Annotated in this window: 51 protein-coding genes (2 of these 51 cut by a window edge); 27 read left to right on the forward strand and 24 right to left on the reverse strand. The window is 60.5% G+C overall.

Annotation, left to right across the window (positions count from 1 at the left end):
- The 6 genes from dhaL to ugpC all read left to right on the forward strand — a co-directional run.
- Positions 1–512 carry the 3' portion of a dihydroxyacetone kinase subunit DhaL gene (dhaL, locus tag FHT73_RS18930; protein ID WP_183713853.1) on the forward strand. The gene continues 127 nt to the left of window position 1, outside the view, so the window shows 512 of its 639 coding nt (coding positions 128–639); its start codon lies beyond the left edge, outside the window; its stop codon occupies positions 510–512.
- A gap of 87 nt (positions 513–599) precedes the next feature.
- The gene (locus tag FHT73_RS18935) at positions 600–1,853 is read left to right on the forward strand and encodes an extracellular solute-binding protein (protein WP_112603692.1); all 1,254 of its coding nucleotides are present in this window, start codon (positions 600–602) and stop codon (positions 1,851–1,853) included.
- Between the two features lie 89 nt (positions 1,854–1,942).
- The gene (locus FHT73_RS18940; RefSeq protein ID WP_183713856.1) at positions 1,943–2,842 is read left to right on the forward strand and encodes a sugar ABC transporter permease; all 900 of its coding nucleotides are present in this window, start codon (positions 1,943–1,945) and stop codon (positions 2,840–2,842) included.
- 20 nt (positions 2,843–2,862) lie between these two features.
- Positions 2,863–3,726, forward strand: coding sequence for a carbohydrate ABC transporter permease (locus FHT73_RS18945; RefSeq protein ID WP_183714190.1), 864 nt, complete (start codon positions 2,863–2,865; stop codon positions 3,724–3,726).
- Positions 3,727–3,762: 36 nt separating this feature from the next.
- Positions 3,763–5,277 (forward strand): DUF5060 domain-containing protein, encoded by a 1,515-nt coding sequence (locus FHT73_RS18950; protein WP_183713860.1) that lies wholly within the window; start codon positions 3,763–3,765, stop codon positions 5,275–5,277.
- 23 nt (positions 5,278–5,300) lie between these two features.
- The gene (gene ugpC, locus FHT73_RS18955; protein ID WP_183713863.1) at positions 5,301–6,365 is read left to right on the forward strand and encodes a sn-glycerol-3-phosphate ABC transporter ATP-binding protein UgpC; all 1,065 of its coding nucleotides are present in this window, start codon (positions 5,301–5,303) and stop codon (positions 6,363–6,365) included.
- A gap of 24 nt (positions 6,366–6,389) precedes the next feature.
- Here the strand turns inward: ugpC and FHT73_RS18960 are convergent, their stop codons facing one another.
- The 3 genes from FHT73_RS18960 to FHT73_RS18970 form a co-directional block, all read right to left on the reverse strand.
- Positions 6,390–6,752 carry a hypothetical protein gene (locus tag FHT73_RS18960; RefSeq protein WP_112337196.1) on the reverse strand — a complete coding sequence of 121 codons (363 nt, stop codon included), beginning with the start codon at positions 6,750–6,752 and terminating at the stop codon, positions 6,390–6,392.
- A 236-nt stretch (positions 6,753–6,988) separates the two neighbouring features.
- A complete protein-coding gene (locus tag FHT73_RS18965) occupies positions 6,989–9,031 on the reverse strand; it encodes an NADH:flavin oxidoreductase (protein ID WP_183713866.1) in 2,043 nt (680 codons plus the stop codon).
- A 66-nt stretch (positions 9,032–9,097) separates the two neighbouring features.
- The gene (locus FHT73_RS18970) at positions 9,098–10,015 is read right to left on the reverse strand and encodes a DMT family transporter (protein ID WP_183713869.1); all 918 of its coding nucleotides are present in this window, start codon (positions 10,013–10,015) and stop codon (positions 9,098–9,100) included.
- A 109-nt stretch (positions 10,016–10,124) separates the two neighbouring features.
- On the opposite strand from FHT73_RS18970, the gene FHT73_RS18975 reads away from it, so the two are divergent.
- On the forward strand, positions 10,125–11,000 hold the full coding sequence (locus tag FHT73_RS18975) for a LysR substrate-binding domain-containing protein (RefSeq protein WP_112337199.1): 876 nt from the start codon (positions 10,125–10,127) through the stop codon (positions 10,998–11,000).
- Here the strand turns inward: FHT73_RS18975 and FHT73_RS18980 are convergent.
- Positions 10,975–11,967 carry a GlxA family transcriptional regulator gene (locus FHT73_RS18980; RefSeq protein ID WP_183713871.1) on the reverse strand — a complete coding sequence of 331 codons (993 nt, stop codon included), beginning with the start codon at positions 11,965–11,967 and terminating at the stop codon, positions 10,975–10,977. The genes FHT73_RS18975 and FHT73_RS18980 overlap by 26 nt on opposite strands.
- Before the next feature lie 107 nt (positions 11,968–12,074).
- Here FHT73_RS18980 and FHT73_RS18985 point away from each other — a divergent pair, with 107 nt between their 5' ends.
- From FHT73_RS18985 to FHT73_RS19025, 9 genes are all read left to right on the forward strand, one after another.
- Positions 12,075–12,977 carry a 3-keto-5-aminohexanoate cleavage protein gene (locus FHT73_RS18985; protein WP_183713874.1) on the forward strand — a complete coding sequence of 301 codons (903 nt, stop codon included), beginning with the start codon at positions 12,075–12,077 and terminating at the stop codon, positions 12,975–12,977.
- Positions 12,978–12,984: 7 nt separating this feature from the next.
- Entirely contained in the window at positions 12,985–14,475 is a 1,491-nt protein-coding gene (locus FHT73_RS18990) for a carnitine 3-dehydrogenase (protein ID WP_183713877.1), read from the forward strand.
- A gap of 12 nt (positions 14,476–14,487) precedes the next feature.
- The gene (locus FHT73_RS18995; protein ID WP_183713880.1) at positions 14,488–15,648 is read left to right on the forward strand and encodes an acyl-CoA dehydrogenase family protein; all 1,161 of its coding nucleotides are present in this window, start codon (positions 14,488–14,490) and stop codon (positions 15,646–15,648) included.
- Positions 15,649–15,652: 4 nt separating this feature from the next.
- Positions 15,653–17,710: an acetate--CoA ligase family protein gene (locus FHT73_RS19000; protein WP_183713883.1), complete on the forward strand. Its 2,058-nt coding sequence runs from the start codon at positions 15,653–15,655 to the stop codon at positions 17,708–17,710.
- 6 nt (positions 17,711–17,716) lie between these two features.
- Positions 17,717–18,499, forward strand: a complete 783-nt coding sequence (locus FHT73_RS19005) for a carnitinyl-CoA dehydratase (protein WP_183713886.1) — start codon at positions 17,717–17,719, stop codon at positions 18,497–18,499.
- Positions 18,500–18,626: 127 nt separating this feature from the next.
- Positions 18,627–20,216 (forward strand): ABC transporter substrate-binding protein, encoded by a 1,590-nt coding sequence (locus tag FHT73_RS19010; protein WP_183713889.1) that lies wholly within the window; start codon positions 18,627–18,629, stop codon positions 20,214–20,216.
- A 199-nt stretch (positions 20,217–20,415) separates the two neighbouring features.
- Complete coding sequence (locus tag FHT73_RS19015; protein ID WP_183713892.1) at positions 20,416–21,423, forward strand: ABC transporter permease; 1,008 nt, start codon at positions 20,416–20,418, stop codon at positions 21,421–21,423.
- A complete protein-coding gene (locus FHT73_RS19020; RefSeq protein ID WP_112337208.1) occupies positions 21,420–22,247 on the forward strand; it encodes an ABC transporter permease in 828 nt (275 codons plus the stop codon). Before FHT73_RS19015 ends, FHT73_RS19020 begins: the two co-directional genes overlap by 4 nt.
- A complete protein-coding gene (locus FHT73_RS19025; RefSeq protein WP_112603722.1) occupies positions 22,240–23,871 on the forward strand; it encodes an ABC transporter ATP-binding protein in 1,632 nt (543 codons plus the stop codon). Before FHT73_RS19020 ends, FHT73_RS19025 begins: the two co-directional genes overlap by 8 nt.
- 27 nt (positions 23,872–23,898) lie before the next feature.
- Here the strand turns inward: FHT73_RS19025 and FHT73_RS19030 are convergent, their stop codons facing one another.
- Together FHT73_RS19030 and FHT73_RS19035 are read right to left on the reverse strand one after the other, a co-directional pair.
- The gene (locus FHT73_RS19030; protein ID WP_246712165.1) at positions 23,899–24,924 is read right to left on the reverse strand and encodes a thioesterase domain-containing protein; all 1,026 of its coding nucleotides are present in this window, start codon (positions 24,922–24,924) and stop codon (positions 23,899–23,901) included.
- A 270-nt stretch (positions 24,925–25,194) separates the two neighbouring features.
- Entirely contained in the window at positions 25,195–25,980 is a 786-nt protein-coding gene (locus FHT73_RS19035) for a helix-turn-helix transcriptional regulator (protein WP_112603726.1), read from the reverse strand.
- Between the two features lie 123 nt (positions 25,981–26,103).
- Between FHT73_RS19035 and FHT73_RS19040 the strand changes: the two genes are divergently transcribed.
- Positions 26,104–27,684, forward strand: a complete 1,581-nt coding sequence (locus FHT73_RS19040; protein WP_183713895.1) for an ABC transporter substrate-binding protein — start codon at positions 26,104–26,106, stop codon at positions 27,682–27,684.
- Between the two features lie 21 nt (positions 27,685–27,705).
- On the forward strand, positions 27,706–29,709 hold the full coding sequence (locus tag FHT73_RS19045) for a CocE/NonD family hydrolase (RefSeq protein WP_183713898.1): 2,004 nt from the start codon (positions 27,706–27,708) through the stop codon (positions 29,707–29,709).
- Between the two features lies 1 nt (position 29,710).
- Here the strand turns inward: FHT73_RS19045 and FHT73_RS19050 are convergent, their stop codons facing one another.
- The 9 genes from FHT73_RS19050 to FHT73_RS19090 all read right to left on the reverse strand — a co-directional run bounded on the left by FHT73_RS19050 (position 29,711) and on the right by FHT73_RS19090 (position 39,201).
- Complete coding sequence (locus tag FHT73_RS19050; protein WP_112603730.1) at positions 29,711–30,631, reverse strand: alpha/beta hydrolase; 921 nt, start codon at positions 30,629–30,631, stop codon at positions 29,711–29,713.
- Positions 30,632–31,064: 433 nt separating this feature from the next.
- The gene (locus tag FHT73_RS19055; RefSeq protein ID WP_112415131.1) at positions 31,065–31,463 is read right to left on the reverse strand and encodes a cupin domain-containing protein; all 399 of its coding nucleotides are present in this window, start codon (positions 31,461–31,463) and stop codon (positions 31,065–31,067) included.
- Positions 31,464–31,601: 138 nt separating this feature from the next.
- A complete protein-coding gene (locus FHT73_RS19060; RefSeq protein ID WP_112603732.1) occupies positions 31,602–33,233 on the reverse strand; it encodes an FGGY-family carbohydrate kinase in 1,632 nt (543 codons plus the stop codon).
- Positions 33,233–33,961 carry an SDR family oxidoreductase gene (locus FHT73_RS19065; protein ID WP_112398570.1) on the reverse strand — a complete coding sequence of 243 codons (729 nt, stop codon included), beginning with the start codon at positions 33,959–33,961 and terminating at the stop codon, positions 33,233–33,235. The genes FHT73_RS19060 and FHT73_RS19065 overlap by 1 nt, the downstream gene beginning before the upstream one ends.
- Positions 33,962–33,986: 25 nt before the next feature.
- Entirely contained in the window at positions 33,987–35,237 is a 1,251-nt protein-coding gene (locus FHT73_RS19070; RefSeq protein ID WP_112603734.1) for a sugar ABC transporter permease, read from the reverse strand.
- Positions 35,234–36,055, reverse strand: a complete 822-nt coding sequence (locus FHT73_RS19075) for an ATP-binding cassette domain-containing protein (RefSeq protein WP_112603736.1) — start codon at positions 36,053–36,055, stop codon at positions 35,234–35,236. Before FHT73_RS19075 ends, FHT73_RS19070 begins: the two co-directional genes overlap by 4 nt.
- A gap of 85 nt (positions 36,056–36,140) precedes the next feature.
- Complete coding sequence (locus FHT73_RS19080; protein ID WP_112603738.1) at positions 36,141–37,226, reverse strand: sugar ABC transporter substrate-binding protein; 1,086 nt, start codon at positions 37,224–37,226, stop codon at positions 36,141–36,143.
- A 204-nt stretch (positions 37,227–37,430) separates the two neighbouring features.
- The gene (locus FHT73_RS19085) at positions 37,431–38,315 is read right to left on the reverse strand and encodes an AraC family transcriptional regulator (RefSeq protein ID WP_015342945.1); all 885 of its coding nucleotides are present in this window, start codon (positions 38,313–38,315) and stop codon (positions 37,431–37,433) included.
- A gap of 481 nt (positions 38,316–38,796) precedes the next feature.
- A complete protein-coding gene (locus FHT73_RS19090; protein ID WP_183713901.1) occupies positions 38,797–39,201 on the reverse strand; it encodes a DUF983 domain-containing protein in 405 nt (134 codons plus the stop codon).
- A 173-nt stretch (positions 39,202–39,374) separates the two neighbouring features.
- Here FHT73_RS19090 and FHT73_RS19095 point away from each other — a divergent pair, with 173 nt between their 5' ends.
- The 6 genes from FHT73_RS19095 to FHT73_RS19120 all read left to right on the forward strand — a co-directional run bounded on the left by FHT73_RS19095 (position 39,375) and on the right by FHT73_RS19120 (position 45,555).
- Positions 39,375–39,542, forward strand: coding sequence for a hypothetical protein (locus tag FHT73_RS19095; protein ID WP_162707997.1), 168 nt, complete (start codon positions 39,375–39,377; stop codon positions 39,540–39,542).
- Entirely contained in the window at positions 39,535–39,993 is a 459-nt protein-coding gene (locus FHT73_RS19100) for a universal stress protein (RefSeq protein ID WP_112398546.1), read from the forward strand. The genes FHT73_RS19095 and FHT73_RS19100 overlap by 8 nt, the downstream gene beginning before the upstream one ends.
- A gap of 117 nt (positions 39,994–40,110) precedes the next feature.
- Positions 40,111–41,367 (forward strand): arsenic transporter, encoded by a 1,257-nt coding sequence (locus FHT73_RS19105; RefSeq protein ID WP_183713904.1) that lies wholly within the window; start codon positions 40,111–40,113, stop codon positions 41,365–41,367.
- Between the two features lie 59 nt (positions 41,368–41,426).
- Positions 41,427–42,026, forward strand: a complete 600-nt coding sequence (locus FHT73_RS19110; RefSeq protein ID WP_246712164.1) for a TetR/AcrR family transcriptional regulator — start codon at positions 41,427–41,429, stop codon at positions 42,024–42,026.
- 41 nt (positions 42,027–42,067) lie between these two features.
- Complete coding sequence (locus tag FHT73_RS19115; protein ID WP_183713906.1) at positions 42,068–43,048, forward strand: zinc-binding dehydrogenase; 981 nt, start codon at positions 42,068–42,070, stop codon at positions 43,046–43,048.
- Positions 43,049–43,221: 173 nt separating this feature from the next.
- Positions 43,222–45,555 (forward strand): heavy metal translocating P-type ATPase, encoded by a 2,334-nt coding sequence (locus tag FHT73_RS19120; RefSeq protein WP_183713909.1) that lies wholly within the window; start codon positions 43,222–43,224, stop codon positions 45,553–45,555.
- Positions 45,556–45,618: 63 nt separating this feature from the next.
- Here the strand turns inward: FHT73_RS19120 and FHT73_RS19125 are convergent, their stop codons facing one another.
- The gene (locus FHT73_RS19125; protein WP_183713912.1) at positions 45,619–46,413 is read right to left on the reverse strand and encodes a helix-turn-helix transcriptional regulator; all 795 of its coding nucleotides are present in this window, start codon (positions 46,411–46,413) and stop codon (positions 45,619–45,621) included.
- A 118-nt stretch (positions 46,414–46,531) separates the two neighbouring features.
- Between FHT73_RS19125 and FHT73_RS19130 the strand changes: the two genes are divergently transcribed.
- Together FHT73_RS19130 and FHT73_RS19135 are read left to right on the forward strand one after the other, a co-directional pair.
- Positions 46,532–47,722, forward strand: a complete 1,191-nt coding sequence (locus FHT73_RS19130) for an NAD(P)/FAD-dependent oxidoreductase (RefSeq protein WP_183713915.1) — start codon at positions 46,532–46,534, stop codon at positions 47,720–47,722.
- 10 nt (positions 47,723–47,732) lie between these two features.
- The gene (locus tag FHT73_RS19135; RefSeq protein ID WP_112337227.1) at positions 47,733–48,158 is read left to right on the forward strand and encodes a hypothetical protein; all 426 of its coding nucleotides are present in this window, start codon (positions 47,733–47,735) and stop codon (positions 48,156–48,158) included.
- Positions 48,159–48,255: 97 nt separating this feature from the next.
- On the opposite strand, the gene FHT73_RS19140 is transcribed toward FHT73_RS19135, so the two are convergent.
- From FHT73_RS19140 to FHT73_RS19175, 8 genes are all read right to left on the reverse strand, one after another.
- Complete coding sequence (locus FHT73_RS19140) at positions 48,256–49,296, reverse strand: LLM class flavin-dependent oxidoreductase (protein WP_183713918.1); 1,041 nt, start codon at positions 49,294–49,296, stop codon at positions 48,256–48,258.
- 12 nt (positions 49,297–49,308) lie between these two features.
- A complete protein-coding gene (locus FHT73_RS19145) occupies positions 49,309–50,220 on the reverse strand; it encodes an ABC transporter substrate-binding protein (RefSeq protein WP_183714193.1) in 912 nt (303 codons plus the stop codon).
- 104 nt (positions 50,221–50,324) lie between these two features.
- Positions 50,325–51,269 carry an ABC transporter substrate-binding protein gene (locus FHT73_RS19150; protein ID WP_015342931.1) on the reverse strand — a complete coding sequence of 315 codons (945 nt, stop codon included), beginning with the start codon at positions 51,267–51,269 and terminating at the stop codon, positions 50,325–50,327.
- A 93-nt stretch (positions 51,270–51,362) separates the two neighbouring features.
- Positions 51,363–53,144 carry an amino acid ABC transporter permease/ATP-binding protein gene (locus FHT73_RS29735; RefSeq protein ID WP_183713921.1) on the reverse strand — a complete coding sequence of 594 codons (1,782 nt, stop codon included), beginning with the start codon at positions 53,142–53,144 and terminating at the stop codon, positions 51,363–51,365.
- 39 nt (positions 53,145–53,183) lie between these two features.
- On the reverse strand, positions 53,184–53,732 hold the full coding sequence (locus FHT73_RS19160) for a GNAT family N-acetyltransferase (RefSeq protein WP_095437626.1): 549 nt from the start codon (positions 53,730–53,732) through the stop codon (positions 53,184–53,186).
- A gap of 8 nt (positions 53,733–53,740) precedes the next feature.
- Entirely contained in the window at positions 53,741–54,940 is a 1,200-nt protein-coding gene (locus tag FHT73_RS19165; RefSeq protein ID WP_183713924.1) for a M20 aminoacylase family protein, read from the reverse strand.
- A 15-nt stretch (positions 54,941–54,955) separates the two neighbouring features.
- Complete coding sequence (locus FHT73_RS19170; protein ID WP_183713927.1) at positions 54,956–56,305, reverse strand: LLM class flavin-dependent oxidoreductase; 1,350 nt, start codon at positions 56,303–56,305, stop codon at positions 54,956–54,958.
- Positions 56,306–56,329: 24 nt separating this feature from the next.
- Positions 56,330–57,322, reverse strand: coding sequence for an LLM class flavin-dependent oxidoreductase (locus tag FHT73_RS19175; RefSeq protein WP_112603761.1), 993 nt, complete (start codon positions 57,320–57,322; stop codon positions 56,330–56,332).
- A gap of 272 nt (positions 57,323–57,594) precedes the next feature.
- Between FHT73_RS19175 and FHT73_RS19180 the strand changes: the two genes are divergently transcribed.
- Positions 57,595–57,671, forward strand: partial view of a hypothetical protein gene (locus FHT73_RS19180; RefSeq protein WP_310234476.1) — the 5' portion only. 133 nt of this gene lie beyond the right edge of the window; the window shows 77 of its 210 coding nt (coding positions 1–77); it begins with the start codon at positions 57,595–57,597; its stop codon lies off the right edge, out of view.

The raw sequence follows: 57,671 nt of genomic DNA on the forward strand, positions 1-57,671 counted from the left end.
TGGAGCTCGGCTTTGCCGCCGCAGCCAAGGCGGTTTCGGAGCTGGACACGACAGCAGCCGATCCAACGCTGGTCTTCAATACGGCGGCAAAATCCTTCCTCAACGCAGTCGGCGCTTCGTCCGGGCCGCTCTATGCGACAGCCCTGATGCGTGCGGGTGCCGTCGCCAAGGGGAACAGCACTCTGAACGACGACGATATGGTCGAGATATTCGCAGCCCTCGCCAAGGGCATTCAGGATCGGGGCAAAGCAGAGGTCGGCGAAAAAACCATGGTCGATGCCTGGGCGCCCGCAGCCGCAGCCTGCCGCATAGCCCGGGATCAAGGGCTTTCACTTGCCGATTGTTTTGCCGCCGCCCTCAAAGCCGGTCAAGCGGGTGCGGAAGCCACCAAAGATATGGTCGCGGCAAAAGGCCGGTCGTCGCGCCTCGGCGATCGAGCCTTGGGGCACATGGACCCCGGCGCGGCGTCCGCCGTCGTCGTCATCGCCTGCTTTCACGATCACTTCATGTGATACCGCTGATAAGCTCATCATACCAGTTGACATGCTGACAACGATTTGTCAAAACCGCCCTCAGCTTTGCTCAGAGGAGGACGGGAGATGGCTGGCAACTTCAAATATGCGCGTTGGTTCGGCGCTGCTGCTATGGCAGCGGCGGCCTTTTCGGCAACGAATGTTGCCGCGGAAGACCTAACGCTGTGGACGCTGAACTTCGATAATGGCGCGGCAAACGGCGCGCTGAAGAAGGTGGCGAAAGACTTCGAGGCCGCCAATCCCGGCACCCATGTCGAAATCGTCCAGCGCGGCGTCGATGAACACAAGACCGCACTTCGCGTAGCCGCGGGCTCCAGCAAAGGCCCGGATATCTATTTCAGCTGGGCCGGCCTTGGCCTCGGCGGCGAATATGTGAAGGCGGGTCTCTCCCTGCCGCTCGACAAATACTACACCCAGTACAAGTGGAACGACGAACTGCTTCCCTCAGCTGCCGCTTTTGCCGATCTCTATCCGGGCGGCAAGCATGGTGTTCCCTTCACCTTCAAGGGTGAAGCGATCTACTACAACAAGAAGCTCTTCCAGAAGGCTGGTATCACCGGGGAACCGAAGACCTACGAGGAACTGTTGGCGGCAGCCGACAAGCTCAAGGCGGCAGGCATTCCGGCCTTCACCTTCGGCGGTTCGGTCAACTGGCATGTCATGCGCCTGATGGACGTGCTGCTCGAAACCAAGTGCGGCGCCGACAAGCATGACGCGCTGATGGCGATGAAGGCCGATTGGACGAAGGAGCCCTGCGCGACCGACGCCTTCACCGAATTTGCCAAGTGGACGAAGGACTATACGCTGAAGCCGTTCATGGGCATCAGCAATCAGCAGTCCTATACGCTGTTCGTCGCCGGCCGCGCCGCGATGATGCTCGAAGGCGACTGGCTGGTCAGCCAGCTGAGCGGCAGCAAGGTCAATCTCGACGACTACGGCGTCCTGCCGTTCCCGACGAACACCAATCGCCTCTATGGCTTTGCCGAGTACAATTACGTCAGCACCAAGAGCAAGAATCCGGATCTTGCGGCAAAGTTCCTCGACTACTTCCTGTCGACGAAGGTGCAGCAAGATCTCGTCGGCCAGATCAGCTCGATCTCGGTCAACAAGAATGTCCAGTACGCCAACCAGAAGCCACTCGAGGCGAAATGGCTTGAGATCTTCAAGACCTACAGCAAGGTCTACATGAATGGCGACCAGGCCTTCCCGCTTGACGTGACAACCGAATACTTCCGGGTGATCAACGATGTCGCCTCCGGCAACGTCCAGCCGGCCGATGCCGCCAAGCAGCTGCAGACCTTCATCGCAGGTCGTACCTGATCTATCGAGGGGTCGCCAATGCCAGTTGTAGGCGACGCGGCTCCCTCACCTTCATGCCCACGTGCCAGCTGCCGCCGGGAGCAAGCAGAATGTCATTCCGCAATCGTACTCATGATCCCCGCTTTCAGGCAGCGATCCTGCTTGCCCCGGCCATGCTGATCTATGTGATTTTTGCGCTCTATCCGATGCTGAACGTGGTGGTGCTGAGCTTCCAGAAATGGAACGGCCTCGACCCGCAGCGCCCCTTCGTCGGCCTCGCGAACTATCAATATATCTTCACGCAGGATCCGGTCTTCTGGGTTGCCTTCCGCAACACGGTGATCTGGACGATCATGTGTGTGATCTTTCCGCCCATGGTCGGGCTGCTGCTGGCGCTGAGCCTCAATCAGAAGCTCTTTGCCCGCAATACCTTCCGCGCCATCTTCTATCTCCCGGTTATCATCGCCCCGATCGCTGTCGCGACCATGTGGAAATGGATGTATGATCCCTTCTTCGGTCTCTTCACCGAAATCCTGACGTCGATGGGACTGCAGGGCTGGATCCAGGACTGGCTCGGCGACAAGGATATCGCACTTTATTCGGTCTTCGTCGCCTTTCTCTGGCAATCCGTCGGCTTTTCCATGGTGCTGTTTCTCGCCGGCCTGCAGAATGTCTCGCAGACGCTGGTGGAAGCCGCCCGCATCGATGGCGCCGGGCGCTGGAACATCTTCCGCTATGTCACACTGCCCGCGCTGCGCACAACGCTGACCATCGTGCTGGTGCTGTCGGTCATTTCCTCACTGAAGGCCTTCGACATCGTCTACGGCCTGACCGGTGGCGGGCCGGCGCAATCGACGCAGATGCTGGCGCTCTGGGCCTTCACGCAAGCCATGCAGATCTTCGATTTCGGCCGCGGCGCTGCGATCTCCGTCGTCCTGCTGCTCATCACCATTGCGATCGTCATTCCCTACCTGCGCTGGACGCAGAAGCATGAGGAGGCCGAACAATGACGGCAGCATCGGCCACATCCATGTCGGACGACTTCGAAACCGTCACACCGGCAAAGCGCAAGCGCGATCCCGTCCTGATCGGCCTATGGATCGCACTGCTGGTCGTCGCCGCGATCTGGCTTGCACCTTTCGTCTTCATCGTCTTCACCTCGCTGAAAACGCAGGCAGACGTCACGTCCACCGGCGCCTTCATGCCGCCGCTCGATCCGGCCTTCGAGAATTATTCGAGCGCCTGGGGTCGCGGCAATTTCGCCAATGCATTCCTGAACAGCACCATCATCACTGTGATCAAGGTGCCGCTCGGTCTCATCCTCTCGGCGATGGCCGCCTATGCGCTCGCCAAGATCAGGCTGAAGTTCAGCAAGTTGCTGCTGCTCCTCGTCGTTTTCGGCACGATGATCCCCTTCCAGGTCATGCTGGCGCCGCTGTTCACGCTGGTCAATTCGCTCGGGCTCATCGATACCTATCCTGGCGTGATCCTGCCCTATATCGCCTTCGGCGTGCCCTATCAGGTCTTCATTCTCCACGGCTTCTTCAAAGGCATTCCGAAGGAACTGTCGGAAGCCGCCCTGATCGACGGCGCAAGCCATTTCACCATCTTCCGCCGGATATTCCTGCCCGTCTGCCTGCCGGTGCTCGCCGCACTGCTGATCCTGGACTTCGTCTCGACATGGAATGAGTTCGCCATGGCGCTCGTGCTGCTGCAGGACCAGCATATGTGGACGCTGCCGCTGGGGCTCATGTCCTTCCAGGGCCAGTTTTCCAATGATTACGGGCAGTTGAATGCCGCTATTGTCATGACCGTGCTGCCGGCAACCATCGTTTATCTGATCTTCCAGCGCTACTTCGTCTCCGGTCTCACCTCCGGCGCGGTCAAGGGCTGAACGATCACCATCCATACGTCTTCCGAGGAGAACATCATGTCCAACGCGTCCGTCGAAAAATGGGGAGTGTTCGAAGCGGCCTTCAACGGCCCTTCGGGCGGCAATCCCTATCTCGATGTGGCATTCGATGCCGTCTTCAGCCAGAACAGCCGCGAGATCCGCGTACCCGGCTTCTACGATGGCGACGGCGTCTATCGCGTTCGCTTCATGCCGGACAATGAAGGCGATTGGTCGTTCCGCACGCGCTCGAAGACATCGGAACTGGATGGCAAGACCGGCTCTTTCATTGCGACCAAGCCGTCCGAGGGCAACCACGGCCCCGTACACGTCCATAACAAATTCCACTTCGCCTATGCCGACGGCAAGCCCTTCCTGTCGTTCGGCACTACCTGCTATGCCTGGACGCACCAGCCGCTCGACATGCAGGCCCAGACGCTCGAAACGCTGAAGAAATCGCGCTTCAACAAGATCCGCATGGGCGTCTTCCCGAAGGACTATCCTTATAATGTCAACGAGCCGCTCTACGCCTGCTTTGAAAAGGGTGCGGACGGCAAGGAGGACTTCGATCGCCCGAACCCGGTTCTCTTTCGCCATTTCGAGCGCCAGGTCGCGGCACTTTGCGAACTCGGCATCGAGGCCGATATCATCATGTTCCACCCCTACGATCGCTGGGGATACGCCGACATGTCGGCCGAGCAGGATTTCCGCTATGTCGCCTATCTCGCGGCACGGCTTGCCGCCTATCGCAACGTCTGGTGGGCGCTCGCCAATGAGTACGACTTCCTTCTCGACACCAAACCGCTGCAGCAATGGGATCGCTATTTCCACATTCTCGAGGAGAACGATCCCTATGGCCATCTGAAGTCGATCCACAACGGCGAGCCGACGATGAACTTCGATCATCGCAAGCCATGGGTGACACATACCTGCATCCAGAACTGGGACGTGAAGCGCACGCAGGAATGGCGCGAGGCCTATGGCAAGCCTGTTGTCAACGACGAGCCGGAATATGAAGGCAACATTATCCAGTCCTGGGGCAACTTGACGGCGCAGGAGCTGGTGCATCGCTTCTGGATCACGGTGACGCGCGGCGGCTATGCCGGCCACGGCGAAACCTATTCGCATCCGCAAGACCTGATCTGGTGGGCGAAGGGCGGCGAACTGCGCGGCGAAGCCTGGAAGCGCATCGGCTTCCTGCGCGACCTGCTGGAGCAGGATGTCGTCAACGGCCTCGAACCCATGTCCTCCTATGGCGAATGGCCGTGGACGCGCGTTTCCGGCGCGCGAGACGGTGATGTCAGCTACATCTATCTCGGCGAACACCAGCCGGTCATCTGGTCTACAGGCCTACCCAAGGACGGAACCGACTATGACGTCGACATCATCGACACATGGGCGATGACGATCACGCCTGCAAAGAAGGTGGAAGCGCCCATCCCGCATCCGACGCGCCATGGCGCGATCGTGCGCGGCGGCAAGGCGGATGCCGCCTTCGGCGTGGAACTGCCGGGCAAGCCATACCAGGCGTTGCGCATCCGCAAGAAGCATTGATCGATCTTCAGGGAAAGAATGTCATGTCCGGATTGACCATCAAGAACGTCAGGAAGTCCTACGGCGCGGTAAACATCATCCATGGCATCGACGTGGAGATTTCGGACGGCGAATTCGTCATCCTCGTCGGCCCTTCGGGCTGCGGCAAGTCCACACTGCTGCGCATGATCGCCGGGCTGGAAGACATCACCGGCGGTGAGATCTCCATCGGCGGACGGGTCGTCAACGATCTGCCACCGAAAGATCGCGACATCGCCATGGTGTTCCAGAACTACGCGCTCTATCCGCAAATGACGGTAGCGCAGAACATGGGCTTTGCGCTGCAGCTTGCCGGGGCGAAGCGCGCCGAAATCGATCAGAAGGTCGGCGAAGCCGCCAAGATCTTGGGCCTACAGCCATTATTGGATCGCAAGCCCGCCCAGCTTTCCGGCGGCCAGCGCCAACGCGTCGCCATGGGGCGCGCCATCGTGCGCGACCCCAAGGTCTTCCTCTTCGATGAACCGCTTTCCAATCTCGATGCCAAGCTGCGCGTGAAGATGCGCGCCGAAATCAAGGCACTGCATCAGCGCTTGAAGACCACGATCGTCTACGTCACCCACGATCAGATCGAGGCCATGACCATGGCCGACAAGATCGTCGTGCTACAGGGCGGAAAGGTCGAGCAGGTCGGCTCGCCGCTCGAGCTTTACGACCGCCCGAGAAATGTCTTTGTCGCTGGCTTCCTCGGCTCTCCGGCCATGAATTTTCTCGAAGGCAAGCTTACCGGGGGTGCCTTGCCGGAATTGGTATTGCCAACCGGCACACGCATCCAACTCGCCAACGCTCCGGCTCAATCGGAGGGTCGGGAAGTTGTTCTCGGCATACGTCCGGAAGATATTTCGTTTGCCATGGAGGCGGGCGTTACCGCAACCGTGACCGTCGTTGAACCCACTGGCTCGGAAACGCATGTCGCACTTGACCTCCAAGGCAAGGAATTGACCTGGGTGATGAGAGAAAGAGCCGACCTCGTGCCGGGTCAGACAATTCAGATCTCGCTCAAGACGCCGAACCTGCACTTCTTCGACAAGACCAGCCAGCAACGACTGTAGGAGACAGCGCCTGGCGGACCTAAATCACTCAGCTGCGCGCCTTTGGGTACCATTCATGACCGAAAAAACGCGTTTGACGAAGGCATCGCCGTCGAACTGCCGCGCAGCTCCCTCGGTCACATGATCAGGGCGATCGAATATGAACGTCTCGATGTTGACGATCGGCAAGTTCAATCGCGTCCGCACGTCCCCGATCATTGCGGTATGCGTCACCACCAGGTGACACCCGGTTGGATCGAACCATTCCTGGAGGCCGGTCGTCGGTATGGCTGCAACCGTCAATCCCTGTTGCGACAAAAGCGAACTGATGCGCGAGGCAATCTGCTGATTATCCAGACAGATCAGCACATCGGTCTGCGAAGGGGACGGCGCATGGTTAGCCAGCATCAAACAACCTCTCGTTCACTCACATGCCGAATATAATGATTCGGCAGGTAACGGGGTGTTATAAGTTGTTACATTTTGTTTCAAAATTAAGGCAGTTCCCACAGCCATGTCGCGGCGGCGGAACCTCACATATCACTTAAGACATCCAAGATAGTGCATTGACGTCATGAATTTTATTGGCAACCGCAAAAATGTCTGGCGTGATAACGCGGTCAAAGTCGACAATCCCGATGATCTCACAGAAGCGAGCAATAGCGCAGCGCGTCGTAAATCGCGGCATGTATATTGCGGCTTGCGATCGCATCACCGATGCGGATCAGATCGAACGAACCGGCTTCGTTCTTGACGGGCAGCGGCGATCGCCTGGCGATCAATGCGGGATAATCGACGGCACCGAGATTGCGCGACGAGGCCTTTAGCTCAAGGTAAAGTTCATCATTCGCCACCGTGCCATGCTCGACGACCACCTGGGACACCCGCCGCTCCCATTGCGTCTCCTCCGAGAAGTCGGACCCTAGAACCGCAACTAATGCATTGCCGTCGCGGCGCACCGATTTCAGGCGCGTATTGATGGTGACCCGGACATTCTTCTCGGCGAAGGTCTTCGCATAGGGGACATGGTTCATGCCGCCCATCTCAGGGGCGAAGAAGCGCTCCGGCGAGACGAGTTCCAGTTCGGCGCCGCCATTGGCGATGACTTCTGCCGCCGACATGCCCGGATGTCCGCCATTGTCGTCGTAAAGCAGCACCTGGCCCTCGGGCTTAACCGCGCCGGCCAGAATGTCCCAGGAGGAGGTCACAAGGCTGTCGCCGCTCTCCAGCTCCGGAGATTGCGCAATACCGCCCGTCGCCACGACGACAAGATCGGGCTCGAACGCCATAACATCGCCCGCTCCGGCATAGACGTCGTAGTGGATCGTAACGCCCAACCGCTCCAGCTCTGTCAGCCGCCAATCGATGATGCCGATCATCTCCTTGCGGCGCGGATTGCGCGTGAGCAGATTCACCTGCCCGCCAGCCTTGCTGCTCGCCTCCAGCACGTCGACCTTATGGCCGCGCTCGGCCAGCACACGCGCCGCCTCCAGGCCCGCAGGCCCGGCACCGATGACGACGGCCTTGCGTGATATTGTTGCCCGCTCGATCCGATGCGGCATCTCGGCCTCGCGGCCGGTAGCCGCATTGTGAATGCAGAGCGCCTCGCCGCCCTCATAAATACGGTCAAGACAGTAGGTCGCGCCGACGCAGGGGCGGATATTGGCCTCCTGCCCGGACATTACCTTGTTGACGATATGCGGGTCGGCGATATGAGCGCGCGTCATGCCGACCATATCGAGCTTGCCTTCCGCGATCGCATGACGCGCCGTGGCGACATCGCCGATGCGGGCCGCATGGAAGACGGGGAATTTCGTCGCCGCCCTCACCTCGCCAGCAAAATCGAGATGCGGTGCCGAGGCCATGCCCTGAATCGGAATGACATTGTTGAGCGCCGCGTCGCTGTCGATATGGCCACGGATGATATTGAGGAAATCGATATTGCCGGAGGCCACCAGCCGCCTGGCAATCTCAACGCCTTCTTCGCGTGAAAGCCCTTTCTCCCAATCCTCGTCAGCCACCATGCGCATGCCGACAATGAACTCCGGGCCGACCGCCTTGCGAATGGCTTCTGTCACCATCATCGAGAACCGCATGCGGTTTTCAAGCGAACCGCCGAATTCGTCCTCGCGCCGGTTGGTTGCCGGTGACCAGAAGCCGTCGGTCAGATGGCCATAGGCCTCGATCTCGATACCATCCAGGCCGGCTGCCTGCATGCGTTGCGCCGCCGCGGCAAAGTCACCGATGATCCGTTCGATATCCCAATCTTCAGCCGCCTTCGGAAAGGCGCGATGCGCCGGCTCGCGGATTGGCGATGGCGCCAATACCGGCAGCCAGTCACCTTTGTTCCAACCGGTGCGACGACCGAGGTGGGTCAGCTGGATCATGACGGCAGCCCCGAACTCGTGACAGTCGTCGGCAAGCTTCTTCAGCCAGGGCACGATCTCATCGCGATAGGCATGGAGATTGCCAAAGGCCGGCGGCGAATCCGCCGAGACGATCGCCGAGCCCGCCGTCATGGTCAGCGCGATACCGCCCTTGGCCTTTTCGCGATGATAGAGCCTGTAGCGATCCGTCGGCATGCCGCCTTCCGAATAGGCCGGCTCATGCGCCGTCGACATGATGCGGTTCCTAAGCGTCAAGTGCTTGAGCTGATAGGGCTGGAGCAAGGGATCGTTGGAAGTCATGTCGCTTTCTTCACTTTATGAAGTCGAGGCTCGAGCCGCTATCTTTGCTGAGACGAGAGGTTATGGCTATAGCGCATTGATAGGTGCTCGACGGCGGCGGCTATGCCGCAGGTCTATCGCAGTATGCCAAACGATCGTCGCGAAGATGATCGCTCCGCCGATGAAAGTGGCAACCGGTGGCATCTCCGAGAAGAAGAGCCAGACCCAAAAGGGCGTCAGCACGATTTCCATCGAACTGATGAGAGCGGCGTCGGCGGCGGGCATCTTCCTTGATCCGAACAGGAAAAGGACGAAGGCGAGCGCGAAATTCGTTGCGCCGAAAGCCGCGAGCAGAAGCCAATTTTGAACATCCACTGAGCTCGTCGACGCAAAGGGCACGAAGACGACAAATGTCAAAAGCCCGCTGACGACACTCGACGGCAGGATCGGAATGCTCGGATCCATGCGTGGGATGACGATGATGAGGGCGAAGGTGACTGTCATGCCGAGCGCCAGCAGATCGCCGATGCCCGTACCGCCGCCGATCGATGAGGCAACGATGACCGCCACGCCGATGAGGCAGATGCCGCCAGCGATCAAGGTCCGCTTCGCGACCCGCTCCTTCAGCATGGTCCAGCTGAGAAACGCGGCGATGAACGGCGCGGTCGCGTAGATCATGGTCACATTGGCGACCGTCGTCATATAGAGCGCGCCAATGAAGCAGGCCTGGCTGATCGTCTGGCAGACCAGCATAGCCAGCCCCGCAGGATGAAAGATCGATGCCCATTGCCGCCTTGAAAACCCGCCTTCGAGGAAAAAGCTGGGAATCAGCAGAAACAGGCCGCCGAACAGCGACCGCCAGGCGATCGCCGTCCATATGTCCGTGGTTAGCAGGCGGGCGTAGATGCCGCTGCAGCTCCACGCCAGCATTGCCGTTGCCACGAGTACGACGCCCCTCTCATAATCGCTGGCAAGAGCGGAGCGGGTTGGAAGCTGGAATGTCATGTATGGACTCGAGGAACGAAGCAGAAGGAACGCCTCTGTGTGCGCCGATATTTGACATCAGGCAAACGAATAGTAGAGATAGTAGCTATCAGAAATATTTGTGACCCCAATGCGCGACCCCATTGAGAGCGACCTTCTGCGGACGTTCCTCGTCATCACCGAGACGTCCAATTTTTCCACGGCCGCTCAAAGAATCGGCCGCACGCAATCGGCCGTCAGCGCCCAGATCAAGCGGCTCGAGGATACGATCGGCGAAACGCTCTTCGAAAGAAGCGCCCGCGGGGCCGTCCTGACCCGCGCCGGCACTCAATTGCTTCCCTATGCGCAGCGCGTGATCGAACTTCTGAACGAGGCGGCCGCGAATATCCGCACCAAGCCGCTCGACGGACCGGTCCGGATCGGCATTCCGGAGGAATACAGCCAGACTGTGTTGCCGGCAGCACTGGCCGCCTTCGCTATCAGGCACCCGGCCGTCGAAGTCACTGTCTCCTGCGATTACACGGCGCATAATCTGGCCGCTCTCGAGAAAGACGAACTGGACCTCGCCGTAGTCTTCGATTGGAGCAACCAGAACAAGGGTGAAGTTCTCTGCATCGACCCCACGGTCTGGGTGACATCGATGGTGCATCGCCTGCATGATGCCGTGCCGCTGCCTGTTGCTACGTATAGGAACTCGACATGGGCGCGTGATTTCGCCTTGCGCTCGCTGGAGCAGCAGGGCCGCGTCTATCGCATCGCCTTCATCGCCGACACGAGTTCCGGCTTGAAGAATGCTGTCTCCGCTGGCCTCGCCGTGACGACGCTGTCGCGCAGCAACATTCCGCATGGCTGCCGCGAATTGACGAGCGACGACGGTTTCCCGCCTGTCGATTCGTCCCGCGTGGTGCTTCGCCGCAACCCCTATCATTCGAGCGAAGCGATCCGGGAACTGGCAGAAATGGTGCGCGAGGCTTTCCGGCCTATGTCGGCTCTCCTGCAGGCGTAGTGCGGCGCCGTAGCCGACGTCGTGTGCCGGACGGGCTTTCGGAAAAGCTGGCACGATAGCTGCGGGAAAAGGCCGATGCCGAATTGAAGCCGGTCGCGGCGGCGATCTCCGCGAAAGAAGCCTTCGTCTCGATAACCTTGCGCCGCGCCGCGTTGAGCCTCAACGCCAGATAATGCACATGCGGCGGCGCGCCGATGCTCTCCTGGAAAAGGGCCTGCAGATGGCGTGCACTGACGCCGACACGGCGCGCTAGACGCGCGAGAACCAGCGGCTGCTCGATATGGTCCTCCATCAGACGGATGGCTTGGGCAACTCGCGGATCGCGCATACGCAGACCGGCCGTCGATGGTGAAAGTTCTGCCGCGCTCGGTATGCTCGCTGGCTCGTAGATGAAAAGGCGGCTGACCTCGAGTGCTAGCGAATAGCCTTGCCGTCGCCGGATGATCTCCAGCATCAGATCGACCGTCGGCAGGGAGCCGGCCGTGGTGATCCGCTTGCCGTCGATCACATAGCGATCCCTGACCGCATGCACCTGCGGATAGGCAAGCGCGAAATCGTCGTAGTCCTCCCAGTGAACGGCAGCGGAGACATTGTCCAACAAACTTGCTTCGGCCAGCAGCCAGGTACCGGACTCGATGCCGGCAACCAGCGAGCGATGGCGTGCGGTTTGCGACAATTGCATTTTCAGCGCTTGCGTGGCGCTGCGCCGCCAATTGTAGCTGGCAAGCACGAAAAGAGGTGTCGCATCCGATGTCGGGCGAAAGCTGGAGCAGGCAGGCACCGGGATAAGGCTCGTCGTCTCAGCGGGAGAGCCGTCCGGCGTGAAAAGCCGCCAGCGATAAAGCTCGGCTCCGGAAATGCGGTTGGCCCCGCGCAAGGGTTCGATCACCGACGCGATCAGGATCAGGTTCGTCTCCGGAAGGATCAGGAGATCGATGTCGAGCGTCTCATTGGCCGATGTGAGCATTCAGCAATCCTTCGAGAGTTCCGAAACTGTATCGAATGCTTCTGATAATGCAAAGCATGTAGATGTCGCATGGCTCGTAATGTCCTCAATACGAGGGAGAACAAAAAATGCCTCTTGCGATGAATCGTGATGTTTTCATCACCTGTGCCGTGACCGGCGCCGGCGATACGGTTTCCAAATCCAGCCATGTTCCGATCACTCCCAAGCAGATCGCCGACTCCGCGATCGATGCCGCCAAGGCTGGGGCGGCAGTGGTTCATTGCCACGTCCGCGATCCGGAAACGGGCGCTGCCAGCCGCCGCAACGAGCTCTACAGGGAAGTCACCGACCGTATCCGTTCGGCCGACGTCGATGTCGTGCTGAACCTGACCGCCGGCATGGGCGGCGACTTGATTTTCGGCGATGTCGAGAGCCCTCTGCCGCTGAATGATAGGGGTACCGACATGGCAGGCGCCACGGAGCGCGTCAGCCACGTTGCCGAATGCCTGCCCGAAATCTGCACGCTTGACTGCGGCACGATGAATTTCAGCCTCGGCGACTACGTCATGACCAACACGCCCTCGATGCTGAGGGCCATGGCAAAGAAGATGACCGATCTCGGCGTGCGCCCCGAAATCGAGGCCTTCGATACCGGTCACCTCTGGTTTGCCAAGCAGCTTGCCGAGGAGGGCTTGATCGAGGACCCGGTTCTCATCCAGCTCTGCATGGGTATCCCCTGGGGGGCACCCGATGACCTCAACACCTTTATGGCGATGGTCAATAACGTTCCCAAAAGCTGGACCTTCTCGGCCTTTTCCATCGGTCGCAACGCCATGGCCTATCCGGCGGCGGCGATCCTTGCCGGCGGCAATGTCCGCGTCGGGCTGGAAGACAATCTCTATGCCGGAAAGGGCATGTTGGCGACCAATGCCCAGCTCGTCGAAAAGGCGGTGCAAGTGGTCGAAGGCATGGGCGCCCGCATTATCGGCCCCGAAGATGTCCGCAAGAAATTGAAACTGACGAAGCGCTGAGGCCCCGATGACGAAGATCAACAAGGCGGCCTGCATTGGCGGCGGCGTCATCGGCGGCGGATGGATCGCCCGGTTTCTGCTCGCCGGCATCGATGTCGATGTCTACGACCCGCATCCGGAGGCAAAACGCATCGTCGGCGAAGTTCTGGCGAATGCGGAAAAAGCCTATGCGATGCTGACCGGCGCGCCGCTTCCACCGCGCGGCAAGCTCACATTCAGGGACACGCTGCAAGCCGCCGTCGCTGGCGCCGACTGGATCCAGGAAAGCGTGCCCGAGCGGCTGGATCTCAAGCGCAATGTGCTGACGCAGATCGATGCAGCCGCAAAGCCCGATGCTCTGATCGGTTCATCCACCTCCGGCCTTCTGCCGACCGATTTGCAGCGCGACATGCGCCACCCCGAGCGCTTGTTCGTCGCCCACCCGTATAACCCCGTCTATCTGCTGCCGCTCGTCGAGATCGTCGGCGGCGAAAAGACCAGCGCCGCGACCATCCAGGCGGCAATGGAGCGCTTGCCGCCTATCGGCATGAAGGGCGTTCATATCGCCAAGGAGATCGAGGCTTTCGTCGGCGACCGCCTGCTGGAAGCGCTCTGGCGCGAGGCGCTGTGGCTGATCAAGGACGATATCTGCACCGTCGAGACGCTTGATGATGTCATCCGTTACTCCTTCGGCCTGCGCTGGGCACAGATGGGCCTGTTCCAGACCTATCGTATCGCCGGCGGTGAAGCGGGCATGCGTCACTTCCTGGCGCAGTTCGGCCCTGCCCTGCAATGGAACTGGACGAAACTGATGGATGTCGTCGATCTCGACGATGCCCTTGTCGAAAAGATCGGTCAGCAGTCGGACGATCAAGCGGATGGCCTGTCGATCCGCGAACTCGAGCGTATCCGCGACGAGAACCTCGTCGGCATCCTTCAAAGCCTGAAGGGAAGCCATGGCGGCAAGGGCTGGGGCGCCGGCAAGCTGCTGAAGGATTTCGAACAGCAGCTTTGGGCCGCGGGCGGCGGCGAGAAGCAAGGCCTGGACATCTCAAAGCCGCTGCGCCTGATCGACACCAAGGTCAGCCCCGCATGGGTCGACTATAACGGCCACATGACCGAGCATCGCTATCTGCAAGTCTTCGGCGACACGTCGGATGCTCTGCTGCGGCTGATCGGCGTCGATCTCGATTATGTGGAACGCGGTCATAGCTACTACACGGTGGAAACCCATATCCGCCATCTCGGCGAGGCCAAGCTCGGACAGGCCATCCATTCGACGGCGCAGATCCTCGCATCCGACGAAAAGCGGCTGCATGTCTTCCATGCGCTGCACGATAGCGCCAGCGGCGACGTGATCGCCACCGCAGAACAAATGCTGCTGCATGTCGACGCGAAAGCGGGCAAGGCTATCGCCGCACCGGAGGAGGTGCTCGCGAAGCTGAGGCCTATTTCTGCCGCGCACGCGGCCTTGACCATGCCGGAGGGAGCCGGCCGTCATGTGGGACAAAAACGCTAGGAGGAACCGATCGTGAATTTCGGGCTCAGCGAAGAACAGGAGATGATCGTCAAGACGGTCAGGGACTTCGTGGAGACGGAGATCTATCCGCACGAAAACGAGGTCGAGCGCACTGGCATCGTGCCGCCTGAAATCGGAGACGAGATCCGGCGCAAATGTATCGAGCTCGGCTTCTATGCCTGCAATTTTCCTGAAGAAATCGGTGGCGCCGGACTCGACCACGTCACCTTCACGCTCGTCGAGCGCGAGCTTGGTCGCGGTTCGATGGGGCTCACCGTCTTCTTCGGACGCCCTTCCGGCATCCTGATGGCCTGCGAGGGCGAGCAGAAAGAGCGCTATCTCCTGCCGGCGGTGCGCGGCGAGAAAATCGATGCGCTCGCCATTACCGAGCCGGATGCCGGCTCCGACATGCGCGGTATGAAATGCGCAGCACGGCAGGATGGTGGCGACTTCGTGCTCAACGGCACGAAGCACTTCATCTCGCACGCCGATGTCGCCGATTTCGTCATCGTCTTTGCGGCGACCGGCGAGGAGGACACGCACAAGGGCGTCAAGAAGAAGATCACCGCCTTCCTGGTCGATCGCGGCACGCCGGGCTTCGATATCCTTAAAGGCTACGATTCCGTTTCCCACCGCGGCTACCACAATTCCATTTTGAACTTCACCGATTGCCGCCTGTCGAAGTCGCAGGTACTAGGCGAGGTGCATCGCGGCTTCGATCTCGCCAATCAGTGGCTCTACGGGACGCGCCTGACGGTCGCCGCCACCTGTGTCGGCCGGGCACACCGTGTCTTCGATCTCGCCCTGCCCTATGCGGCCGAGCGCAAACAATTCGGCAAGCCGATCGGCGCCAATCAGGGCGTATCGTTCAAGCTTGCCGACATGATTACCGAGATCGATGCTGCCGACCTGCTGACGCTGTCAGCCGCGTGGAAGCTCGATGCCGGCATTCCGGCCAATCGCGAAATTGCGTCCGCGAAACTCTACGCCTCGGAAATGCTTGCCCGCGTCACCGATGAGGCGATCCAGATCTTCGGCGGCATGGGATTGATGGACGACTTGCCGCTCGCTCGCTTCTGGCGTGACGCCCGTGTCGAGCGTATCTGGGACGGCACGTCTGAAATACAGCGCCACATCATCAGCCGCGACCTGCTTCGGCCGTTCGGAGCATGAGCCCATGACGCAACGCTCGCTCGACCGCCTCATTCGCCCCAGAACGATCGCCGTCTTCGGCGGCAGAGAGGCGCGGCGCGTCATCGAGCAATGCGACCGCATGGGGTTCGCCGGCGAGATCTGGCCGGTGCATCCGACACAGAAAAGCGTCCTCGGCCGAGGCTGCTATCGCTCGGTCGCCGAACTGCCGGACGCGCCGGACGCCGCCTTCGTCGGCGTCAACCGGACGCTCACCGTCGAGATTGTTCGTGATCTCGCAGCCAGAGGCGCCGGCGGCGCCGTCTGCTACGCTTCCGGCTTCAGCGAGGCTGTGGCGGAACTGGCTGATGGCGCGGACTTGCAGCAAGCTCTCGTCGAGGCGGCAGGCACCATGCCGATCGTCGGGCCGAACTGCTACGGCATGATCAACGGGCTCGACGGCGCCCTGCTCTGGCCCGATCAGCATGGCATCGTCAGAACCGAGCGCGGCGTTGCTATCCTCACACAATCTTCCAATATCGCCATCAATCTCAGCATGCAGAGGCGCGGCCTGCCGATCAGCTACCTGATGACTGCAGGCAATCAGGCGCAGACCGGCCTGTCGGACCTTGCCCAAGCAGTCCTCGAGGACCCGCGCGTCACAGCGGTCGGCCTGCATATCGAAGGCTTCGGCGATATAAGGGCGCTGGAAGCACTCGCCATGCGCGCCCGTGAACTGAAGAAGCCCGTCGTCGCGCTGAAGGTTGGAAAATCCGAACAGGCGCAGCGCGCCGCCGTCTCGCATACAGCCTCGCTTGCCGGCAGCGACGCAGTTGCTGACGCCGTTCTCGAACGTCTCGGCATCGGCCGCGTCGCGACTTTGCCGGAACTCATCGAAACGCTGAAACTCCTGCATGTTGCCGGCCCTCTCGAAAGCGATGCGATCTCCTCGATGAGCTGTTCAGGCGGCGAGGCATCGCTGATGGCCGATGCCGCCATCGGCCGGACTATCGAGTTCCGTGCGTTGAAACCCGAACAACTGCCCGCCTTGCGCGCAAGCCTCGGTCAGATGGTGACGCTCTCCAACCCCCTTGATTACCACACCTTCGTCTGGGGCGATCTGGCACGGCAGATGGAGGCCTTCAGCGCCATGTTTGCCGGCGGCTATGCCCTCAATCTGCTCGTGCTTGATTTCCCGCGTGAGGATCGTTGTGATGGCGCCGACTGGATGATTACGGTCTCGGCCGTTGCCGCGGCCGCGAAGCAGACGGGGGCTAGCGCCGGCATTCTGGCGACGCTGCCGGAAAACATGCCGGAAGCGATCGCTAAGCAATTGATCCAAGCCGGCATCGTGCCGCTCTGCGGCATCAGCGAAGCGCTGGCGGCGGCAGATATTGCCAGCGGCATCGCCAGTGCCTGGAAGAAACCGCAACCATTGCCGCTTCTCAGCACACGGACGGAGGCAGGCGAAGTCGAGACCTTGAGCGAGGCCGAGGCCAAGGCCGAACTTGCAGCCTTTGGCCTCGCCACGCCGCGCGGCGAGACAGCATCCACGCCAAGCGAGGCGGCCGAGTGCGCGGAGCAGCTCGGCTTGCCCGTCGCACTCAAGGCACTCGGCGTCGAGCACAAGTCCGATGTCGGCGCCGTCAAACTCAACCTATGGGATAGGAATGCCGTCACGGACGCGGCGGAAGGCATGGCTTCCGTGGCACGTGGCTTCCTCATCGAAAAGATGGTCGAGCGCCCTGTCGCCGAGCTTATCATCGGCGCGGTCCGCGATCCGGTCGTCGGCTTGACCCTGACAGTCGGCGCGGGCGGAATCCTCGTGGAATTGCTTGAGGATTCCGTCGTTTTGCCGCTCCCCGTGACGAAAGCCGAGGTTCTTGAGCGGATTTCGCGGCTGAAGGTTCGCAAATTGATCGAAGGCTATCGCGGTGGCGCGGCAAGCAACCTGGAGATTGTAGCCGACGCCGTCCTATCAGCGGCAGAATATGTCGTAACGAACGCCGCACATCTTGAAGAACTAGACATTAATCCATTGATGGTCCTAGCAGAATCCCGGGGCGTTGTTGCTGCGGATGCTCTCATCCGGCGAAGGAGGTAGCGGAAGTTGCAAGACCCCATTCGAACCCGCTCCGAAGACGGCATCCTCGAGGTCATCATCGACCGGCCCAAGGCGAATGCCATCGACCTGGCGACGAGCCGCGAGATGGGGCTGATCTTTCGCGACTTTCGCGACAACCGGGATCTGCGCGTCGCCATCGTAACCGGTGCCGGCGAGAAATTCTTTTCCGCCGGTTGGGATTTGAAGGCTGCGGCTGATGGCGACGCCGTAGACGGTGACTATGGGGTTGGCGGTTTCGGCGGCATGCAGGAACTGCGCGACCTCAACAAGCCGATCATCTGCGCCGTCAACGGTATCTGTTGCGGCGGCGGGCTGGAAATCGCGCTGTCCACCGATCTCATAATCGCGGTAGCACACGCCACCTTCGCGTTGCCCGAGATCCGCTCGGGCACCGTCGCCGATGCGGCGTCGATTAAACTTCCGAAACGGATCCCCTACCATATCGCTATGGACATGCTTCTGACCGGCCGGTGGCTCAATGTCGAAGAGGCGCATCGCTGGGGCTTCGTCAACGAGATTGTCACGGCCGACAGGCTGATGGACAGGGCCTGGGAACTCGCTCGCCTGCTGGCAAGCGGACCGCCCCTGGTCTACGCAGCGATCAAGGAAATCGTTCGCGAAGCGGAGGGTTCGACGTTTCAGACTGCCATGAATAAGATCACCAAACGGCAGTTAGCAACCGTCGACCTCCTCTATTCAAGCGAGGATCAATTGGAAGGCGCACGGGCTTTTGCCGAGAAGCGAGCCCCCATCTGGAGAGGAAGGTAGGAGGCGGCGGCAACCGCTGAATTTCCCGCATGCTCGCGGGCGACAGGCTTCAGGCGGAAGAGGAACCGTGACCTGAGGTGGCTTGCTCGATAGCTTTGTCAACACGGCAAGAAGAAGGAACAGGGGAATGAACGACTATACGAAATATCTTGCAAGCCGCGTCACCGCGGGCGGTCTCAGCCGCCGCGAATTCATGGGACGCGCAATGGCAGCGGGCGTGACTTTGACGCTCGCCGACAAACTCTTTACCGAAAGTGCAATGGCGGCCGAACCGAAGCGCGGCGGTCATCTGAAACTTGGCCTTGAAGGCGGCGCTGCAACCGATTCAAAAGACCCGGCAAAATTCCTGTCGCAGGTCATGTTCTGCATCGGCCGCTGCTGGGGTGACATGCTGGTGGAATCCCATCCGCTGACGGGTGCCGCCGTTCCGTCGCTTGCAGAATCCTGGCAGCCGTCGAAAGATGCGGCCACCTGGACCTTCAAGATCCGCAAGGGCGTCAAGTTTCACAACGGCAAGGAACTGACGATCGACGACGTGGTCGCCACGCTCAAGCGCCATACCGATGCGAAATCGGAATCGGGCGCGCTCGGCGTCGTGAAGTCGATCAAGGAGATCAAGGCCGACGGCGACAATCTCGTCCTGACGCTGACCGAGGGCAACGCCGACTTGCCGTTGCTTTTGACCGACTATCACCTCGTCATCCAGCCGAATGGAGGCTATGACGATCCCCTCGCCTCGATCGGCACCGGTCCCTACAAGCAGGTCAGCTTCGAGCCCGGCGTGCGCGCCACGTTCGAGCGCAACAAGGACGACTGGCGTACCGACCGCGGTTTCGTCGACAGCATCGAAATCATCTGCATGAACGATGCCACAGCTCGCATCGCGGCGCTCTCATCCGGCCAGGTCCATTACATCAACCGCGTCGACCCGAAGACTGTGGATCTTCTGAAACGCGCGCCGAACGTCGAGATCCTGGCCACCGCCGGCCGCGGTCACTACGTCTTCATCATGCATTGTGACAAGGCGCCATTCGACAACAACGACCTGCGTCTGGCGCTGAAATACGCCATGGATCGCGAGACCATGGTCAAGAAGATCCTCGGCGGCTACGGCAAGGTCGGTAACGACTTCCCGATCAACAGCACCTATGCGCTCTTCCCTGAAGGCATCGAACAGCGCAAATACGATCCCGACAAGGCCGCCTTCCATTACAAGAAGTCCGGCCACAGCGGCTCGGTCTTGCTGCGCACCTCCGAAGTCGCCTTCCCCGGCGCCGTCGATGCAGCCGTCCTCTATCAGGAAAGCTGCAAGAAGGCCGGCATCAACATTGAGGTCAAGCGCGAGCCGGGCGATGGCTACTGGACGAATGTCTGGAACGTTCAGCCCTTCTCCACCTCCTATTGGGGCGGACGCCCGACGCAGGACCAGATGTACTCCACCGCCTATCTCTCGACAGCGGATTGGAACGATACGCGCTTCAAGCGCCCCGACTTCGACAAGCTCCTGCTTCAGGCTCGCTCCGAACTGGACGAGGCCAAGCGCAAGGAGCTTTACCGCGCCATGGCGATGATGGTGCGCGACGAAGGCGGCGTCATCCTGCCGATGTTCAACGATTTCGTGAACGCCTCCACCAAGCAGGTGAAGGGCTACGTCCACGATATCGGCAACGACATGTCGAACGGCTACGTGGCGACCCGCGTCTGGCTGGACGCCTGATGCCCGAAGCTGGGCGAAAACGCCCTCATCTCTGACACAGCCGGGACCGCGAAAACCTTTCGCGGTCCTCCCGACGTTTCAAGCGATTCCCAGAAAAATGCACAGCTGTTTTTCGTCCGGAATTGCGTAAAACAACAAGATTGAGCGGCTTAGCGATTTCCATGAAATATGGAGCCGCTCTCAGTGCGAGGCATCGGCCATGTCCAATTCACCTCCCGGAACCGTTCTGCCCGGGTTGAGGTTCAAGCAGCGCTTTCCGCTGCTATCCCTCATTATCGAGCGGTGCGTGCTCAGCATCATCCTGCTGTTTGCGGTCTCCGTCCTGATCTTCGGCGGGCTCGAAGCCCTGCCCGGCGACTTCGCCACGACCTATCTCGGCCAGTCGGCAACGCCGCAGGCCGTCGCCAATATCCGCGAGGAGCTCGGCCTCAACCGGCCTATCGTCACCCGCTATGTGGGATGGCTCGGCAATGCCGTCAGGGGCGATTTCGGCACCTCCTGGGCCAGCAAGAATTCCGTCGGCGAACAGATCGGCAAGCGGCTCGGAAATTCCCTGTTTCTCGCCGGCTTTGCCGCCGTGATCTCGGTGCCGCTGGCGGTCTGCCTGGGCATGTTGGCTGTCCATTTCCGCAACCGGATGCCCGATAAGATCATCAATGTCATTTCACTGGCGGCCATCTCGCTGCCGGAATTCTTCATCGGCTATCTCCTCATCATGTTCTTTTCCGTGAAATTCGGCGTCGCGACCTTTCCGGCGACGGTCTTCGACGGCATGGACTTCATCGAGCGGCTGAAGGCAATCGCCCTGCCGACGGCAACGCTGGTTCTCGTCGTGCTGGCGCATATGATGCGTATGACACGGGCGGCCATCCTTTCCGTCATGTCTTCGGCCTACATGGAAACGGCCGAACTGAAGGGGCTCTCCGCCTTCCGCGCCATCGTCAAGCACGCAGCCCCCAATGCCCTGGCGCCGATCATCAACGTCGTCGCGCTGAACCTTGCCTATCTCATCGTCGGCGTCGTCGTCGTCGAAGTCGTCTTCGTCTATCCCGGAATGGGCCAGTACATGGTCGATGCGGTGACGGTGCGCGACATGCCCGTGGTCCAGGCCTGCGGCCTGATCTTTGCCGCCGTCTACATCTTCCTCAACATGACGGCCGATATTCTCGCCATCGTCGCCAACCCCCGTCTGAGGCATCCGCGATGAGATTGAGAGATATCCCCATCACCGCCTGGATCGGCATCATCGGTATCCTGATTGCCTTCATCTGCGCGATCTTCGCGCCCTGGATCGCCCCTTTCGGCGAGACGGAAGTCGTGGGCAATGTCTGGCAGCCTGCCGATGCGCAATATTTCTTCGGACTGGACAATCTCGGCCGCGATATCCTGTCGCGTCTGATATACGGCACCCGCACGACGCTGTTCGTCGCGCTGGCGGCAACGATCATCTCCTTCTCGCTCGGCATTATCCTCAGCTTTACCGCCGCCGTCTCGCGCGGATGGATCGACACAGTCTTTTCGCGCTTCAACGACCTGATGATGTCGATCCCGACGCTGATCTTCGCGCTGGTCGTGCTCGCGGTTCTGCCGCAGAACCTGATCGTGCTGATCCTCGTCATGGCGATCCTCGATTCCACCCGCGTCTATCGTCTCGGCCGTGCCGTAGCACTCGATGTCGCGGTCATGGAATTCGTGGAAGCCGCCAAGCTTCGCGGCGAAGGCAGGATCTGGATCATCTTCCGCGAAATCTTGCCGAATACGCTGTCGCCGTTGCTGGCCGAGTTCGGGCTGCGCTTCGCCTTCTCGATCCTGTTCCTCTCCACCCTGTCCTTCCTCGGCCTAGGCATCCAGCCGCCGGCGGCCGACTGGGGCGGCATGGTCAAGGACAACAAGGATGGCATCATCTTCGGCATTTCCGCCGCCCTCGTGCCGGGTTCCGCCATCGCGGCACTCGCTATCTGTGTCAATCTGGTGGTCGACTGGCTCTTAAGGCGTACCTCCAGCCTCAAGGGAGGGCGTGGCGATGCCTGAGCTTCTTTCCGTTCGCGGTCTCAAGATCGAGGCGACCAGCTATCCGCCTGGCGAGCCGCCAAAACGCGTCACCATCGTCGACGGCGTCTCCTTTGATCTTCAGAAAGGCAAGGTGCTCGGGCTGATCGGCGAGTCCGGCGCCGGCAAATCCACCATCGGCCTCTCCGCCCTCGCCTATGGCCGCGGCGGTGCGGAAATTACCGGCGGCCAGGTATTGCTTGATGGCACCGACATCCTGCCGCTTGGCAAATCCGGCATCCGCAGAATTCGTGGCGCCCGGGTCTGCTATGTCGCGCAATCGGCGGCGGCGGCCTTCAATCCGGCGCATCGCTTGGGTGATCAGGTCATTGAAGCGACTGTGAAACACGGCCTGATGACGAAGGAGGAGGCAAGAAAACGGGCGCTCTATCTCTTCCGCGTGCTTGGTCTGCCCAATCCCGAAACCTTCGGGGACCGCTATCCGCATCAGGTCTCCGGCGGCCAGCTGCAACGCGCCATGACCGCCATGGCGCTCTGCTCCAATCCGGAACTGATCGTCTTCGATGAGCCGACGACAGCGCTCGACGTCACCACGCAGATCGACGTGCTGGCGGCGATAAAGCACGCCATCGAAGAGACGCACACGGCCGCGCTTTATATCACCCACGATCTTGCCGTCGTCGCCCAGATTTCCGACGACATCATGGTGTTGAGACACGGCAAGACGGTGGAATATGGCAGCGTCCAGCAGATTATCGAAGAACCGCGGCAGGATTATACACGCGCTCTTGTCAACGTCCGCCAGGAGGCACGAGCCGAAGCCGCCGATCAGTCGAGCGCGCTTTTGAAAGTCGAGAATATCAGCGCGCAATACTCCAATGGTTTCAAAGTATTGCACGATGTTTCTCTGCATGTTCCTAAAGGCCAGACATTGGCGGTGGTCGGCGAGTCAGGCTCCGGAAAATCGACGCTTGCTCGCGTGATTACCGGCCTGCTGCCGCCGAGCGATGGACGGATTATCTTTGACGGCAAGCCGTTGACGTCTGCTCTGAAAGACCGCTCGCGGCAGGAGTTGCGGCGGATCCAGCTCATCTATCAGATGGCCGATACCGCCATGAACCCGCGCCAGACCGTACGCGATATCATCGGCCGGCCGCTGACCTTCTATGACGGCCTGCGTGGCTCGGCAAAGACGGCGCGCGTGAAAGAGCTGCTGGATCAGATCGAGATGGGCAACGGCTTCATCGACCGTTACCCGGCCGAGCTTTCCGGCGGCCAGAAACAGCGCGTCGCCATCGCCAGAGCGCTTGCGGCCAAGCCCGAACTCATCCTTTGCGACGAGCCGACCTCGGCGCTCGATCCGCTGGTTGCCGAAGGCATTCTGAAACTGCTCTTGAAGCTGCAGGAGGAGGCACACCTTTCCTACGTCTTCATCACCCACGATATTGCCATCGTGCGCGCTATCGCCGACAGCGTCGCAGTGATGCATCGCGGCAAGCTCGTTCGCTTCGGTCCGAAATCGCAAGCGCTCTCGCCGCCCTTCGACGATTACACCGACTTGCTGCTGAAATCCGTGCCGGAAATGGAGATCGGGTGGCTGGAGCGCGTGCTGACGACACGGAAGATGGAGAGCGCCGGCAATTGAGCGCTGGACTATTTCGATCCCGTGGGCTCAGCGCGTAAGGCGCGCGCTGAGTTCGCGCGCGAGCGTACCGGCGTTGCGGCCGACGATCATGCTCTGGTGGTTGCCGGCAACATCGACCCAATCCGCGTGCGCAAGAAAGCGCCCCCATATGGTCTTGGGATCGCAGTCGACGGGTGAGCCCTGCATGCTGCGGTAGAAGGTCAGTTCGCCGTCGTAGCGGCTTGGCCTGTAAACGCCCTTCATGCGCAGAAGTTGTCTGGCGGCCGCATCATAAAGTGGCGGATAATCCCCCATCCATTGCGGCGCCAGTTCCGGATAATAGGCCGTGTGGGGGTCGGCGTAGCGGAAGGAAAGTGGCTTCAGTTTCTTCGCGAGGAATTCCCGTCGCTCGATCATCGGCCTACTGCCCTGAGCCGATGTTTGACGACGTGGTTGAGGATCGGTCTTCCTCAGATTCTTCTTTCGGTTATAAGCTCGCCTCCAGCGTTGCCACATGAAGCTGCCCCAGGTCATCAGCGGCCATTCTTGCTCACCCAAGGGGGTATCGAGCATGCCGAGGAACGCGATCTTTTGCCCTTGTGCCCTCAACGCACGCGCAAGCTCCAATGCAAAAACACCGCCGAAAGAATAGCCGAGCAATCGATAGGGCCCTTCAATCCCGGCTGCCTGCAACGCTTTCAGCGTGCTTTGAACCTCGTCTTCCACCCTTGCCGGTTGGTGACGATCTCGGTTGAAGGCCGTCAATGCTACGCCGAGAATTGGCCCGGGAAAGCGGATTTCCTTGATGAGCGGCTGCATTTCCAGGAAACAGCTTGCTCCGCCGGCAAATAGCAGCAAGGGTGCACTACCTTCGCCGCCTCGGAGCTCTATGATTTTCGGCGAGACTGAGAGATCTTCGTGATTGGAAATTGCAAGGCCGAGGGCATCAAGAGTGCGATGACGATAGAAGACATTGACATCCAACTCCTCTCCGGTTTCGCTCCACAAATGCTTGATGAAATTCAAGACCCGGTTGACTGAAACGGCATCGGGAATGTCGGCATCGCGGTCCAAATTAATCTTTGCTTCCCGGCGAAGCAGATCGCTGACATAGGTACACGCACTGGGATCTGCATCCGTCCTCGCAGAGAAAAGCATCTAACCGCCCCCGAATGTCAAAGCATGCGTCACCAACGTTGAGATAGACTGCAATCTTATAAAGGGACCCTTAATATATTCTGTAAAGACACAACTTTTTCTTGCATTTGAGAGCTTTCTCCATTGGCCAGCCGCATCGTCCCCGACCTAACGGCCATGAGCAGGCGAAGCGGACAATCGAGGTTTTCAATACTCTGCCGGTATCGCATAGACTTCTGCGGATGGATCGGCGAGGAACGAGCGCACCGTTGGCGGCAATCTGCGCGAGGATAGCGGCACAGGTCCGCAACGCGAGAGAAGTTCACGAAGATCCGGCTCAGTGCCGACGTGACGCCAGATCATCCGCGAGGCATAGGGAAGGTTTTCCTTTCGCCAGGAAACGCCCATTGTCGTTCCGCGCAAGTAGACGCGCTGATACTCGTCGAATGGCAGGAGGATCGTCTGTGACAGTATGGGATTCGGGCCGACCACACGCTCGGTAATGAAGATCCGGTTTCGATAGAAGGCTGCCAAACCCACATATTTGGAAAACTGCTGGATGCCGTTTCCGGGGTCACGCAGGCGCTCCATCGATTTGACATGCACCAGCCCGCCCTGCTCGATAATGCGGCTGCAGGAACAGACGACCATTCCAGGCCAGGACGGTGAGCGATGGTAGGTCTGGAAATAGCCGATATGGCGTCGGAGCGCGATCAGATCTCCGGGGAACGCCTTTAACAATTCGGAACTTTGATTGAGGTCCAGGGCCGGTTTGCGAAGCCGCTCGCGAAAGAGCCTCGGAGCGAGACCAAAGTCGGCTGCGTCGAGATCGAAATACTTGGCTATACGCGCGAGATTATGGGCAGACGGCCGCGTCTGACCATTGATATATCGGTTGAATTGTTGCCGGTTGATATCGATTGCACGGCACAGATGCGAAATGGAACGTTGCGTTGCGCAGGCAATTTTGAGGTTCTCGACCAGGTGAGGCATCTGTAACTCCGTCTTGGAATGAACTAGCGTAAACTCGCTTAAAGATGCGTCAAGTCGCGAAATTGCGTGGCCCAGCCCGGCCTCTACGTTCCCACCTACAAAATGCAAAACGAGGGAACTGTCATGACGCATGAAAAGGATCAATCTTCGCCGCTGAAAATCGGCCGCCGCCATTTCCTTGGGGGTGCCGCAGCGTTAGGCGTTTTGCCTGCCCTTGCCTCCGGCCTCCTGATGCCGCGCGATGCCCGCGCGCAGGAAGCAAAGCGTGGTGGCCATCTGAAGCTCGGCCTCAAGGGCGGCGCCACCAGCGATGCGCTCGATCCGGCGACCTATAGCGCCTCCGTCTTGTTCGTCATTGGCCGCCTCTGGGGCGATACGCTCGTGGAATCCGATCCCAAGACCGGCGCACCCCTGCCGTCGCTGGCAACGTCCTGGACACCATCGGCTGATGCGTCCGTCTGGACCTTCAAGATCAGGAACGATGCGCAATTTCACGACGGCACCAGGATGTCCGTTGCTGATATCGTCGCGACCCTGAAGCGACACGCGGACAAGAATTCGCAGTCGGGCGCTCTCGGGCTCATGGCCTCCATCACCGGCATCGAAGAAAAAGCGGGCGACCTTGTCCTGACGCTAAGTGAAGGCAATGCGGACTTACCTCTCCTTCTCACCGACTATCACCTGATTATCCAGCCGAAGGGTGGCGTCGACAAGCCGGCGGCGGCCATCGGCACCGGCCCTTATATTCTGAAAAGCTTTGAGCCGGGCGTTCGCGCCACCTTCGAGAAGAACCCGAAAGATTGGCGCTCCGACCGAGGCTTTGTCGACAGCGTTGAAATCCTCGTCATCAACGACAACACCGCCCGCATTGCAGCACTTGCCTCCAGCCAGGTTCATTTCGTCAACAATGTCGACCCGAAGACCGTCCCGATGCTGCAGCGGGCACCGACCGTCGACATTCTCCGCAACGCCGGCAAGGGCTTCTACTGCTTCCTGATGCATTGCGACACGGCGCCCTTCGACAACGCCGATCTTCGTCTCGCGCTGAAATATGCCATCGACCGCCAGTCGATCCTCGACAAGGTTCTGGGCGGCTACGGTACGATCGGCAACGACTATCCGGTCAATTCCAACTACGCGCTTGCGCCGACCGATATCGAGCAGCGGCCATATGATCCAGACAAGGCCGCCTTCCACTTCAAGAAATCGGGTCTTGATCGCCCCATTCAGCTGCTAACCTCCGATGCAGCCTTTCTGGGCGCTGTCGATGCGGCGATCCTGTTCCAGCAAAGTGCGCGCAAGGCCGGGATCACGATCGACGTCAAGCGCGAACCGGAAGACGGATACTGGACCAACGTCTGGAACAACAAGCCTTTCTGCGCCTCCTTCTGGGGTGGCCGCCCGACTCAGGATTCGCGCTACTCGACCTCCTATCTCTCGACCGCGGAATGGAACGACACGCGTTTCAAGCGTCCGGACTTCGACAAGCTGGTGTTGGAGGCCAGGGCCGAACTCGATGAAGCCAAACGCAAGGTGCTTTATCGACAGTTGGCGCTGATGGTACGAGACGATGGCGGTCTGATCCTGCCCGTCTTCAACGACTACATCATGGCCTCTTCGAAAACGCTGAAGGGATATGTCGACGACATCGGCAATGATATGTCCAACGGCTACATCGGCAGCCGTGTATGGTTTAATGCCTAAAACTCCTCGGGATATATGATCATGGCTGAGCGCAGCTTCACCACCATCGAGAATCAGTGGATCACCTTGAAGGACGGCACGCGGCTCGCCGCGCGTATCTGGATGCCTGACGGAGCGGAGAGCGATCCCGTGCCGGCGGTCTTCGAATTCCTGCCCTACCGCAAGCGCGATGGAACGAGCCCGCGTGATGAATCCACCTACCCTGTCTTCGCCGCAGCCGGCATTGCCGGCGTGCGTGTCGACATCAGAGGCTCCGGAGAGTCCAGCGGCGTCATCGATGGCGAATATACCGAGCTGGAGCTCGCCAATGCCTGCGAGTTGATCGCGTGGATCGCAGCACAACCCTGGTCGAATGGCTCGGTCGGCATGATGGGCATTTCGTGGGGCGGCTTCAACTGCCTGCAGGTGGCGGCCTTGAAGCCCCCGGCGCTGAAGGCGGTGATTTCGATCGCCTCCACGGTCGACCGCTATAATGACGACATCCACTACAAGAACGGCTGCCACCTCTCCGCCCAGCTTTCCTGGGCGGCGACAATGCTCGGCTATCAATCGCGCTCGCCAGATCCGGCTATCGTCGGTGACGACTGGCGCGATATGTGGCTGCAGCGCCTCGAGCAGGAACCCTTCTTCATGGAGGAATGGCTCCAGCATCAGCGTCGTGACGATTTCTGGCGGCATGGGTCCATCTGCGAAGACTTCGCCGGCTTCGATATTCCCGCCATCGTCATCGCCGGCTGGGCTGACGGCTATCGCAATACGCCGCTGCTGGCCGTCGAAGGGCTGGGCGATAAGGCGAAGGCGCTGATCGGCCCGTGGGTTCACAAGTATCCGCATTTCGCCTGGCCAAAGCCGCGGGTCGATTTCCACGGAGAGGCTATCGCCTGGTGGAACCACTGGCTGCGCGGCGAACCCGACGGCGTCGAGGCCGTGCCATCGGTGCGCGCCTATATTCTTGACGCCATAAAGCCCGCCAAACGCCGCGACTTCGACCCGGGTTTCTGGATCGCGAAGCAAGAATGGCAGCAGCCGGAGATGCAGTGTTTCTATGTCGAGCAGTTCGGTACGCTGATGGAAGGCATGCCGATCCCGCATGCGCCGGAACATCCCGTCTATCTGCGTTCGCCGCTCGATACTGGCACGGCTTCGGGCGAATGGTTCACCCTGAAGCCGGACGCGGAACTGGCAATCGATCAACGCGCCGACGATGCCGGGTCGCTGACCTTACAGACAGCGCCACTGATCGAGGACCACGATTATCTTGGCCGCCCGGTCGTCACCCTGACGCTGCGGTGCGACGCCGAAACCGCCAACCTCTGCGCGAGGCTCGTCGACATCCATCCGGACGGCACGGCAACGCGCGTTTCCTTTGGCGTGCTCAACCTCGCTCATCGCGATGGCAATGCCGCGCCGGAGCCTCTGAACAAGGGGCAGCAGGTCAGGGTGACCGTAACGCTCGATGCCTGCGGCTATCGTTTCCGCAAGGGCCACCGTATCCGCCTGTCGCTGTCGACAGCCTATTGGCCGATGGTGCTGCCGCCACCGGAAGATCCGGGGTTGACGATCGACATCGCCTCCATCGGCCTTGCTTTGCCCAAGCTCGGTGCGCATGAGATCATCGACATCAAGCAGCCCGACAATCCCGATCCGCTGCCGAAGTATATCGAACATGTGCCTGGTTCGACGAAGCGGCAGGTGGTGCGCGATCTCTCAGCCGGCGTCACCCGCTATGAAATCCATGAGGATACCGGCCTTTCCGAACATCCCGGCACCGGCCTTTCGACGCGGCAATTGCGCGAGGAGACCTGGTCGATCGCACCGGATGACCCGCTGTCGATGACGGGTATCTCGACATGGACGTGCGACATGAGCCGCCCCGGTTGGTTCGTCCGCACGGTCGCGACATCGTCCATTTCCTGTACGGCAAAGGACTGGGTGATCAGCGCCTCGGTCGTCGCCTATGAGGGTGAAACCGAAATCTTCAGGAAGATCTTCGAAGAGAAGCGCGTCGCCCGCGACCTGATGTAGGTCAGCGGGAGCCCGCAAACCGGCTTGCCGCCGCGCATATAGCGGCAAAGCCGGCCTGCGCGCCTTCGCTCATATGCCGTGCCCGCAGCCAGGCATGCACCATCTGCGGCTCCTCGCGGAACCACACCTCGACGCCCGCCTGCGCCAGACGCGCCGCATAATTGCGGCCGTCGTCGCGCAACGGATCATAATGAGCCACGGTAATGAAAGCGGGAGGAAGGCCAGCCATTGACGATAGGGCGAGCGGCCCTGCGACCGGATCGCCTTCCGGCGCCTGCAGAACAGTGCGGTAATAGGCGACATCGGCCGTTGTCAGGCCCGGTGCCTCCGCCATTTCTTCATAGGAGCCGGAGACGAGATCGCCGCCGAGTGCGGGATAGATCAAGATCTGGCCGACAATGCCCGAAAGCCCCTCGGCTTGCGCCCGCACCGCCAGCCCTGCCGCGAGATTGCCGCCGGCACTGTCGCCGATCAGCACGACCGACTTCTTCTCGGCCAACATTTGCTTGAGAACACTGAAGCAATCATCCGTTTGGGCCGGCCAGCGATATTCCGGCGCCAACCGATAATCGACGGAGATCAGTTCAGCGCCGGCATGATCGGCAATCTCGGCGCAGATGGCATGATGGCTTTCAAGCGAGCCAACGACGAAACCGCCGCCATGGAGATAGAGGAGCTTCGTTGCCGTGCGGATATTGGCAGGCTTGTAACGCCTGACGGGTATCGTTCCGGATACGAAGCCATCCGTCGTCTGCATGCCCTCCGGTAAAGGGCGATCGAAACGAGCGCAGAGTGCGTCATACCATTGACGCTGCTGTGCGATGGAGGCCGTTACCGCATCCGGCGGATAGAAGGAATCGCAGATTTCCATGAACTGCAAGATGCCGGCTTCGCTCGGCATAGGACGTTCAGCAGAGGTCATTGGATATCCTCGATTCGTGCCTGTACATCGACACTACGCGGCGATGCAACCGAACGCTTATCTGCCTACGGCCAGCACCGCCGCGATGGCGACATCGAAGGATGGTGATAAGTTCAATCGGCCGCAAATACGCTGCTCGACAACAGGGAAAAACCTTTTGGCATCTGCATGCATTGCGCATTGGACCATGTGAGCATTGCCAGCGCGAGAGCCGCGCCAATCACAAGCCGAAGCATGATATTTCCCCATCCATGTTGCTGCCATCGCGAGGTCAGTTGCGTCGCGGGGCATTCGATCGTTAGGCCGACGCCGTGGAAGCGGCGGGGTTCCGTCTATACTGACCTCGTGCGGCTGACTTATGGCCAAGCCATGGCAAGCGTTAGGTGCTCGCGAGCGATCCGCTCGGTGTTGCTCCGACTGCGGGGTTGGACCTTTACCTTGCGTGATATTGCTCGTCCGTCACATGCTCCAGCCAATCCACCACCTTACCGTCGAGGTGTTCGTGGATGGCGATATGGGTCATGGCTGTCGTCGGCGAAGCGCCGTGCCAGTGCTTCTCGCCCGGCTCGAACCAGACGATATCCCCGGGGCGGATCTCCTCGACCGAGCCGCCTTCGCGCTGAGCGAGACCCAGGCCCGCGGTGACAATCAAGGTCTGGCCGCGCGGGTGGGTATGCCACGCAGTTCTTGCGCCGGGTTCAAACGTGACGCTGCTGGCTGCGGCTCGCCGCGCATCATTAGCCGCAAAGACCGGGTCGATGCGGACTGTACCGGTGAACCAGTCCGAAGGGCCTTTGCCGGAGGGCTGCGCACCGTTCCTCGTGATATCCATGATGACCATCCTTTCCTGCGATGAGCCGTGACGGCTCGGCTGCATGAGGGCAATTTAGCCCGCAATTGACAAAGCGGTAGGGGGCCATCCGCGTATAGACTTATGAATTGGAGCAATAAATGTCGTTTCTCGCCGGACTTACGACGCCATCAAGGCCCGGATGCTCCGATCTGCCGATTGCAGCAGTTCGAAAGCTTCGTAACGCCGTGCATGCAACGCCTTGACGGCACCGCCCGCCGGCTCGAACTTCTTCGCCAGTCGCGACATGGTTGTCATGGCTTCCAAGAGCGAGCCGCAATGCCCGTCAGCCGTAGCGCCGAGCATGGCCGCACCGAGAAGCACCGGCTCCTCCGTATCGGCGACGGCGACAGGTCTGCCGGTCGTATCCGCGAGAAGCTGACGCACCAATCCGCTCTGGGCAGCACCACCGCTGGCGATGATCAGATCGCAGGCGATGCCGTCCTTCGCCAGCTTTTCGAGCAATTGCTTGAGGCCATAGCCGATACCGCAGAGGCCGGCGATGTACAGAGCGATGAGATCGTCGATGCCGGTTTCCAGCCCGAGGCCGGAGATGATGGCGCGCGCATCGGGATCGGCATAGGGTGAGCGGTTGCCGAGAAATTCGGGGACGACCTGAATGGATTGCGCGAGCTTCACGGCGTCGGACGCGTTGCCGCTCGTCTGCATAGCCTGTCGATCAAGCCAGGCGACCAGCGACAAGCCCTCCGCCTCGGCCTTCTGACGCGCCTCGCCGAATGCCGGATGCATGGTAACGAGATGATCGATCGCGGCACCGGCAGCGGATTGACCGCCTTCGGTCAGCCAGAGGCCGGGCACCATGGCCGAATAATAGGGTCCCCAAACGCCATCGACGAAGATGGCCGCTTCGCTCGATGCCATCGAGCAGGCGGATGTGCCGAAGATATAGGCGAGCCTGTTCCTGACATCGGCTCTACCATCCGGTCCCTGCCCGCCAAGCGTGCCGACACCGCCGGCATGGGCATCGATGAGCGATGCGCCGACCGGCGTACCAACGACAAGGCCAAGATCGCGGGCGGCGCTTTCGTTCAAGCCCTCGCCAAGCGCCGTACCCGGCTCGACGATCTCGGTGCCGATCCGCACAAAGCCTTCATCGGCCAGCTCACCAAGGCCGATATCCTTGAAATATTGCGCGTCCCAGCGCTTTTCGTGGGCCAGATAGGTCCACTTGCACGTCACCGTGCAGACCGATCTCTGCAGCGAACCCGTCGCGCGCCAGGTCAGATAATCGGCGAGATCGAAGAAATGATTCGCTGCGGCGAAGGATTGCGGCAGATTGCGCTTCAACCAAAGCAGCTTCGGCGTCTCCATCTCCGGCGAGATGCGGCCGCCGACGTAGCGCAGCACGGCATGTTTTCCGGCATTGATCTCCGCCGCCTCGCCGGCCGCGCGATGATCCATCCAGACGATGATGTTGCGATTGGCGTCGCCCGATGGACCCATAGCCACGGGTCGACCATCTGCCCTGACCGCGACCAGCGAGCAGGTTGCATCGAAGCCGATGCCTGAGACATCACCGGCCGCTATCTTTGCCATGGCGACAGCCTCTTTGACGCTGTCGCAAACAGCCTTCCATATCTGCTCGCTTGACTGCTCAACAATGCTGCCGGCCCCGTGCCAGATGGTGATCGGCCGCTTGGCCGCAGCCAGCAGATGACCATGTGCATTGAAAACGCCGGCCCGGGCACTGCCCGTGCCCACATCGATGCCGATGAAATAAGGTGCCGTCATCAGAGATCCGTACTCAAGGGCAGGATCACCAGATCCCGGATTACGATGTTACGCGGTCTCGATAGCATGAAGACCACCGCCTCCGCCACTTCGGTCGCCTCCATCAGGCCGCCTGCGGCAATCGCTTCGTCCAGTTTAGCCTGTGGCCAGTCGCTGATCAGCGCCGTCACCACCGGTCCCGGCGCCACGGCGCCGACGCGGATGCCGTGCTTGGCGACCTGACGCCGTACCGTATGCGTGAAGGCCTGAACGGCATGCTTGGATGCCGTATAGATCGGCTCCCATACCACCGGCACCAAGCCGGCGATCGAACTGGTCATGATAATATCGCCCGTCTTGCGCTCGATCATGTGCGGCAGCACCATGCGGACCGAACGGAAGGCCGCGTTGATATTCAGATCCAGCATCCGGTCCCAGGCATCGGGATCGCCTTCCGCGACCTCGCCGCCGATATAGGCGCCGGCATTGGCATGGAAGATATCGAGCTTGCCGAACTTGCCGAGAATCTGCGGCATCATCGTCGCCACGCTCTCGGGGTTTAAGAGATCGACGACGACGGGAAAGGCGTTCGGCCCCAGTTCGGCGCAAAGGCTTTTCAGGCTATCTTCGGCCCGGTCGACGAGGGCGACGCTGGCGCCCTCGTTCAATAGCGATCTGGCGCATTCCAGGCCAATTCCGGACGCAGCCCCGGTGATGGCGGCAACCTTGCCGGCAAAATCCTGTCTCATAACAATCCTTACCTTCTTGAAGAAATCAGCCGCGCCCATGCGAGGCGCGGGAACGACGGGCGAGCGAGTCGACGATGACGGCAATGGCAAGAACTGCGCCTGTAATCATGTAGCGAAGCGCCGACGACAGATCGAGCATGGTGAGGCCGCTGGCGATCGACTGGATGACGACGATGCCGAGCAGTGCCGAATAGGCGCTGCCGCGGCCGCCGAAGAGGCTGGTGCCGCCGATGACAGCCGCCGCGATCGCATTCAGATTGACGTCGCCGGTGCCCGCCTGCTGGCTGGCTGAGGCCAGGCGCGCTGCCGCGAGCACACCGCCAAGGGCTGCGAACATGGCACAAAGCACGAAGGCGCTGGTATAGATCCTGCGTACATTGATGCCGGCGCGCCGCGCCGCTTCGCGATTGCCGCCGACGGCGGACATCGACCGGCCCCATTGCGTGCGTGTCAGCGCATAATTCATGACGATGGCGAGCACCACGAACAGGGCAAACATCCAGGGAATGCCACGATCCTGATTGAGATAGAAGGCGACGAATTCCAAGGCCACGGTAATGACGGCCGCCTTCGCCAACAGGCCGCCGACGGAGGGCGCGGAGAGGTTCGCCTGCTTGCGCCGCCGCACAGTGCCCAAGCCGGTCAACAGCAGGACCGCACCCGGAATGAGCGCGAAGACATAGGCAAGCGGACGGGGGATCACCAGAAGCTGGCCGAAATTCACGATCGCCGAGCCATAGGGCAGATTGATCGAGCCGGTGGCGCCGAGCAGATAGAGTTGCATGCCGAGTACAGCGAGAAGGCCTGCCAATGTGGCAACGAAACTCGGCATGCCCAGCCGGTTGAACAGCACGGCATAGATGGCGCCGATCACGCCGCCGACGACGAGCGCGGCCGCGATCGCCAAGGCCACCGGCCAGCCCTCATTCACCCAGAGCATGCCGACCATGGCCGAGGCGAAGCCGCTGATCGACCCCACCGAAAGATCGATCTCGCCGACCATCAGCACGCAGACGATGCCGAGCGAGATGATGCCGACCGTCGAGGCGTCGAACAGCAGGTTGGCAAGGTTGTTGCTCGAAAGGAAAGTCGGGTTGAGCGTGCCGAACACCGTCCAGATGATGACGAGGCCCACGACAACGGGCAACGATCCGAGATCGCCGGAGCGCACCTTGTCGATGGAGGAGCGGATCGTGGCCGCAAGCCCGGTATCATGGTTGACGCGGACGTCGCTGCGGTCGAGCAGCAGGGTGGATTGCTTGCCATTCTCGCTCATGGCTGGCCCCCTTCTCTGAGTTCCTGTTGGGCCTGACGTCGCCCTGCCCGTCGCGACACGGCGTTTTCCGTGGCTCCGGTAATGGCGCTGACGAGTTCATGGTTTGACGTATCGGGATAGAAAATCCCGTTGTTGCGGCCGAGGCGCAGCACGACGATACGGTCGGCAACGGCGCGCACATCCTCCATATTGTGGCTGATCATGATGACGCCGAGGCCCTTGTCGCGGACGCGCTCGATGAGGTTCAGCACTTCGGCGGTTTGTGCGACGCCCAGCGCTGCGGTCGGCTCGTCGAGCATGATGAGTTTCGGCTCGAGCAGCAGCGAACGCGCGATCGCCACCGTTTGCCGCTGGCCGCCGGAAAGCGATGCGATCGGGATGCGCACGCTCGGAATGCGCGCTGCGAGCTCATTGAGCAGTGTCCAGGCGCGAACCTCCATGGCGGTTTCATCGAGCTTCAGCGGGCTCAGTTCCCGACCGAGGAAAATGTTGGCGACGACATCGAGGTTCTCGCAAAGCGCCAGGTCCTGAAAGACCGTGGCGATACCGAGATCGAGCGCCGTTGCGGGATCGCTGAGGGTCACCTGCTTGCCACGGAATGTGATCGTGCCTGCACTCGGTTGATGCACGCCGGCAAGAACCTTGACGAGCGTCGATTTGCCCGCGCCATTGTCGCCGACAAGCGCCACGACTTCGCCGGCGTGCACATCGAGGTTGATATCCGTCAGTGCCGAGACGGCGCCGAAATGTTTGGAGACCCCCTTGAGGCTGAGCACAAGCTCGCCGGACGGGGCTCTATGATCGGAAGCGTCACTCATGACCAGCCACCTTCTCGGGTTGAAATGCAATCGGATGCGTTTTGCCTCCGGCCGTCGAAGCGGCCGGAGACTGGGAGGAGCAGCCTTAGCTGCCGATACCGAGCTTCTTGCAGCCATCGGCATAACGGTCGTTGCAGAGCTGGTCCGGTGTCTGGATCGGTTTGCCGTTGACGGTTTTGTCGATGATCTCAGCCTTCAGGTTTTCTTGCGTGACCAGGGCCGGCGTGAAGAGCTTGGTCGGCGTGTCGAAGAGCTTCGTGTCGGCCTTCGGCGTCCCGCCCGAGAGCAGTTCGATCGCGACATTGGCGGCGGCGGCAGCTACGATCTCGCTCGGCTTGGAGATCGTATTATACTGATCGCCGGAAATGATGAGCTGCAGGCCGGCGATGGTCGCGTCGTTGCCGGTGACCGGCGGAACAGGATCGAAGCCGGCGGCCTTGAAGGCGGCGACAGCGGCACCACCTGTGCCGTCATTGGCGGCGACGACACCGAGGATCTTCTTACCGAAGCGAGTGATCTGGCCGCTTGCCCATTGCTGTGCTTTCGGCGGCGCCCATTCCGGCGTGTCGAACTCCGCAAGCACCGGATAGCCGCCGTCGGCCAGACCGGCATGGATGCCCTTCTTGATCAGGCCCGCGGCAGCATCGGTGGGCGAGCCGTTGATCTCGAGAAGGCCGCCATCGCCAGCCTTCACGCCCTTCGCCTTCAGATGATCGACCAGCGATTTGGCAATCATCTTGCCGATCTCTTCATTGTTGAAGGAGACATAATAGTCGGCAGCGGCCGACGGGATCGGGCGGTCGTAGGCGATGACCTTCACACCCTGGCTTTGCGCGAGCTTCACCAAGGAAGCCGCGGCAGTGGAATCGACCGGATCGAGCACGATGGCCTTCGCACCTTGCGAAATTGCCGAATTGAACTGCTGCTGCTGACGCGAAGCATCGCCATTGGCATTCTGGTAGATGACCTTGCAGCCGGCGCAGAGCTTCTTCATCTCAGCCTGGAAGCCGGGGAAATCGTGCTCTTCATAGCGCGTGGAGCTCTGGTCGGGCATCAGGAAGGCGACGGTCGCGTCCGTGACCTTGGCGGATTGCGCAAAGACGGCGGTGCCGGCCAGAAGACCGGCGGCAAGCACGGCTGCGCCGGCGATTTTCAGTGCGAAATGGTTCATTGGAATTTCTCCGTTCCATATGGTAATGGTTTCCCTCGATCATCGCGGCTGTCCGCACGCGATGCTCTTGTTTGGTTGTCCGCAAACAACGGCCATCGGGCCGACGCAGCGGTAATTTCGGACAAGCCTTCTCCTTCGGACGGCAAAGGTGCCTGCCCGTTCGCTTGCCCTGAATTTTGTCTCTCCTCCCTGTCCTCCCTTTTGTTAGGCGGCCTCCACCGCGCGTGCGTGCTGTGCCAAGAGCGATCTGAACCGGGAGGGCGCCATGCCCTTCTGATCCAGAAAACGCCGATTGAAATTCGAAATATTATTGAAGCCAGCCGCAAAGCAGATGTCGGTGATCGTCATGTCAGCTTTGCTCATCAAGAGATGGCAGGCGAAGTTGATGCGTAGCCGATTGACATATTGCACGAGCGCCATGCCGGTATGGCGACGAAAGCTGCGCGAAAAGGCGCTCGGGCTCTGGCCGGTCAATTCGGCCAGATCGCACTCGCTGAACGGCTCGGTCAGATGCGCATTGATGTAAGCCAGCGCCTGGTTGACACCCGCCGACATGAAGCCGGATGGGTCCGGCTGATAGCCGGCGCTGGCAAGCGTGCGCGTGCCTTCAGCGCGGCTCATGGCGTCGAGAATATTCATAAAGAGTTCGATGCGGCGGATGCCTGATGCCTCGACCAGTTCGCCAAGGATCGGGCCTACGATGACAGCCGTCTCAGGCGTGAAGAGCGCACCGCGGCGGCTCGTTTCAAGAATACCTGCGCAGGCCGACAGCTCCGGAAAGACTTTACTGGCATCGGCAAAGAAGGATTCGGAAAATTGCAGCACGCGGCAGCGCAGCGGTAATGTGACGCCAACTGGAACGTCGCTCACCCAGTTATGCGGCAGGTTCGGTCCCGTCAGCACCAGGTTACCCGGCTCGAACTCACCGATGAAGTCGCCGATGAAATATTGGCCCGTCGTCGCGACGACGTGATGGATTTCATATTCGGGATGGAAATGCCAGCGAACCGTGCGGTAGGGATAACCGTGTTCCCACGCCTTGAAGGATTCTCCGCTCCCGATCGCGACCACTTCCAAATCGGGGTTCATCGGCAAGCCTCCTTTCCATCCGTCCGTATTGCAACGGTTGCGGCGCCTCCTCCCAGAGGCCAGCACGTCTTCTATGTGGTAAACCTACCTCTCATAAGCGCCTGCCGCTACTACGCCTTGTACGCTCGACTGATACTTTTTTGACTTGAAGAGTGACTTATTTGGCGAAATGTGCAGTGCGGCATAGGCACTGCGATGCCGAGGGGTCGATATCCGGCATCGAGAGCCGAGAATTTCGCTTTGATCCGAGGCGTCAAGGGTGCGTTCGGCGGGCGCTTGCGGTCCGCTCGTTATTTCTGCTTCCCTTGATCGTGATGCCACTTGATGGCGAAGAACATGCCCGTGCCTAGGACGAGAACCTTAAACAGGATGAAGACTATAGGGAACCAATCCCACATTTCGGATATTTCCAGGCTAATTGACACTACTATGAGGAGCACCGCCTCGAAACGGTCATCAATTCGAGATGAGGCCCACAGACTTAGCTCGCTGAGTGCGGCGTCTCGGTTGCCGGCAGGCGGACGAGCTTACCTTCCTCGGCCTTATAAAAGTACTGACTGGCGACAAGCCAGCCCTTCAGCGGGCGTAGAGGTGGGATGCAGGTCGCCAGCATGAAGGGGCCAGTCAACAGAAACTGCACCCAAACCGGAGCGGAGAAGGCCACCTCCAGCCAGACGCCGAGAAGAACGCTCGGGATACAGGCGAAACAGATAACGAAAAATGCCGGGCCGTCGGCCGGATCGGCAAAGGAATAGTCAAGCCCACACGCCTCGCATCGTTTGCGCAGGGTCAGAAATCCATTGAACATGCGCCCCTGGCCGCAGCGCGGGCAGCGGCACCGGAGACCAGTCTGCAATGGGCTCAGCGGGGGATAGTCAATATCCATGACATTACTCCTGATTCAGTCTCTCAAGTGAATGCAATCAATTAGTAAATTGCATGCATACAATATATGTATAATGAATGGAATGATCGAGTCCAGTTGTCAGAATGACGCAGCTGCTTCCGGGCAAGGCGGGATAAACCGACGCCACACGGCGACGGAGCGAGCAGATATGCATGGTTTGGTTTGCATCATGGCAACGGCGAGACTTGACGAATCCCGCCATTATCGATGTGCTGAATATTCGTATGCTCGCCCGTATTCGCCGCAAGTTTAACCGGACAGATGCCAGTGACGCCAAGAACGACTGCGGCCAGGGCGTTTTGGGAGAATGCAATGTATAACAATATCATTTGCGCTATTGGGCTCGGCTCACGCGAACGCGCCGAGCGCCTGTTGCGCACATCCCACGCACTTCTGTCTCCGGACGGCGAATTGACGGTCGCTCACGTTATCGAGCGCTTCCTTTCGGGGCGGGAAAGCCCGGACGAATGGGCTGTCTCAACGATCACGGAAGCCGAGGAAAAGCTCAATGCCTTGTGCAGGCGTCTCGGCATTACCGCGACCATCGATGTGCGCATGGGCACGGCATCGACGACGCTGCTGACCATCGCCAAGGAGAAGAAGGCCGATCTGATTATCCTCGCAACGCATACGTCCGATATCATCGATCGCATATTCGGCTCGACGGTCGAATACGTCATCCGCCATGCGGAATGCTCCGTCCTTGTCGAGCGAGCCGACAAATCGCATGACGATATTGTTGGGAAAGCGGATACGGCGAAGAAGGCATAACGCTCCCTCGGAGTGGCCTTTCTTGCTGGGTTCTCTTCGAATATAGCGCGGTTACGGTTTGCGCCGCTCCGCGGTGATGCTACATAGCCGCTCCGACCCAAATCCAAGATGAGTTGAATGACGGAATCTGCAATCACCTGGAGCATCGCCGGCCTGACCGCCCTCGGTGTCGTCACGCGTCCGTTCCGGTGGCCAGAAGCGATCTGGGCGGTTCTCGGCGCAGCGCTTCTCGTTGCGCTTCGGCTCATCGGTCCAGCCGAGGTATGGACAGGCATATCCAAAGGTTTCGATGTCTATCTCTTCCTGATTGGCATGATGCTTTTGTCGGAGCTCGCACGGCGCGAAGGGCTCTTCGACTGGGTGGCGGCGATCGCCACGTCGCATGCCAAGGGCTCTCCCCGCAGGCTGTTCGTGCTCGTCTATGTCGTCGGCGTAGTCGTAACGGTCTTTCTGTCGAACGACGCCACCGCCGTCGTGCTCACGCCGGCCGTCTACGCAGCCTGCCGTGCGGCGCGGGTGAAGGACCCCATGCCATATCTGCTGGTCTGCGCCTTCATCGCCAATGCCGCTAGCTTCGTGCTGCCGATCTCCAATCCGGCCAATCTGGTGATCTTCGCCGGCGGCGAGATGCCGTCCCTGTCGCGCTGGATGCAGACCTTCCTGCTGCCATCCATCGTGTCGATCATCGTCACCTTCGCCTGCCTCTACTGGACGCAGCGCCATGCACTGGCGGAAGACACGATCGCCCGCGAGGTTGGCCAACCCGCCCTTTCCCATAGCGCCAGGCTGGCAGGATGGGGGCTGATAGTCACCGCCCTCATTCTGATCGTGGCGTCGGCCATGAATGTCGATCTCGGCATCCCGACATTTGTCGCGGGTCTCCTCACAACCGTCATCGTTCTCGCCCTTACCCGGCAAAATCCGCTGGAGACGGTTCGCGGCATCAGCTGGAGCGTAATCCCTCTGGTTGCGGGCCTTTTCGTGATCGTCGAGGCGGTCAACCACACCGGGCTCACCGCCCTCCTGTCTGAAAAGCTGGCGTTGCTGGCGGCTCAGTCGCAGACACAGGCAGTCGGCGCTGCCGGGCTTTCGGTTGCGATCGTCTCTAATCTGGTCAACAATTTGCCGACCGGTCTTTTCGCCGGCAGCGCCGTGCAGGCAGCCCATGTCCCTGATTCCATTGCCGGCGCCGTGCTGATCGGCGTCGATCTCGGCCCCAACCTCTCCGTTACCGGCTCGCTTGCCACGATCCTCTGGCTTGCCGCCCTTCGCCGCGAAGGGCTGCATATGGGAGCGCTGGCCTTTCTGAGGATCGGCGCCCTCGTGATGTTTCCGACTTTGATCCTCTCGCTTGCGGCCCTCGCGCTGATCTGACTGCGAACAACATCGAGTTTATAGACGACCGGTCGATTATTTGTTACGGACCGCTCATGATGACGAAGAAGAAATCGGAGCTGACTCGCAGCCATATTCTCGCAATCGGGCGGGAACTGGTGCTGCGCAAGGGTTTCGGAGGCGTGGGCCTGAAGGAGCTGCTCGAGCAGAGCGCCGTACCGAAAGGCTCATTCTATTACTATTTCGCATCCAAAGAGGCCTTCGGCTGCGCCCTGCTGAAGCAATATTGCTCCGACTACGCGGAGCGACTCGACGCGCTCTTCGGCTGGAAAGGCAATGGCCGCCAGCGGTTGATGCTCTATTGGAATGCCTGGCTTTCCGACGGCAATACGGCCAGCCTCGCCGACCGGTGCCTGGTCGTGAAGCTTGCCGCCGAGATCTCCGATCTCTCGGACAATATGCGCGTGATCCTGCTCGGCGGTGTCGAGGACCTCATTCGCCGCATCACCAACACAATCACCGAGGGACGCGAGGACGGTTCGATTTCGCCATCCTGCATCCCGGAAAAGACGGCTCGTTCGCTCTATAGCCTATGGCTCGGGGCGGCAATCCTGGCGAAGCTAGGAAAAGACAAGACACCGCTCGACCAGGCCATGCTTGCCACTGAGCAAGCCCTTTTGGCACCCGGCGGCCTTTGATCCAAAGCAGGACCAGCATGTCAACACACAAGGAAAATACAATGCGCAGTGCCATCCACGATGTCTTTGGCGATCCGGCTTCGGTCCTTTATTTGGCCGACATGCCGCTGCCAGAGCCTGCCGCCGGAGACGTGCGCATTCGCACCATTCTCTCCCCCATCCACAATCATGACCTTTGGACCGTGCGCGGCGCCTATGGCTACAAGCCGGTTTTGCCTGCCATTGGCGGCAGCGAGGCGGTCGGCTTTGTCGATGCCGTCGGGCCTGACGTCGATAAGGCGCTGATCGGCAAGCGCGTCGTCGCGGCCGGTGTCCATGGCACTTGGGCAGAGCAATTCACGGCGCCGGCAGCAAGCCTTGTTCCGGTGCCTGACGTGATCTCCGACGAGGCCGCAGCGCAGCTGATCGCCATGCCGTTCAGCGCTATCTCGCTTTTGGAATTCCTCAATGTCGAGCGCGGCGACTGGATCATCCAGAACGCGGCGAATGGTGCTGTCGGCAAGACGCTTGCCATGCTGGCACATAGCCGCGGCATACACATGATCAATCTCGTTCGGCGAGACGGCGGCATCGATGAGCTATCTGCATTCGGTATCGGCAATGCTGTCTCGACCGCGGCGCCAGATTGGAAGGCGAAGGTGCGCGCCATGATCGGCGACGCGCCGATCCGTGCCGCAGTCGATTCCGTCGGTGGTGTTGCGAGCAACGACCTGGCAGACCTGCTGGGCGAAAGCGGCCTGCTGGTTTCCTTCGGCACTGCTGCCGGCAAGCCGATGCAGATCGCCTCGAGGGCCGTCATCTTCAAACAGCTCACGATCAAGGGCTTCTGGGGCATCAAGATCAGCGCAGCCATGCCGGCGGAAGAGCGGCGGCGGCTGATCAGCGAACTCATCACACGCGTCGCCTCAGGCGAAGTCAAGCTGCCCGTGGAGGCAGCCTACGACATCACCGAGATCTCGGAAGCTGTGAAATCATCGCTGGCGCCCGGCAAGACCGGCAAGGTTCTGCTCAAATTACTATAGGTTTCCTAGGCCTTGGCGTAGCTGCCGCAGAGAACTGGGGCGGCTTCGTGGCACGCAGCTAGATCGATTGCAGCGCCTGCGAACGATTGCGCAAAAATTCGCGGAATTGCTCTTGTCCCTCTAGTTACTAGAGGATGTAGCGATGGTTCCAAGACAAAATCTGGAACCGAAACATGACGTCGCCAACACAACAGAGCCGCTATCGCGTAGAGGGCATGGATTGCGCCTCCTGCGCCGCGAAAATCGACACGGCCGTTCGCCGGCTGCAGGGTGTCGAGGATGTTTCCGTCTCGGTCACCGCAGGCACGATGACGATCAAGCATCAGAGCGCCCCGGACCTGTTACCCAACATAACCAAGCGGGTTACGGGACTGGGCTACAAGGTTTTTCCACTGTCGCAAAGCAGCGTTCCGACAGAAAAAGCCAATCATGACGATCACATCTGCGGCTGCGGGCACGACCATCACGCGCACGAGTCCGACGGCCGCGACCATGGTCATGCGGGGCACGATCACGAGCATGATCACGGCGCCGACGGGCATCGACATGATCATTCCGGTCACAACCACGCTTCGGATGAGCGCGATGCCTCGGTTGCCGGCCTCCACGGTCATGATCATGGACCGACCAGCGGGCCATGGTGGAAATCCGCCAAGGGCCGCCTGACGATCGCAAGCGGTGTGGCGCTCGCCGCCGCCTGGGGTATCGGCAAGCTGGTTCCGGCACTGGACGTCTGGATCTTCAGTGTGGCCGTGCTTGTCGGCTTGGTGCCTATCGCCAGGCGCGCCCTCATGGCCGCAAGGATGGGCACGCCGTTCTCGATCGAAATGCTGATGACGATCGCGGCCATCGGCGCCGTTATCATCGGTGCCGGCGAAGAAGCTGCTGCCGTCGTCTTCCTCTTCCTGATCGGCGAGTTGCTGGAGGGCGTTGCGGCCGGCAAGGCGCGCGCCAGCATCCAGTCCCTCACGGATCTGGTGCCCAAGACCGCGCTCATCGAGGAGAATGGCAAGACCCGCGAAGTGCAGGCTGAAAGCCTTGCTGTCGGCGCCATCATCCTGGTGCGCCCCGGCGACCGCGTTCCGGCCGATGGCGTGATTCTCTCCGGCGAAAGCGCCATCGACGAGGCGCCGGTGACAGGCGAAAGCACGCCGGTGCGCAAGGGCGTGGATGCAGGCGTCTTTGCCGGTACGGTCAATGGCGACGCCGCGCTGCGTGTTCGGGTAACGGCAGCGGCATCGGACAATACCATCGCCCGCGTCGTCAAGCTGGTCGAAGAGGCGCAGGAATCGAAGGCTCCGACCGAGCGTTTCATCGATCGCTTCTCGCGTTATTACACGCCAGGTGTCGTCGTTGTCGGTGCACTCGTCGCCGTGATCCCGCCTTTATTCCTGGGCGGCAGTTGGAGCGAGTGGGTCTATAAGGGTCTGGCGATCCTGCTGATCGGCTGCCCGTGCGCCCTGGTCATCTCGACGCCGGCGGCAATTGCGGCATCACTGTCTTCAGGCGCCCGCCGCGGTCTGCTGCTGAAGGGTGGCGCCGTGCTGGAAAATATCGGCAAGGTCACCGCCGTTGCTTTCGACAAGACCGGCACCTTGACCGAAGGCAAGCCCAAGGTCACCGATATTGTTGGTCTCGGCATGAATGAAACGGACGTGTTGCGCCTGGCAGCCGCGCTCGAAACCGGCTCCAGCCATCCCCTTGCCCGCGCCATCCTCGACCGCGCGGCTGAAGCCGGAACGGATATCCCTCAGGTCATCGATGCCAAAGCGATCGGCGGAAAGGGTGTGAGCGGTACGGTCGACGGAGTGGATGTATTCCTCGGATCGCCGCAGGCGGCTGCTGACCGAGTGTCGTTGACTTCGGGGCAATCGGCTCGGATCGCCGCGCTCAACGATGAAGGGAAAACGGTTTCCGTCGTGGTTGCCAAGGGTGCGGCCGCCGGCCTGCTTGCCATGCGCGATGAACCCCGTGCCGATACGGCCGCGGGTCTCAAGGCGCTTGCTGATGCGGGGATCAAGACCATCATGCTGACGGGCGACAATCAGCGCACGGCGCAGGCGATCGGCAAGACGCTCGGCATAGAGGTTCGCGCGCAACTATTGCCCGAAGACAAGCAGCGGATCGTCGGTGAGCTGAAGCGGCAAGGCTTTCAGGTCGCCAAGGTCGGCGACGGCATCAACGATGCGCCAGCGCTGGCAGCCGCCGATGTCGGGATTGCCATGGGCGGCGGTACCGACGTTGCACTGGAAACGGCGGACGCCGCCGTGCTGCATGGCCGCGTCGGAGATGTCATCGAGATGATCGATCTTTCCAAGCGGACGATGAGCAATATCGGCCAGAACATCACCATCGCGCTCGGCCTCAAGGGTGTCTTCCTGGTGACCACGATCGTTGGTATTACCGGGCTCTGGCCGGCGATCCTCGCCGATACCGGTGCAACCGTACTGGTGACCATGAATGCCCTTCGCTTGCTCGCCTTGAAGCCGCGCCGGGTCGCAGTCTGAATTGTTGACGGGCGCCGACGAACAGGCCGGCGCCCTGATATCAATTCCGAGATTGCAAAGAGATCAGGATCTCCTGGCGGACAGATAACGGCGCGGCGACAGGCCGAATGCCTTCCGGAACATGGCGATGAAGCTGCTCGCGCTCGCATAGCCCAAGCTGTCCGCCACCTCAGCGATCGGTGCTCCCGCGCTCAGATGCTCCAGTGCCAGCAACAGCCGAGCCTGCTGGCGCCAATTTGCGAAAGACATGCCCGTTTCTGCATGGAACAGCCGCCTGGCTGAACGCTCGGATATGCCCGCCCGCTGCGCCAGTGATTGAAAGGTCTCCTCGCTGGCGGGGTCCTGCAGTACGGCGTCCGTGATGCGCAGAACACGCCGGTCCGTCGGCATCGGCAGATGCAGGCTTTCACGCGGTGCGGCCCGAACCTCATCGAGTAGAACGGCTGCGAGGCGACGCTGCTGCGCCGACAACTTTTCCTCCCAATGCCATGTGGTTGCCCGGCGCACCAATGCTCGCAACACGTCACTGACGCTCAGAACACAAGGCGTCACCGGCAAGCCGGCGCTGGCGCTTGGCGTCAGCAGGATGCCCCAGCCGCTCAGCACGCCGTTGATCCCCGCCTTGTGCATGACACCAGGCGGAATCCAGCCCGCACGCTGCGGCGGTAGCAACCATGAACCGCCTGGCGTATCGACACGGACGAACCCGCTCTCAATGCAGAAAAGCTGCCCGCGGCTATGCGCGTGCCAATCATATTCCTGAGTGCCGAGACGGAAGGCGCTGCCCGGTTCGTCCGATCCCCAAAAGGCGATGAGCGGCGGCCCGTCGAGACGGTCGCCAATATCTTCGATGCTCATGTTTCGTTTGGCCGTTTTGCAACATTTAAAGACCGAATGTCGTTATCACGCTCCGGCGGCCTTCGGCTATATTTCTCTCGAAAGATCGAAATCGACCAATGAATGGAATAGAAGACCCATGCAGGACTTTCATGTCGTCATCATCGGCGCTGGCCTCGGTGGCTTGTGCCTCGCACAGGGGTTGAAGCGCGCCGGCATCCGTTTTGACGTGTATGAGCGCGATCCGGCTGCCGATAGCCGCCTGCAAGGCTATCGCATCCGTATCGACGCAAACGGGCAGCAAGCGCTAGCATCATGCCTGCCGACCGCTCTGTTTGACCTCTTTCGAGCGACCGCCTCGACGAGCCCTCGATCCGCATGCTTCCTGACCCCTCAGCTTCTGCCCGTTACCGGCCGCACGCCGACGAGCTGGGATACCGGCGAGAATGACGACGATGGCGATCTGAGCGTCAATCGCCTCACCCTTCGCGAAATCCTGCTGTCGGGGATCGAGGACCACGTCCATTTCGGCCATGCCTTTACGCGGTATCGCTACATGGATGACGGGCGTGTCGAGGTGCATTTCGAAGGTGCCGCCTCGGTTTCCTGCAGCATGCTCGTCGGTGCCGACGGTGTGAACTCGCAGGTGCGACGCCAGTTGGCGCCCTATGCCGAGCCGGTGGACACGGGCTCCATCTGTGTCTACGGCAAGAGCGAAATACCACTGAGCGATGCCGCCGATCTGCTTGGAGACGGAACGACCGTGATCTTTGCCGATGGGTGCACGGCAATCTTCGATCTCATGCGGTTCGGCGATCACTTCCCGAACCTTGCCGCCAGTCTCGCGCCCGCTTGCAAGCTGACGTCATTTACCGATTATCTCTATTGGGCGCTGATCGCCCCCCGCCAGAGGCTGGGACTGGAAACATATGACCATACGCAAGATCTGCCCGTCTTGCTGAGAACCGCCATGCGCGGCTGGCATCCGGAGCTGAAGCAGATCATCAGCCGGAGCAAGGTCGAAGCGGTGGCAGCGCTTCCCGTCAGAGGCGGGCGCCCCGACGCCCTTTGGCCGTTCGGTGCCATCACGCTTCTGGGCGATGCAATCCACGCAATGAGCCCTGCCGGCGGCCTCGGCGCCAATACGGCCCTCGAAGATGCCCGCATGCTGGCGCAGATCCTGGCCGAAACCGGAAAGGAGACAAAGACCACCTGCACGGCCCTGCTGGATTACGAGACCGATATGCGTGAACGGGCGGCTTACGCCATCGCGTCGTCGCAACACGGTGCCGAGATGCTGTTTGCTGCCGTGACCGATAAGATCGCCTGAGGAGACCGATATGACAATCGATACAACCGACTTCGCCTTTCACGATGTCGCTCTATGGCCGATCGTGCGCCATTCCGCTGCCTCAGTGCATCCGGGCTATTCGAAGCAATGGGAGCGGGAGATGGACGCCCTGCTCGCCCTCTCGATGCCTTTCGTCGTGATCATGGAAGGTGACGAACACACCGAAGAGCACGAGGATCGCAAGGCCCGCGGCATCTGGCTGAAGAAGAACAAGACGGCGCTTGCTGCCGTTTGCAAGGCAGTCATCGGCATTGAGGCAAGCGCAATCAAGCGCGCCGCCATGCAGCTGCAGATGAGCCTTGCAACGAAGGCATTCGGCATAAGAATGGAAATCGTTGCATCTCGGGAGGAAGCGCTGCTTCTTGCTGAGCGGATTCTGAAAGGAAAGGACGCCGCGACTTCTCTCGCCTGCTAACCGACGCTATGCCCGACCGTCTTCAGGGCATAAGCGAACCGGACCTGACTGGCATAGAGCCCATCGATCCAACATAGATGTGGGACGGTCGCGACCCTCAGGATGCGGATCGACGCAGAAGCGTGGTCTCCTTCCAGCCAAGTTCCGGAGCGACCAGCGTCACGAAGTCATGGATGATCTGCCGGTATTCCTCATCGTGGAACTCGTAAGGCAGTTCCAGGCGGAATTCGCTGATATGAGGAAGGATCGGATCCTTACGCAGGCGTTCGAGGATTTCGTCCGACGATCCCACAAGATCGCGCGCGAAAAGCGTGCGCCGTTCGCCGTGAGGCGAAAGCGTGCGCTCATAGCGGCCGGCGGCATAGTCGGTATAGCGTTTGCGGGTGATCGCATCCGCGCTGTCGAAAGGCACGATGACTCGCCCGAGCGCCACCCGCCTCGTATCGCCGCCAGAGGCGCGATAGGTTTCCAGCTGTCGCGATTGAGCAACGAAGAAATCGTCGGTCTGCTCGCCTGTCGTGACATTGCCGATCAGCAGATTGAAGCCATTGCGGCCGGCCCATTCGGCAGACCGCAACGAACCGCCGCCATACCAGATGCGATCGATCAAGCCTTTCGCATAGGGCTGAAGCCGCGGCCGTTGCGGGCCAAACGGCGTCTTGATGAGCGTATCCTGATTGCCGAGATAGGCGCCCCTCAGATTGTCGGCAAAGCGCAGCACCCGCTGATGGGAGAAATCGTGGTTCTCCCAATCGCCATCGAAAGCAAGCGGCCCGATCAGATCCGCATGCAGCGGCCGACCAGCGCTCAATCCGATGTTCAGCCGTCCGCGCGAGAGCACATCCACCGTCGCCAGATCCTCGGCCAGCCGATATGGGCTTTCATAGCCGATGGGAATGACGGCGGTGCCGAGCTCGATGTGGCGCGTGCGCTGCGTCGCAGCCGCCAGAAAGGCACTCGCCGAGGAAATGCCGGGCTCCAAGTGCCGCTGGCGAACCCAGGCGCTGTTGAACCCCCTCTGTTCTCCGTATTCGAGCAATTGCAAGGTCTGTTCCAGACCGGCGAGTGGATCCTCGTCCGGATAGTTTCCAGGCGTGAGAAAGCCTATATGGCTGATCGATGCGGCTTGGCGGCTCATGCGGCTGTCTCCTCAAAATTTCGGCAGGCCTGGCGGATTGGTTTCCGACGTCGGCAAGGCTTCCTCGGCAAGATGCCAATGATCGAGGATCTTGGCGTAGGTGCCATCCTTGATCAGTCCATTCGTCGCGAGCGTCAGCGCCGGTGCAAGGCCACTGCCCTTTCGCGTGGTGATCGCGACATCCGAGCGATCCGGCCAACCGGCGCTCAGCGTGCCCACGCGCTTGATATCCTTGTCGCGGGCGGCGATGTAGACAAGCTGGGCGTGCGGCTGCACGATGACATCGGCGCGGTTGGAACGCAGAGCCAGAAGGCTCGCCGCCTCGTCGTCGTAATATTGCAGCTCTATCGGCTTCAAACCGGCTTTGACATCCTCATCGCTCCATTTGAGCAGGATGCGCTCCTGGTTCGTGCCGGCACCGACGATGATGCGAAGGCCAGCCGCGTCCTTCGGCTCCTTGATACCAGTGATCTTGCTGTCGTTCTTGACGAAGAAGCCGTGCAGGCCCTGTCGATAGGTGGAGAAATCGAACTTCTCCTTGCGCTGCTCGGTGACGCCGACATTGGAGATCACGGCGTCGTATTTGCCCGAGGTCAGCCCCAGCGGCCAGTCGATCCAGGCGACCGGGACAAGCTCGAGCTTCAGGCCAAGCGCATCGGCAACCGCATAGGCATAATCGGGATCGGCACCAACCACCGTCTTAGCATCAGTCGCATAGGTCGCAAGCGGCGGACCGCCTGGTGCGACCGCCACGGTGAATGTGCCTGATGTAACGAACTTGAAATCCTTCGGAATAGCGGCAATCGCCGCTTCGTTTTTCGCCGCGTGAACACGTTCTGGTTGTTCCGGGCTTAGATCGAAATCTTCGGTCGCCATTGCCGGCGCGAGACCGGTCAAGGCAAGCGCCACTGCGCCTGCCAGCATAGTCTTGAAGTTGATGCGGATAGTCACGGAACCTGTATCTCCATTTGAGATGGATGGGAGCGGACCGACGTGAGCCCCACTGACGCCGGTCCGCCCGACCAACATTACGAACCGCTCTTCGGTAGGCCCGCAGGGTTGGTCTTGGATTGATCGACCGCTTCGGCAGTCAGGCTCCAGCGCTTCAGCACTTCGCCATACTTGCCGTTCTTGATCAGATCGTTGAGTGCGAGGGTGATCGCGTCAGCAAGGCCAGCGCCCTTCTTCGTCGTCACGGCGATTTCGGCCGTCAGCGGCCAACCGCCGGAGACAGTGCCGACAAGCTTCCTCGTGCCGTTGATAGCGGCCTTATAGGCCTGCGTCGCATTCGGATTGAATTCGACATCAGCTCGACCGGACTGCAAGGCAAGATCGGCGGCGGCACGGTCGTCGTAATATTGAACCTCGATGGGCTTCAGGCCGGCTGCCACATTCTGCCGGTCCCATTCCAGAATGATCTTCTCCTGGTTGGTGCCGGCCCCGGTGATCACCTTGAGACCTGCAACATCCTTCGGCTCCTTGATCGAGGTGATCTTGCTGTCGGCCTTCACGTAAAAGCCAAGCACATCCCTGCGATAGGTGGAGAAATCGAACTTCAGTTTGCGCTCTTCCGTGACCGTCACGTTGGAAATGACAGCATCATACTTTCCGGAGGAGACGCCGAGCGGCCAGTCCTCCCAGGCGACCGGCACCAGGTCGAGCTGCAGGCCGAGGGAGTCGGCGAGCAACTGCGCGATATCGGGATCGGTGCCGACGACCGTTTTCGCGTCGGTCGCGTAGGTGGCGATCGGCGGGTCCCAGGGGTTGATCGCGACCGTGAACTTGCCGGGATTGACGAACTTGAAGCCCGGCGCAATCGCCTTGATCGCTGCCTCGTCCTTCTCGGCACGGATGCGATTGGATGTATCCGGGCTCAGGTTGAACTTTTCCGCCGCAATCGTCGGCGTCCCACTCATCGCTACCGCCGTCAGGACGCCGGCAACAATATATCTTGCTCTCTCAATGAATGTCATTTCCCTTCTCCTTTTTCAATTATAAGTTGTCTATACTGCTACAATGATCCGGACGCCTGCTGCGTCAGAGCATCGAGTGCCTGCCTGCGACTGCTAGAGAACCTTGGCGAGGAAAGCGCGCGTGCGCGGATGTCTCGCATCATTGAGGATCTGTGTTGGTGAGCCGGCTTCGATGACGTGGCCGCCCTCCATGAAGACGATGCTATCGGCGACCTCGCGGGCAAAGCCGATCTCGTGGGTGACGATGACGAGCGTCGTGCCGGTACGCGCAAGCTCCTTGATGACATCGAGGACTTCGCCGACGAGCTCGGGATCGAGTGCGGAGGTTGGCTCGTCGAAGAGAAGGACCTTCGGCCGCAACGCCAGGGCACGGGCGATGGCAACACGCTGCTGCTGGCCGCCGGAGAGCTGGCGGGGATAGGCATCGATCTTGTCGCTAAGGCCGACGCGGGCGAGAAGCTCTTGCGCATAGGCGGTCGCTTCGTCGCGGCTCACCCCACGTACCTGGATGGGTGCCTCGATAATATTTTCTAAAACAGTGAGATGCGGAAACAAGTTAAAGTTCTGAAAGACCATGCCGATGTCGGTCCGGCGCTTCAGAATGTCCTTTTCCTTGAGCTCATAGAGCACCTCGCCCTTCTGCGTGTAACCGACGAGTTCGCCGTCGACGGAGATGAAGCCGCTGTCGACGCGTTCGAGATGGTTGATGGCGCGCAGCAGCGTCGATTTTCCCGAGCCTGACGGGCCGATGATAGCCGTCACGCTGCCGGCCGGCAGGTTGAGCTCGACATCGTCGAGAACTTTCAGCGTGCCGAAGCTCTTTGAAATACCGTGGATGCGCACAGCACCGCCCCTGGCACGAAGATCTATCACGCTCCGAAAAGCGGCGAATGCCCTAGTGTCCGAACTACCGTCTACGGTAGCGGGCAGCGGTCGCTGGATGCGTCGGAAGAATGCCTGAAATGGCAAAGGTGTCGGATTACGCACCGCACCCTTGGAGAAATAGCGCTCGATATAGTGCTGGGCAATCGATAGCACCGTCATGATGACGAGATACCAGACGGTTGCCACCATCAGCAGTGGAATGACTTCCAGATTGCGGCGGTAGATGACCTGCACCGTGTAGAAGAGTTCCGGCAGGGCCAGCACGTAGACCATGGAGGTGCTTTTGGCGAGGCCAATGATCTCGTTGAAGCCCGTGGGCAGGATGGAGCGCATCGCCTGCGGCAGAACGATGCGGAACGCCTGACGGCGGCGCGACAGGCCGAGGGACGCGGCCGCTTCCAGCTGGCCTTGATCGACCGACAGAATGCCGCCGCGCACGATTTCGGCAAAGAAGGCCGACTGGTTCAGCGTCAGCCCGAGAAAGGCCGCGGCAAACGGCGTCAGGAGCTGCGTGGTCGGATAATCAAACAGAACCTTGTCGCTGAACGGGACTCCAATGCTAATGGTTTCATAGAGATAGCCGAGATTATTGAGAACCAGCAGCAACACGATCATCGGAATCGAACGCAGCAGCCAGATATAGCCCCAGGAGAGGCTTGCAAGTAGCGGCGACTTCGATACGCGCGCCAGCGCCAATGCCGTTCCTAGGATGGATCCTGATACCGCCGCAAGCGCTGTCAGCAGCAACGTCCTGCCAAGCCCGACCAGTACCGGCTCCGCAAAGAACCACTCGGCGAAGACACCCCAGCCCCAGCGCGGATTGGTGAAGGTGGAGTAGAGGACGACCGCCATGACGACTGCGGCAAAGATCGTGCCGGCGGTTCGTCCAGGGTGCCTCGCCGGCACGATGCGATAACGCGAATAATCTGTCTTCGTCTCGGCGGCTCCAGTGCCTCGATCGACACCCGCAAAATCCGTCGTCAGCGCCATAATCCTTACCCTTTTTGATTGTCGTTGATCCGCTACGCGTTACCGGCCGGCGGCTGCCAAGCGCTGCTGCGAGCCCGAGGTTTCGGCGATATAGGCCAGAGCCAAATGGCTGATATCCTTCTCGAAAGGCAGGCTCTTGTAGATTTCCGGATCGACGGAGGTATCGAACAGGGCCGTGTAGCCATTATTGAGGTAAAGACCGACGGCCTCGGGCTGGCGAAAGCCTGTCGTCAGATAGATGCGGCGATAGCCCTGCCGCGCCGCCTGGGCCTCCAGTTCGACCAGCAGCCTACGCGCCAATCCCTGACGACGGAGATCGTGCCGCGTCCAAATCCGTTTGAATTCGGCGGTTTGGTCGTCATAGTGCTTGAAAGCGCCGCCGCCGATCGTCTCACCATTTCGGAGCAGGAGCAGAAAATTGCCATGCGGCGGCGCAAAGGCTTCCGGCGGATAGCGATTGAGTTCGGCAGCCGCCCCTTCGGCATTGAAATAGTTGCCGTAGCGGCTGTCATATTCATGGATCAGCTCGTCAATCAGCGGCTTGGCGCGGGGGTCCAGCGTGGTCGTATAAAGAAACGTGTCGCTCATATCGTTCGTCACCCGTTGTCATTCGCGAGGAAAGCTTCGGCGAGCCGCACCCAGTAGCGGGCTGCCGGTGCGATGATGGCGTCGTTGAAATCGTAGCGGGCGCTGTGCAGCGGCGCGCTGTCGCCATTGCCGACGAAGAGGTAGCTCCCTGGCTTTGCCTGCAGCAGGAAGGCAAAGTCTTCGCTCGCCGTCCTCGGCCGGAAATCCGCCTCGACGGCAGCGCCTCCAAGCGCCTGCAAGGCGACATTGCGGGCGAATTCCGTCTCTTCGGCATGATTGACGAGCGCGGGAAAACCTAGGCGGTAATCGACTTCCGCCTCGGCGCCAAAGCTTTCCGCCTGCGCGCGCGCCAAGGCGGAAATTCGTTCCTGCAATCTCGCCCGAACAGTCTCATTGTAGGCGCGCACGGTCAGCTTCATCTCCACGCTTTCCGGGATGACGTTCGAAGCCGAACCGGCGTGAATGGAACCGACCGTTGCGACAGCCATCTCCTGAGGATCGATATTGCGCGAGACGACGCTTTGCAGGGCGGTGATGAACGAGGCCGAAGCCAGCACCGGGTCGACCGCACGATGCGGCTCGGCACCATGCCCGCCTTTTCCAACGATCGTGATGACCGCCTTGTCGACTGAGGCCATCGCCGGGCCGGCAACGAAACCAAACTGCCCCGCCCCAACGCCGGGCCAATTGTGCAGCCCGAAGACCGCATCGACGGGGAAACGATCGAAAAGTCCTTCCGATAACATCTTGCGCGCACCGGCGCCGATTTCCTCAGCCGGCTGGAATATCAGCCGCAGCGTGCCGCTGAAATTGCCGCTTTCGGCAAGATAGCGGGCTGCAGCCAGCAGGATCGACGTATGCCCGTCGTGACCGCATGCATGCATGACGCCGGGATTGGAACTCGCATAATCAAGCCCCGTCGCCTCTTCGATCGGCAAGGCATCCATGTCGGCGCGGATGCCGATACAGCGGTTGCCATTGCCCCGCCTCAGCGTCGCGATCACGCCGGTACCGGCTATGCCTGTTGCGACGTCGTAGCCCCACTCGGCAAGCAGCGAGGCCACCTTCTTGGCGGTACGATGCTCCTGAAAGGCGAGTTCGGGATATTGATGCAGATCGTGCCTAAGCGCGATGATTTCATCGAGATAGGCGGCGATCCCTGTCGCGATTGGATCGGTAATCGAAACGGTCTTGATGATGGCGTTCATGGTGATCGTCCTGGCTCAAGCGCCTACGGCCTTTGCGGGTTCGATGTCGGCAGCCTCTGCCGCATAACGGCTTTCGCGATACGGCAGTCCCAGATGATCGCGGAGCGTCTCGCCTTTCAAAGCGGGATCGAAATAGCCCCGCTCGGTCAGGATCGGCAGGACATGCCTGGAGAAATCGTCGAAGCCTTCACCGATGACGGGGAAGCCGAGGATGAAGCCGTCGGCGCCCTCTTCGTCCACCCAGCGGATGATTTCATTGGCAATGTGCTCGGCCGTGCCGATGAAGGAGGTTCGCGGCGTTGCTGCGTCGAGCGCCACTTCGCGCAGGGTGAGACCTTTCTCGCGCGCCGTCTTTTTGATCCGGTCTGTCGTCGCGCGGAAATTGTTGCGGCCGATATCGCCAAGGTCGGGAAACGGCTCGTCCAACGGGTAGGCGCTGAAATCGTGATGATCGAAGAAGCGGCCGAGATAGGCGAGCGCTTCCTCGATGGTGACGAGATTGCGGATCGCCTGGTATTTGGCTTCCGCCTCCTCCTGCGTAGCGCCGACGATCGGGCCGATGCCGGGGAAGATGCCGATATCGGCGGCGCTGCGGCCATGCGCGATCGCGGATTGTTTGACCTGCTTGTAGAAGATCTTCGCGTCTTCCAGCGGCCCGCCATTGGTGAAGACGGCATCGGCATGTTTGCCGGCCAGCCGGATGCCGGAATCGGATGCACCAGCCTGGAAGACCACCGGCTGGCCCTGCTTGGAGCGACCGATATTGAGGGGGCCTTCGATGCGGAAGAACCGGCCTTTGTGGTTCAGGCGATGCAGCTTGGATTTGTCGGCGTAGACGCCGCTCTCACGGTCGCGCACGAAAGCATCGTCGTCCCAGGAGTCCCAGAGGCCCTTGGTGGCGTCGAGATATTCATCAGCGATCTCGTATCGCAGCTCGTGCTCGGGGTGCTCGCGGCTATAGTTGCGGCCGGAGCCTTCGAGCGGTGAGGTTACTGCGTTCCAGCCCGCGCGGCCGCCGCTGATGAGATCGAGCGAGGCAAATTGCCGGGCAATGGTGAAGGGATCGCTATAAGAGGTCGAAACCGTACCCACCAGGCCGAGCTTGGTCGTGAAGGCGGCAAGCGCTGACAGAATAGTCAGCGGCTCGAAGCGATTGAGGAAGTGCGGGATAGATTGCTCGTTGATATAGAGACCGTCCGCGACGAAAGCGAAGGCGATACCGGTCTCTTCGGCCTTACGGGCCGTCTTGACGAAGAAGTTCAGATTGGTGCTGGCATCGGCTGGAACGCTCGGATGCTTCCAGGCATTCATGTGGCCGCCGGGACCCTGTAGCATGATACCGAAAGTGACGTGTTTTTGAGCCATGATGATCCTCCTGGGACAGGCCGCTCAGGCAACGAGGGAAAGGCGTTCTTTGGCGAGCAGCTCTATGGAATTGAGCCGTTCGGCCGCGGTTAGCGCCGGCGTGTCGAGCACGAATTCTTCGACGCCGTAGCGTCGATGGAGTGCGTCGAGCTCGTCACGGATCTGCGCCGCCGTACCGTGCAGCACGCTCGGTGCCTTCTCCTCGGTTCGGAAGTCCGAGAAGCCGGCCTGCCGCGCGAATTCCGCCGCTTGCTCCTGGGTGCCGACATTGACGCTTTGGCCGTTGGGCAGGAAGAGCTTGACGATGCGCAGCTGGCCGACGCGCTCACGGGCATGGGTTTCGCTTTCGGCAGCAAAGGCTGCGAGCGCCAGGATCGGCACCTTGCCAACCGTCGCATTCCCGTAGGCTTCGAAGGTATTGCGCAAATTTTCCGGATCGCCGTTCAGATGGCTGGCAAACACCAGCCTCCAGCCCTTCTCCGCGGCGAGTTTCGCACTCTCGACGCTGGCGCCAAGAAGGAAGCGCTCCGGCGCGCGTGGCGGAAACGGCGTCGCCAATGCGCCATCCGAATGCGGGTCGGCCGCAAGATAGGTGTTGATATCGGAAAGCTGCTCGGCGAAGTCAGGCTTCTTCTCGGGATCGAAGGCCCGCTGCAATGCCCGCGTCGAGAGCGGAAAGCCACCCGGCGCCTTGCCGACACCGAGATCCACGCGTCCCGGCGCCAACGAAGCCAGGAGATTGAAAGTCTCGGCAACCTTGTAGGCGCTATAATGCTGCAGCATGACGCCGCCGGAGCCGACGCGGATCCTCGAAGTGCGCGCAAGAAGATGAGCGATCAGGACTTCCGGCGCCGAGCTTGCGAGGTTCGCCATATTATGATGCTCGGCGACCCAAAAGCGATGATAGCCAAGTTCTTCGGCCCTAACGGCCAGCCTCGTCGTTGCGCCAAGCGCATCGGTGGCACTGAGCCCCTGTTCAATCGGACTTTTGTCGAGAAGACTAAGGAGATAAGACATGCCGTTTAATCCATGTTTTCGCTCGATGTCGACCATGGAGCTCTATAGTCTATAAAAAACATAGATTTTAAGTTATTTAAGAAACAGCTTTCTTTTTCTTCCGCCGGATGCGGAAAAAAACGGCAGTGTCGTGCGAGCTGGCAGTGAATTCACGATTCCAAGCGCATTCGGCAAAGGGAAAAGGCACAATCGACGGCGATTGCATGCAATAGATTGCCAAAACCCGCAAATCAGTTCACCTTTCGACCATGCCAGATATCGCACGACCATTCGTGACCGATGATGACCCTGATCGGGACATTCGCTGCCAGGACGCGCTTCAAGCCGCTTATCGAGAATTGGTGAGCGC

The sequence above is a fragment of the Rhizobium sp. BK098 genome, assembly GCF_014193155.1.
Taxonomy (GTDB): domain Bacteria; phylum Pseudomonadota; class Alphaproteobacteria; order Rhizobiales; family Rhizobiaceae; genus Rhizobium.

Coding starts and splice junctions, on each gene's coding strand:
- FHT73_RS19080 (WP_112603738.1), bottom strand. CDS start 37,226: ATGAACCATTTCGCACTGAAAATCGCCGGCGCAGCCGTGCTTGCCGCC.
- FHT73_RS19055 (WP_112415131.1), bottom strand. CDS start 31,463: ATGGATATCACGAGGAACGGTGCGCAGCCCTCCGGCAAAGGCCCTTCG.
- FHT73_RS18965 (WP_183713866.1), bottom strand. CDS start 9,031: ATGACTTCCAACGATCCCTTGCTCCAGCCCTATCAGCTCAAGCACTTG.
- FHT73_RS18990 (WP_183713877.1), top strand. CDS start 12,985: ATGACGAAGATCAACAAGGCGGCCTGCATTGGCGGCGGCGTCATCGGC.
- FHT73_RS18935 (WP_112603692.1), top strand. CDS start 600: ATGGCTGGCAACTTCAAATATGCGCGTTGGTTCGGCGCTGCTGCTATG.
- FHT73_RS19115 (WP_183713906.1), top strand. CDS start 42,068: ATGCGCAGTGCCATCCACGATGTCTTTGGCGATCCGGCTTCGGTCCTT.
- FHT73_RS18940 (WP_183713856.1), top strand. CDS start 1,943: ATGTCATTCCGCAATCGTACTCATGATCCCCGCTTTCAGGCAGCGATC.
- FHT73_RS19040 (WP_183713895.1), top strand. CDS start 26,104: ATGACGCATGAAAAGGATCAATCTTCGCCGCTGAAAATCGGCCGCCGC.
- FHT73_RS19070 (WP_112603734.1), bottom strand. CDS start 35,237: ATGAGCGAGAATGGCAAGCAATCCACCCTGCTGCTCGACCGCAGCGAC.
- ugpC (WP_183713863.1), top strand. CDS start 5,301: ATGTCCGGATTGACCATCAAGAACGTCAGGAAGTCCTACGGCGCGGTA.
- FHT73_RS19015 (WP_183713892.1), top strand. CDS start 20,416: ATGTCCAATTCACCTCCCGGAACCGTTCTGCCCGGGTTGAGGTTCAAG.
- FHT73_RS19050 (WP_112603730.1), bottom strand. CDS start 30,631: ATGACCTCTGCTGAACGTCCTATGCCGAGCGAAGCCGGCATCTTGCAG.
- FHT73_RS19045 (WP_183713898.1), top strand. CDS start 27,706: ATGGCTGAGCGCAGCTTCACCACCATCGAGAATCAGTGGATCACCTTG.
- FHT73_RS19150 (WP_015342931.1), bottom strand. CDS start 51,269: ATGACATTCATTGAGAGAGCAAGATATATTGTTGCCGGCGTCCTGACG.
- FHT73_RS19090 (WP_183713901.1), bottom strand. CDS start 39,201: ATGGATATTGACTATCCCCCGCTGAGCCCATTGCAGACTGGTCTCCGG.
- FHT73_RS19010 (WP_183713889.1), top strand. CDS start 18,627: ATGAACGACTATACGAAATATCTTGCAAGCCGCGTCACCGCGGGCGGT.
- FHT73_RS19165 (WP_183713924.1), bottom strand. CDS start 54,940: ATGAACGCCATCATCAAGACCGTTTCGATTACCGATCCAATCGCGACA.
- FHT73_RS19160 (WP_095437626.1), bottom strand. CDS start 53,732: ATGAGCGACACGTTTCTTTATACGACCACGCTGGACCCCCGCGCCAAG.
- FHT73_RS19145 (WP_183714193.1), bottom strand. CDS start 50,220: ATGCTGGCAGGCGCAGTGGCGCTTGCCTTGACCGGTCTCGCGCCGGCA.
- FHT73_RS19105 (WP_183713904.1), top strand. CDS start 40,111: ATGACGGAATCTGCAATCACCTGGAGCATCGCCGGCCTGACCGCCCTC.
- FHT73_RS19085 (WP_015342945.1), bottom strand. CDS start 38,315: ATGAACCCCGATTTGGAAGTGGTCGCGATCGGGAGCGGAGAATCCTTC.
- FHT73_RS19175 (WP_112603761.1), bottom strand. CDS start 57,322: ATGTCTTATCTCCTTAGTCTTCTCGACAAAAGTCCGATTGAACAGGGG.
- FHT73_RS19100 (WP_112398546.1), top strand. CDS start 39,535: ATGTATAACAATATCATTTGCGCTATTGGGCTCGGCTCACGCGAACGC.
- FHT73_RS18950 (WP_183713860.1), top strand. CDS start 3,763: ATGTCCAACGCGTCCGTCGAAAAATGGGGAGTGTTCGAAGCGGCCTTC.
- FHT73_RS19170 (WP_183713927.1), bottom strand. CDS start 56,305: ATGGCTCAAAAACACGTCACTTTCGGTATCATGCTACAGGGTCCCGGC.
- FHT73_RS19060 (WP_112603732.1), bottom strand. CDS start 33,233: ATGACGGCACCTTATTTCATCGGCATCGATGTGGGCACGGGCAGTGCC.
- FHT73_RS19035 (WP_112603726.1), bottom strand. CDS start 25,980: ATGCCTCACCTGGTCGAGAACCTCAAAATTGCCTGCGCAACGCAACGT.
- FHT73_RS19135 (WP_112337227.1), top strand. CDS start 47,733: ATGACAATCGATACAACCGACTTCGCCTTTCACGATGTCGCTCTATGG.
- FHT73_RS19130 (WP_183713915.1), top strand. CDS start 46,532: ATGCAGGACTTTCATGTCGTCATCATCGGCGCTGGCCTCGGTGGCTTG.
- FHT73_RS29735 (WP_183713921.1), bottom strand. CDS start 53,144: ATGGCGCTGACGACGGATTTTGCGGGTGTCGATCGAGGCACTGGAGCC.
- FHT73_RS19125 (WP_183713912.1), bottom strand. CDS start 46,413: ATGAGCATCGAAGATATTGGCGACCGTCTCGACGGGCCGCCGCTCATC.
- FHT73_RS19095 (WP_162707997.1), top strand. CDS start 39,375: ATGGTTTGGTTTGCATCATGGCAACGGCGAGACTTGACGAATCCCGCC.
- FHT73_RS18945 (WP_183714190.1), top strand. CDS start 2,863: ATGTCGGACGACTTCGAAACCGTCACACCGGCAAAGCGCAAGCGCGAT.
- FHT73_RS19065 (WP_112398570.1), bottom strand. CDS start 33,961: ATGAGACAGGATTTTGCCGGCAAGGTTGCCGCCATCACCGGGGCTGCG.
- FHT73_RS18960 (WP_112337196.1), bottom strand. CDS start 6,752: ATGCTGGCTAACCATGCGCCGTCCCCTTCGCAGACCGATGTGCTGATC.
- FHT73_RS19020 (WP_112337208.1), top strand. CDS start 21,420: ATGAGATTGAGAGATATCCCCATCACCGCCTGGATCGGCATCATCGGT.
- FHT73_RS18980 (WP_183713871.1), bottom strand. CDS start 11,967: ATGCTCACATCGGCCAATGAGACGCTCGACATCGATCTCCTGATCCTT.
- FHT73_RS18985 (WP_183713874.1), top strand. CDS start 12,075: ATGCCTCTTGCGATGAATCGTGATGTTTTCATCACCTGTGCCGTGACC.
- FHT73_RS18970 (WP_183713869.1), bottom strand. CDS start 10,015: ATGACATTCCAGCTTCCAACCCGCTCCGCTCTTGCCAGCGATTATGAG.
- FHT73_RS18975 (WP_112337199.1), top strand. CDS start 10,125: ATGCGCGACCCCATTGAGAGCGACCTTCTGCGGACGTTCCTCGTCATC.
- FHT73_RS19075 (WP_112603736.1), bottom strand. CDS start 36,055: ATGAGTGACGCTTCCGATCATAGAGCCCCGTCCGGCGAGCTTGTGCTC.
- FHT73_RS19120 (WP_183713909.1), top strand. CDS start 43,222: ATGACGTCGCCAACACAACAGAGCCGCTATCGCGTAGAGGGCATGGAT.
- FHT73_RS19110 (WP_246712164.1), top strand. CDS start 41,427: ATGACGAAGAAGAAATCGGAGCTGACTCGCAGCCATATTCTCGCAATC.
- FHT73_RS19000 (WP_183713883.1), top strand. CDS start 15,653: ATGACGCAACGCTCGCTCGACCGCCTCATTCGCCCCAGAACGATCGCC.
- FHT73_RS19140 (WP_183713918.1), bottom strand. CDS start 49,296: ATGAGCCGCCAAGCCGCATCGATCAGCCATATAGGCTTTCTCACGCCT.
- FHT73_RS19025 (WP_112603722.1), top strand. CDS start 22,240: ATGCCTGAGCTTCTTTCCGTTCGCGGTCTCAAGATCGAGGCGACCAGC.